At 66.9% G+C, this 56015-nt stretch carries 53 protein-coding genes and 1 riboswitch (2 of these 54 cut by a window edge); of the genes, 23 read left to right on the top strand and 30 right to left on the bottom strand.

From position 1 onward, the window contains the following. From HV681_RS22750 to HV681_RS22775, 6 genes are all read left to right on the top strand, one after another. On the top strand, positions 1 to 931 hold the 3' portion of the coding sequence (locus HV681_RS22750; protein WP_175125129.1) for a cupin domain-containing protein. The gene continues 194 nt to the left of window position 1, outside the view; the window shows 931 of its 1125 coding nt (coding positions 195–1125); the start codon falls outside the window, past its left edge; the stop codon is at positions 929 to 931. 67 nt (positions 932 to 998) lie between these two features. Further along, a complete protein-coding gene (locus HV681_RS22755; protein WP_175125130.1) occupies positions 999 to 1910 on the top strand; it encodes a fumarylacetoacetate hydrolase family protein in 912 nt (303 codons plus the stop codon). A gap of 11 nt (positions 1911 to 1921) precedes the next feature. Beyond that, positions 1922 to 2677 (top strand): GntR family transcriptional regulator, encoded by a 756-nt coding sequence (locus HV681_RS22760; RefSeq protein ID WP_175125131.1) that lies wholly within the window; start codon positions 1922 to 1924, stop codon positions 2675 to 2677. Between the two features lie 27 nt (positions 2678 to 2704). Then, the gene (locus HV681_RS22765; protein WP_175125132.1) at positions 2705 to 3619 is read left to right on the top strand and encodes a LysR family transcriptional regulator; all 915 of its coding nucleotides are present in this window, start codon (positions 2705 to 2707) and stop codon (positions 3617 to 3619) included. Between the two features lie 218 nt (positions 3620 to 3837). Next, entirely contained in the window at positions 3838 to 4830 is a 993-nt protein-coding gene (locus HV681_RS22770) for a Bug family tripartite tricarboxylate transporter substrate binding protein (protein WP_175125133.1), read from the top strand. Between the two features lie 55 nt (positions 4831 to 4885). After that, complete coding sequence (locus tag HV681_RS22775; RefSeq protein ID WP_175125134.1) at positions 4886 to 5833, top strand: M14 family metallopeptidase; 948 nt, start codon at positions 4886 to 4888, stop codon at positions 5831 to 5833. A gap of 9 nt (positions 5834 to 5842) precedes the next feature. On the opposite strand, the gene HV681_RS22780 is transcribed toward HV681_RS22775, so the two are convergent. The 3 genes from HV681_RS22780 to HV681_RS22790 all read right to left on the bottom strand — a co-directional run bounded on the left by HV681_RS22780 (position 5843) and on the right by HV681_RS22790 (position 9039). Further along, positions 5843 to 6364 (bottom strand): lipocalin family protein, encoded by a 522-nt coding sequence (locus tag HV681_RS22780; RefSeq protein WP_175125135.1) that lies wholly within the window; start codon positions 6362 to 6364, stop codon positions 5843 to 5845. Positions 6365 to 6448: 84 nt separating this feature from the next. After that, complete coding sequence (gene gshA / locus HV681_RS22785; protein ID WP_175125136.1) at positions 6449 to 8020, bottom strand: glutamate--cysteine ligase; 1572 nt, start codon at positions 8018 to 8020, stop codon at positions 6449 to 6451. A 32-nt stretch (positions 8021 to 8052) separates the two neighbouring features. Next, positions 8053 to 9039: an alpha/beta hydrolase gene (locus HV681_RS22790; RefSeq protein WP_254595044.1), complete on the bottom strand. Its 987-nt coding sequence runs from the start codon at positions 9037 to 9039 to the stop codon at positions 8053 to 8055. A gap of 59 nt (positions 9040 to 9098) precedes the next feature. Between HV681_RS22790 and HV681_RS22795 the strand changes: the two genes are divergently transcribed. After that, entirely contained in the window at positions 9099 to 9638 is a 540-nt protein-coding gene (locus HV681_RS22795) for a hypothetical protein (RefSeq protein ID WP_175125138.1), read from the top strand. Here HV681_RS22795 and HV681_RS22800 read toward each other — a convergent pair. Further along, positions 9628 to 9921, bottom strand: a complete 294-nt coding sequence (locus tag HV681_RS22800) for a helix-turn-helix domain-containing protein (protein WP_254594340.1) — start codon at positions 9919 to 9921, stop codon at positions 9628 to 9630. The genes HV681_RS22795 and HV681_RS22800 overlap by 11 nt on opposite strands. Positions 9922 to 10056: 135 nt before the next feature. Here HV681_RS22800 and HV681_RS22805 point away from each other — a divergent pair, with 135 nt between their 5' ends. Next, positions 10057 to 10953: an AEC family transporter gene (locus HV681_RS22805; protein ID WP_175125139.1), complete on the top strand. Its 897-nt coding sequence runs from the start codon at positions 10057 to 10059 to the stop codon at positions 10951 to 10953. Between the two features lie 110 nt (positions 10954 to 11063). Here HV681_RS22805 and HV681_RS22810 read toward each other — a convergent pair whose 3' ends face one another. The 5 genes from HV681_RS22810 to HV681_RS22830 all read right to left on the bottom strand — a co-directional run bounded on the left by HV681_RS22810 (position 11064) and on the right by HV681_RS22830 (position 15737). Beyond that, positions 11064 to 12071: an Ldh family oxidoreductase gene (locus HV681_RS22810; protein ID WP_175125140.1), complete on the bottom strand. Its 1008-nt coding sequence runs from the start codon at positions 12069 to 12071 to the stop codon at positions 11064 to 11066. Between the two features lie 34 nt (positions 12072 to 12105). After that, on the bottom strand, positions 12106 to 13041 hold the full coding sequence (locus HV681_RS22815; protein WP_175125141.1) for a hydroxyacid dehydrogenase: 936 nt from the start codon (positions 13039 to 13041) through the stop codon (positions 12106 to 12108). A 37-nt stretch (positions 13042 to 13078) separates the two neighbouring features. After that, positions 13079 to 14092: a Bug family tripartite tricarboxylate transporter substrate binding protein gene (locus HV681_RS22820; RefSeq protein ID WP_175125142.1), complete on the bottom strand. Its 1014-nt coding sequence runs from the start codon at positions 14090 to 14092 to the stop codon at positions 13079 to 13081. 159 nt (positions 14093 to 14251) lie between these two features. Next, a complete protein-coding gene (locus HV681_RS22825) occupies positions 14252 to 15427 on the bottom strand; it encodes a UxaA family hydrolase (RefSeq protein WP_175125143.1) in 1176 nt (391 codons plus the stop codon). 28 nt (positions 15428 to 15455) lie between these two features. Then, complete coding sequence (locus tag HV681_RS22830) at positions 15456 to 15737, bottom strand: UxaA family hydrolase (RefSeq protein WP_056327564.1); 282 nt, start codon at positions 15735 to 15737, stop codon at positions 15456 to 15458. Positions 15738 to 15919: 182 nt separating this feature from the next. Between HV681_RS22830 and HV681_RS22835 the strand changes: the two genes are divergently transcribed. From HV681_RS22835 to HV681_RS22850, 4 genes are all read left to right on the top strand, one after another. Continuing rightward, positions 15920 to 16675 carry a GntR family transcriptional regulator gene (locus tag HV681_RS22835; protein ID WP_175125144.1) on the top strand — a complete coding sequence of 252 codons (756 nt, stop codon included), beginning with the start codon at positions 15920 to 15922 and terminating at the stop codon, positions 16673 to 16675. 26 nt (positions 16676 to 16701) lie between these two features. Continuing rightward, positions 16702 to 16783: riboswitch (SAM riboswitch) on the top strand. Then, entirely contained in the window at positions 16773 to 18032 is a 1260-nt protein-coding gene (gene metX / locus HV681_RS22840) for a homoserine O-succinyltransferase MetX (protein ID WP_175125145.1), read from the top strand. Its footprint overlaps the riboswitch before it by 11 nt. Continuing rightward, positions 18029 to 18643, top strand: a complete 615-nt coding sequence (gene metW, locus HV681_RS22845; protein ID WP_175125146.1) for a methionine biosynthesis protein MetW — start codon at positions 18029 to 18031, stop codon at positions 18641 to 18643. The genes metX and metW overlap by 4 nt, the downstream gene beginning before the upstream one ends. Positions 18644 to 18731: 88 nt before the next feature. Next, complete coding sequence (locus tag HV681_RS22850; RefSeq protein WP_437340396.1) at positions 18732 to 20012, top strand: muropeptide transporter; 1281 nt, start codon at positions 18732 to 18734, stop codon at positions 20010 to 20012. Positions 20013 to 20069: 57 nt separating this feature from the next. Here HV681_RS22850 and HV681_RS22855 read toward each other — a convergent pair whose 3' ends face one another. After that, the gene (locus HV681_RS22855) at positions 20070 to 20933 is read right to left on the bottom strand and encodes a universal stress protein (protein WP_105237166.1); all 864 of its coding nucleotides are present in this window, start codon (positions 20931 to 20933) and stop codon (positions 20070 to 20072) included. Positions 20934 to 21156: 223 nt separating this feature from the next. Here HV681_RS22855 and HV681_RS22860 point away from each other — a divergent pair, with 223 nt between their 5' ends. Then, positions 21157 to 21795, top strand: a complete 639-nt coding sequence (locus tag HV681_RS22860) for a trimeric intracellular cation channel family protein (RefSeq protein ID WP_175125147.1) — start codon at positions 21157 to 21159, stop codon at positions 21793 to 21795. 159 nt (positions 21796 to 21954) lie between these two features. Further along, positions 21955 to 22626 (top strand): GntR family transcriptional regulator, encoded by a 672-nt coding sequence (locus HV681_RS22865; protein WP_175125148.1) that lies wholly within the window; start codon positions 21955 to 21957, stop codon positions 22624 to 22626. Between the two features lie 14 nt (positions 22627 to 22640). Here HV681_RS22865 and HV681_RS22870 read toward each other — a convergent pair whose 3' ends face one another. From HV681_RS22870 to HV681_RS22885, 4 genes are read right to left on the bottom strand one after another with little or no spacing between them, the layout of a single operon-like run. After that, positions 22641 to 23408 (bottom strand): LamB/YcsF family protein, encoded by a 768-nt coding sequence (locus HV681_RS22870; protein WP_175125149.1) that lies wholly within the window; start codon positions 23406 to 23408, stop codon positions 22641 to 22643. 13 nt (positions 23409 to 23421) lie between these two features. Next, entirely contained in the window at positions 23422 to 24414 is a 993-nt protein-coding gene (locus HV681_RS22875) for a 5-oxoprolinase subunit C family protein (protein WP_175125150.1), read from the bottom strand. Next, positions 24411 to 25145: a 5-oxoprolinase subunit PxpB gene (pxpB, locus tag HV681_RS22880; protein ID WP_414631968.1), complete on the bottom strand. Its 735-nt coding sequence runs from the start codon at positions 25143 to 25145 to the stop codon at positions 24411 to 24413. Before pxpB ends, HV681_RS22875 begins: the two co-directional genes overlap by 4 nt. Before the next feature lie 24 nt (positions 25146 to 25169). Further along, complete coding sequence (locus tag HV681_RS22885) at positions 25170 to 25601, bottom strand: VOC family protein (protein ID WP_105237171.1); 432 nt, start codon at positions 25599 to 25601, stop codon at positions 25170 to 25172. Between the two features lie 151 nt (positions 25602 to 25752). Between HV681_RS22885 and HV681_RS22890 the strand changes: the two genes are divergently transcribed. Further along, the gene (locus HV681_RS22890; protein ID WP_175125152.1) at positions 25753 to 26628 is read left to right on the top strand and encodes a LysR family transcriptional regulator; all 876 of its coding nucleotides are present in this window, start codon (positions 25753 to 25755) and stop codon (positions 26626 to 26628) included. 57 nt (positions 26629 to 26685) lie between these two features. On the opposite strand, the gene serA is transcribed toward HV681_RS22890, so the two are convergent. From serA to phoB, 9 genes are all read right to left on the bottom strand, one after another. Then, positions 26686 to 27885 carry a phosphoglycerate dehydrogenase gene (serA, locus tag HV681_RS22895; protein WP_175125153.1) on the bottom strand — a complete coding sequence of 400 codons (1200 nt, stop codon included), beginning with the start codon at positions 27883 to 27885 and terminating at the stop codon, positions 26686 to 26688. Between the two features lie 107 nt (positions 27886 to 27992). Further along, a complete protein-coding gene (locus HV681_RS22900) occupies positions 27993 to 28451 on the bottom strand; it encodes a DUF411 domain-containing protein (RefSeq protein WP_175125154.1) in 459 nt (152 codons plus the stop codon). 41 nt (positions 28452 to 28492) lie between these two features. Then, on the bottom strand, positions 28493 to 29437 hold the full coding sequence (locus HV681_RS22905; protein ID WP_175125155.1) for a copper resistance protein B: 945 nt from the start codon (positions 29435 to 29437) through the stop codon (positions 28493 to 28495). A 3-nt stretch (positions 29438 to 29440) separates the two neighbouring features. Then, positions 29441 to 31162, bottom strand: a complete 1722-nt coding sequence (locus tag HV681_RS22910) for a copper resistance system multicopper oxidase (protein ID WP_175125156.1) — start codon at positions 31160 to 31162, stop codon at positions 29441 to 29443. Position 31163: 1 nt separating this feature from the next. Then, positions 31164 to 31649, bottom strand: coding sequence for a cupredoxin domain-containing protein (locus HV681_RS22915; RefSeq protein ID WP_341767687.1), 486 nt, complete (start codon positions 31647 to 31649; stop codon positions 31164 to 31166). Between the two features lie 73 nt (positions 31650 to 31722). Beyond that, positions 31723 to 33111, bottom strand: a complete 1389-nt coding sequence (locus HV681_RS22920; protein ID WP_437340397.1) for a heavy metal sensor histidine kinase — start codon at positions 33109 to 33111, stop codon at positions 31723 to 31725. Further along, complete coding sequence (locus tag HV681_RS22925; RefSeq protein WP_175125158.1) at positions 33111 to 33803, bottom strand: heavy metal response regulator transcription factor; 693 nt, start codon at positions 33801 to 33803, stop codon at positions 33111 to 33113. Before HV681_RS22925 ends, HV681_RS22920 begins: the two co-directional genes overlap by 1 nt. Before the next feature lie 53 nt (positions 33804 to 33856). Continuing rightward, positions 33857 to 35164, bottom strand: a complete 1308-nt coding sequence (phoR, locus tag HV681_RS22930; protein ID WP_175125159.1) for a phosphate regulon sensor histidine kinase PhoR — start codon at positions 35162 to 35164, stop codon at positions 33857 to 33859. A gap of 12 nt (positions 35165 to 35176) precedes the next feature. Continuing rightward, positions 35177 to 35875, bottom strand: a complete 699-nt coding sequence (phoB, locus tag HV681_RS22935; RefSeq protein WP_006227196.1) for a phosphate regulon transcriptional regulator PhoB — start codon at positions 35873 to 35875, stop codon at positions 35177 to 35179. A gap of 162 nt (positions 35876 to 36037) precedes the next feature. Between phoB and ubiE the strand changes: the two genes are divergently transcribed. From ubiE to rfaE2, 6 genes are all read left to right on the top strand, one after another. Continuing rightward, a complete protein-coding gene (gene ubiE / locus HV681_RS22940; protein WP_056564732.1) occupies positions 36038 to 36814 on the top strand; it encodes a bifunctional demethylmenaquinone methyltransferase/2-methoxy-6-polyprenyl-1,4-benzoquinol methylase UbiE in 777 nt (258 codons plus the stop codon). A 177-nt stretch (positions 36815 to 36991) separates the two neighbouring features. Then, positions 36992 to 38002, top strand: coding sequence for a Tim44 domain-containing protein (locus tag HV681_RS22945; protein WP_175125160.1), 1011 nt, complete (start codon positions 36992 to 36994; stop codon positions 38000 to 38002). Positions 38003 to 38184: 182 nt separating this feature from the next. Beyond that, on the top strand, positions 38185 to 38823 hold the full coding sequence (locus HV681_RS22950; RefSeq protein WP_175125161.1) for a ubiquinone biosynthesis accessory factor UbiJ: 639 nt from the start codon (positions 38185 to 38187) through the stop codon (positions 38821 to 38823). Between the two features lie 3 nt (positions 38824 to 38826). Further along, entirely contained in the window at positions 38827 to 40380 is a 1554-nt protein-coding gene (gene ubiB / locus HV681_RS22955; protein WP_175125162.1) for a ubiquinone biosynthesis regulatory protein kinase UbiB, read from the top strand. Positions 40381 to 40562: 182 nt separating this feature from the next. Further along, positions 40563 to 41441 carry a ferritin family protein gene (locus tag HV681_RS22960; RefSeq protein WP_175125163.1) on the top strand — a complete coding sequence of 293 codons (879 nt, stop codon included), beginning with the start codon at positions 40563 to 40565 and terminating at the stop codon, positions 41439 to 41441. Between the two features lie 19 nt (positions 41442 to 41460). Beyond that, the gene (rfaE2, locus tag HV681_RS22965; protein WP_175125164.1) at positions 41461 to 41949 is read left to right on the top strand and encodes a D-glycero-beta-D-manno-heptose 1-phosphate adenylyltransferase; all 489 of its coding nucleotides are present in this window, start codon (positions 41461 to 41463) and stop codon (positions 41947 to 41949) included. 539 nt (positions 41950 to 42488) lie between these two features. Here rfaE2 and HV681_RS22970 read toward each other — a convergent pair. From HV681_RS22970 to HV681_RS22995, 6 genes are all read right to left on the bottom strand, one after another. Next, complete coding sequence (locus HV681_RS22970) at positions 42489 to 43820, bottom strand: TolC family outer membrane protein (protein ID WP_175125165.1); 1332 nt, start codon at positions 43818 to 43820, stop codon at positions 42489 to 42491. 80 nt (positions 43821 to 43900) lie between these two features. Further along, positions 43901 to 44581, bottom strand: coding sequence for a protein-L-isoaspartate O-methyltransferase family protein (locus HV681_RS22975; RefSeq protein WP_056327622.1), 681 nt, complete (start codon positions 44579 to 44581; stop codon positions 43901 to 43903). Between the two features lie 158 nt (positions 44582 to 44739). Beyond that, entirely contained in the window at positions 44740 to 45582 is an 843-nt protein-coding gene (gene thiD / locus HV681_RS22980) for a bifunctional hydroxymethylpyrimidine kinase/phosphomethylpyrimidine kinase (protein ID WP_175125166.1), read from the bottom strand. Next, a complete protein-coding gene (locus tag HV681_RS22985; protein ID WP_175125167.1) occupies positions 45579 to 46382 on the bottom strand; it encodes a thiazole synthase in 804 nt (267 codons plus the stop codon). Before HV681_RS22985 ends, thiD begins: the two co-directional genes overlap by 4 nt. Before the next feature lie 139 nt (positions 46383 to 46521). Further along, positions 46522 to 47382 carry a cobalamin-binding protein gene (locus HV681_RS22990; protein ID WP_175125185.1) on the bottom strand — a complete coding sequence of 287 codons (861 nt, stop codon included), beginning with the start codon at positions 47380 to 47382 and terminating at the stop codon, positions 46522 to 46524. A 204-nt stretch (positions 47383 to 47586) separates the two neighbouring features. Beyond that, positions 47587 to 49632, bottom strand: coding sequence for a TonB-dependent receptor (locus tag HV681_RS22995; RefSeq protein WP_175125168.1), 2046 nt, complete (start codon positions 49630 to 49632; stop codon positions 47587 to 47589). 447 nt (positions 49633 to 50079) lie between these two features. Between HV681_RS22995 and metH the strand changes: the two genes are divergently transcribed. Next, positions 50080 to 53853, top strand: coding sequence for a methionine synthase (gene metH, locus HV681_RS23000; protein WP_175125169.1), 3774 nt, complete (start codon positions 50080 to 50082; stop codon positions 53851 to 53853). A 33-nt stretch (positions 53854 to 53886) separates the two neighbouring features. On the opposite strand, the gene iaaH is transcribed toward metH, so the two are convergent. Continuing rightward, on the bottom strand, positions 53887 to 55341 hold the full coding sequence (iaaH, locus tag HV681_RS23005) for an indoleacetamide hydrolase (RefSeq protein WP_175125170.1): 1455 nt from the start codon (positions 55339 to 55341) through the stop codon (positions 53887 to 53889). Between the two features lie 181 nt (positions 55342 to 55522). On the opposite strand from iaaH, the gene HV681_RS23010 reads away from it, so the two are divergent. After that, positions 55523 to 56015, top strand: the 5' portion of a protein-coding gene (locus HV681_RS23010) for a FadR/GntR family transcriptional regulator (protein WP_175125171.1). It continues 230 nt past the right edge of the window; 493 of the gene's 723 nt are visible here — the first part of the coding sequence; the start codon lies at positions 55523 to 55525; its stop codon lies off the right edge, out of view.

A 56015-nucleotide genomic window follows, 5' to 3' on the forward strand; every position in this document is an offset into this window, starting at 1 on the left:
CCTGCGCGGTCACGTGCTGCGGTCCGCCGAACTGGTGTCCCCCGAAGAGGCGGGACGTCGCGTCATCTACCTGAACAATCCTGGCCGGCGCGACGTGGCGGCCGCGGTGGGCTGGCTGTATTCCGGGCTGCAGGTGATGCGGCCGGGCGAGCTGGCGTCCGCGCATGCGCACACGCATTCGGCGCTGCGCTTCATCATGGAAGGACAGGGCGCGTTCACGGTGGTGGACGGCCACAAGATGACGCTGGGGGCGAATGATTTCGTGCTGACGCCGAACGGCACCTGGCACGAGCACGGCGTGGCCGAGGACGGCACCACCTGCATCTGGCAGGACGGCTTGGACATCCCCCTGGTCAACGCACTGGAAGCGGGCTTTTATGCCGTGCATCCAGACCTGAACCAGACCGTCACGCACCCGGTGGACGACACCAGCGGCGCGTGGGGCGGCGTGGCGCTGCGGCCGCAGGTTTCCGGATGGACCAAGCCGTATTCCCCGCTCTTCAAGTATGAATGGGAGCCCACGTACGAGGCGTTGCGCCGCTACGCGCGCACCACCGCGGGCAGTCCCTACGACGGCATCCTGCTGGAATACGTCAATCCGGCGACGGGCGGCCCCGTCATGCCGACGATTGGCGCCAGCATGCAGCTGCTGCGTCCCGGCGAGCACACAAAGGCGCACCGGCATACCGGCAGCTTCATTTACCAGGTGGCCAAGGGCAGCGGCTTTTCCGTCATCGACGGCAAGCGCTATGACTGGACCGAGCGCGACATCTTCTGCGTGCCGTCCTGGGCCATCCACGAACACGCCAACCTGTCGTTCAACGACGACGCATGCCTCTTCTGTTTCAACGATCTGCCCGTCATGCGCTCGCTGGCCCTGTATCGCGAGGAAGCGGTGCAGGACAACGGCGGCCATCAGCAGCTGATCTAGTTTCTGAACGCAAACCGCCGCGCCGTGGCGGCCGGTTCCATCAACCTTTGACCTTCTGGAGTTCCCGATGCGCCTGGTGACCTTTCGCGCTCATCCCACCGCCGCCGCCCGCCTGGGCGCGCTTGTCGACGGCTACGTGATCGACCTGTTCCTGCTGGGTCAGGAAGGCGGGGTCGACTTGCCCGACGACATGTTGGAATTCATCGATCTGGGTCCGGTGGCAGTCGCGCAGGCGACGCGTCTCTTGGATACGTTCCGTGGCAACTGGCCGGTGGGCAGCGCGGTGCCGCAGGAGAACGTGAAGCTGCTGGCGCCCATCCCGCGTCCGCGCAAGAACATCTTCGGCATCGGCTTGAACTACGTGGAGCACGTGGCCGAATCCAGTCGCACGCTGGACACGTCGGCCGACCTGCCCAAGCAGCCCGTCATCTTTTCCAAGCCGCCCACGACGGTGATCGGACCGGGCGACGCCATCGAGCACAACGCGAAGATCACGCAGCAACTGGACTGGGAAGTCGAGCTGGCGGTGATCATCGGACGCCGCGCGTCGCGCGTGGCCGAGGCCGATGCGCTGTCGTACGTGTTCGGCTACAGCGTGATGCTGGACATGAGCGCGCGCGATTGCCGCCGCGCCGGGCAGTGGATCTATTCCAAGGGGCAGGACACGTATGCGCCGTTCGGACCGTGCATCGTGACCGCCGACGAGATTCCCGATCCGCAGGTGCTGGACCTGTGGCTGACGGTCAACGGCGAAAAGAAGCAGGGTTCGAACACGCGGCACATGTTGTTCAAGGTGCCGTTCCTGATCTCCGACATCAGCGCGGGCATCACGCTGGAGCCGGGCGACATCATTGCCACCGGCACGCCGGAGGGCGTGGGCGCCGGCCGCAAACCGCAGGAGTTCCTGTGGCCGGGCGACGTGGTCGTGGCCTGCGTCGAAGGCATCGGCACGCTGCGCCACCCGGTGGTGGCCGTCTAGGAGCGCCGCGCTTGAAACCCAGAATCAAGGCCCCGCGTGAGGATGCGGCGGCAAACGGCGGCGCCGAGATCGAAGACATCACGCTGTCCGAACAGATCTACCGGCAACTGCGCCGCGACATCATGCGCGGCGCGTTTGCGCCGGGCCAGTCGCTGCGGCTGGAATTGCTGCGCCAGCGCTATGGCGGCAGCTTTTCGCCGATCCGCGAGGCGCTGAACCGGTTGCGCAGCGAACGCATGGTGCTCACCACGACGTCGCGCGGGTTTCGCATCGCGCCGCTGTCCGTGGACGAAATGCGCGATGCCTGCGAGACCCGCATCCTGATCGATTGCGACGCGTTGCGCCGGTCGCTGGCCAATGCCGACGACGCCTGGGAGGCTCGGCTGGTCGGCGCGTTTCACGCATTGGCGCTGGCCGCGCGGCGCGCGGACGCCGCGCCGGGGCTGGACCCGGACCGCGAGGACGCATTGGAAGCCCGTCACCAGGATTTTCATCAGGCGCTGATCGGCGCCTGCCGCTCACCCTGGCTGCTGGACCTGTCCGCGCAGTTGTACGCGCAGACCGAGCGCTACCGCCGGCCGGCGCGCGCGCAAGCCATGGCGTACGGCCCTGAACGCGATGTTGACGACGAGCACCGCGCGCTGCTGGATGCGGCGGTGTCGCGCGATGCTGATCGCGCGGTGGCGCTGCTGGCGGCGCACTACCGCGAGACGGCGCAGGTCATCGCGCGCATCCTGTCCCTGCCCGAGGGACAAGCGGCGGCCTAGCAGCGCGATGCCGTAAGCTTGTCGTCCATGGCAGACCTGAAACTCCTCGAAGACCTGATTGCGCTGGCGCAGACCGGCAGCTTCGTGCGTGCGGCCGAGCTGCGGCACGTCACGCATCCCGCTTTCGGGCGGCGCATCCGTGCGCTGGAGACGTGGGCCGGCACACCGCTGGTGGAACGCCAGCGCCTGCCGGTGACGCTCACGCCCGAAGGCGAGACGTTGCTCAAGACGGCGACGCAGGTCGTCGAGCAGATGGGGCTGGTGCGCCATCGCATCCGCAGTTCGGGCGCGGGCGGCGAGGCCGTCCTGCGCATCGCCACGGGCCGCAGCCTGGCGCGCACGCTGGTGGCGGACTGGATTGCGCGGCTGCGCCACCGCACGCCGCGCGTGCTGACGGACGGCACGCAGGTGGAGCTGTCCACCGGCAAGGCGCAGGACCTGGTGGTGCGGCTGGAACAGGGCAAGGTCGACCTGTTGTGCTGCTACGAGCATCCCGCGCTGTCCGTGCCGCTCAGCCCTTCGCGCTATCGGTATATGACGCTGGCGACGGACAAGCTGGTGCCGGTCAGCCAGATGGATACCCGGGGCCGGCCGCGCTTTCTGCTGCAGGAGGGCGGGGCGCCCGTGCCGCTCATCACCTACACCGGCGGGCTGGCGATGGAGCGCATCGTGGGGGATCGGCTTGAGGCCACGCCGTATGCGCTGACGCCGTTTGTGCGCAGCGATTCCCTGGACGCGGCGCACGGCGCGGTCGCCAAGGGTGTGGGGGTGGCTTGGCTGCCGTGGTCCATGGTGGCGGCTGACTGCCGGCGCGGCGCGTTGGCTGAGCTGGGCGGACGCAGCGACGAGATCGCATTCGAAGTCCGCCTGTACCGTCCGCGCGCGCGGCTGACCGACCTGGCCGAAGCCGCCTGGGAAGCGACGGCGAATCGCAAGGCGTGAATTCAGGTCTGGCCTCGGGTCCGGATTCCTGCGCCTGAAGTTCAACGTCTTTTGTTCAGTAGCTGGAGTTCAGCGACCATATCTCGCCGCCAGAATCCCGATCAGCACAACGATGTGCCGCTTTGGCACGGACTGCCCCTGGGCCGCGCTCGAAAATAGCTCCCGAAATCAAATGAGACGGCTCCGCCGTCCACCCACAGCACCCCAGGGAGAAAGTCATGAAGTCCATCTTGAAGCCGCTGCGTGCGGCGCTAGTCTCGTTGTGTGCCGCCTCGGCGCTTGCCGCGGCCCCTGCCGCGAGCGCGGCCGATTATCCGTCCCGCAGCATTTCGCTGATCGTCGGTTACCCCGCAGGCGGCAGCCTGGATCTGACCGCGCGCCTCTTGGGCGAAGAACTGGGCAAGCGCCTGGGCCAGACCGTTGTGGTCGAGAACGTGGGTGGCGCCGGCGGCACGATCGGCGCGCAACGCGTGGCGCGCGCCGCGCCGGACGGCTACACCATCTTTTTGGGCTCCACCAACGAAATGGTGATCGCCCGCATGATCAACACCGCCGTCAAATACGACAGCGCCAAGGACTTCACGGCGCTGGGCATCGTGGCCTCGCAGCCGATGCTGCTGGCCGCCAGCAAGAACTCGGGCGTGAAGACCGCCGCCGACTATCTGGAAAAGCTGAAGGGCGCCGCGCCCGGCACGTTCAACTACGGCTCGTCGGGCGTGGGCACGACGCTGCACCTTGCCGGCGAGATGATCAACCAGGCCACCGGCACCCGCGCCGAGCACGTCCCTTACCGCGGCGTGTCGCCTTTGGTGACCGACCTGATGAGCGGTCAGCTGGACTACGGCATGCTGGTGCTGTCCTCCGGGCTGCCGCAGGTGCGCAGCGGCAATATCGTCGCGCTGGGCCTGACCGAGAACAAGCGTTCGCCCGCCGCGCCCGAGATCGCGCCGCTGGCCGCCACCAAGGGCTTTGAGTCCGTGGACATCAACCTGTGGTTCGCGTTGTACGGCCCGGCCGGCCTGCCCGAGCCGGTGGTGACCAAGCTGCGCACCGTGCTGGATGAAACGCTGAAGTCGGACCAGTTCCGCGCCAAGATGCAGGACGCCGGCGGCGAAGTGGCCAAGCCGGGCGTGGACCCGGTGGCGTTCCAGGCCGAAGAAACCAAAAAGTACGGCGCGCTGGTCAAGGCCGCCAAGATCGAAGCGCAATAAGGCTGCGCGCGACGCATCACACCATCGAAAGACCAGGCATCAAGCGGATATCACCATGGAATTCAAGCTCCCCGTTCCCGACATCGCCGCCGAGCGCGCGGGCAATACCGACACGCCGGGCGTGTGGCACTTTGATTCGGGCGTGCCGGGACGGGCGCTCATGGTGAGCGCGCTCGTGCATGGCAACGAGTTGTGCGGCGCCTGGGCGCTGAAGGACCTGCTGGCCTCGGGTCTGCGCCCGCGCCGCGGCAGCCTGACGCTGGCCTTTTGCAACCTGGACGCGTTCGACCGCTTCGATCACGCAAACCACGATGCGTCGCGTTTCGTGCAGGAAGACATGAACCGCGTCTGGAGCGCCGAGCGTCTGGACAACCCCACGTCGCCGGACCGCCAGCGCGGCGCGGCGCTGCGCCCTTGGGTGCGGCGCGCCGACTGGCTGCTGGACCTGCATTCGATGCACGAGCCGGGGGCGCCGCTGCTGTTGACGGGCGTGCTGCCGCGAAATATCGCGCTGGCGCGCCGCCTGAAGGCGCCGCAGCACGTCATCGTGGACGCCGGCCACAAGGACGGCGTGCGCATGCGCGACTTTGAACACTTTGGCGACCCGGCTCGCGACGACGCCTGCGCCCTGCTGATCGAATGCGGCTTTCATGGCGACCTGTCGTCGCGCGATGTGGCGCGCGACATGGTGGCGCGGATGCTGGTGGAATCGGGCGTGATTGACGCGCCGGACCTGCCCGAAGGCTGGCTGCTGCCGGATCCGGCGGCGCAACGCGTGCTGGAAGTGACGGACGCCGTGGTGGCGCCTTCGATGAATGTGCGGTTTGCCGGCCCCTGGTCGGGGCTGGAAACGTTTGAAAAGGCCGGATCGCTCATCGGCTGGGCCGACGAGCAGCCGGTGGTGACGCCTTACGCCAACTGCACGCTGATCATGCCGTCGCTGCGGCAGTTGAAGCCCGGCGTGACGGTGGTCAGGCTGGCCCGCGACTACGCTGCGGGCTGAGGGGGGCGCTTACTTCTGCGGCGTGTAGCGCAGCTCGTCGAGCTGATAGCCCTGCGCCGTGGCGGCGGCCAGCGCCTTGTCCAGTTCTTCCTTGGGCAGCTTGGGTGAGCGCGACAGGATCCACAGGTACTTGCGATCGGGCGTGCCGACGACGGACCAGCGGTATTCGGGATCCAGGCCGATCACCCAGTAATCGCCCTTGAATGGCTTGAAGAACGTGACTTCGAGCTTGGCGTTGTTGCTGCCTTCGACCACCGTGGCGGTACCCGACGCCGAATCGATATCCCCGTCCTTGGTGCGGCAGCGGTTGTTCACGCCGATGGTGCCGTCCGGATGCGCGGTGTATTCGGCCGTGGTGTCTCCCACGCAATTGCGCTGGAAGAACATGGGGAAGTTGGCGATTTCGTACCACATCCCCACGTAGCGTTTCAGGTCGACGGATTCCACGGTCTGCATGGGCGGCGGCGCGGCGTGGGCAATGCCCGCCACGCTGACCGCCAGGGCCAGCAGAAATTTTGCGGTGCGGCGCATGGATAAAACCTCCTGATGTGACTGGTAAGGCCCGCGCGCGCACCCCGCAGGGGCGCGGCGCGGACCAATCCCTAACGATACGCCTTATTTGCGCGGCGCCTTGAGCGCGGCGTGATAGCGGCTCACGTAGGTATCGAAGTCTTCAGTGTCCGACTGTTCCAGGCGGAGCTGTTCGGCGGCGGACGCTTCGGCGGCTTGCTGATAGGCTGTGGCCACGTCGGCCGGCAGCGGCTGCGCGCGCAGCGCATCCGCATGCTTGCGGCTCAGCGCCAGCGAGTAATCGTGGAACGACAGGCCGCTGTCCTTCAGTTCGGTCAAGAGGCGTGCCGAGGGCGTGGTGTCGGGCTGGTCAAGCTTGGCGCGTTGCACCGCCAGCGCATCCGCGTAGGCGGTGCCGCCCATGGCGCTGTCGTACAGCGCCGCGTACGGCGCGATCTGGTCCAGCAGTTCGTGGCCCCACTGCGCCAGGCCGATGGTCTGGCCGTCGCGGTCCAGCGCGAGGCCCGGTTTGCGGCCTTCCTTGACGACGACCGAGAAGTTGTCGGCACTGCGCTGACAGTAACCGTTGGCGGGGAAGAACGGGCTGTCCGAGGCCGTGCAGAACAGCAGGAAGGCGTCGACGAAACGGGCGGTGGTGGCGTCGATGCCGACCGGCGAATACGGATCGATGTCCAGGCAGCGCACTTCAACGTACTGCACGCCGCGTTCGGCCAGCGCCGTGATGGGGCGTTCGCAGCGGCCCGTGGCGCGCTTGGGGCGGATGCTGGAGTAGTACTCGTTTTCGATCTGCAGCACGTTGGTGTTGAGCTGGATCCATTCGCCGTCGCGGTGGGTGCCGATCTTTTGATAGTCGGGCCAGGGCTGCGTCACGGCGCCGTACAGGCGGCCGAGGAAGGTGTCCAGGTCGTTGTAGCAGAGCTTGAGCTGCGACTGCGCCTTGTTCTGGTAGCCCAGGTCGCTCATGCGCAGGCTGGTGGCGTAGGGCAGGTAAAGGGTGTGGTCGCCCAGCTTGTCCAGCGCATGGTCCTGACCTTGCAGGAAGCCGCTGGCCAGCGCGGGCGCCGAGCCGAACAGGTACATCAGCAGCCACGAATACCGCGTGAAGTTGCGGATCAGGCCGATGTACCCGCGCGAGCGGCGGTCCTGGCCGGAGCCGGGCTGCGTGTCGAGCACGGACCACAGGGCTTCGGGCAGCGAAAAGTTGTAGTGCACGCCGGCGATGCATTGCATCGTCTTGCCGTAGCGTTCGGCCAGACCGCGGCGGTAGACGTGCTTGAGCATGCCCGTGTTGGACGTGCCGTACCAGGCGATGGGGATTTCAGGTTCGGGCGGCAGCGTGGCCGGCATGGACTGATTCCAGATCAGTTCATGGTCCAGCACGGTGTAGACGTGGCGGTGCGTGTCGGCAAGCTCGGCCAACAGCGCGTCCACGTTGTCGTGCGTGCCCGTGATGAGCTCGAGCAGCGACTCGGAATAATCGGTGGTGACGTGTTCGTTGGTCAGCGCCGAGCCCAGCCCGGCGGGGTGCGGCGTGCGGGCCAGGATGCCCTGTTCGTCCACGCGCAGGCCTTCTTTCTCGATGCCCCGCAGGGTCTGGGTCAGCATCGAGCGGTTGGCCTCTAGGCGGGCGAGGCGGTTGGCGGCAGTATCGGTCACGGATTGTTCTCGTTGGGGGCTGTCGCCGGATTTTACGGGGTGCTGGCCTCCTGTGCTGAGGGAACCAGTACTGGGGACAGGGACAATGTCTGGGCGGTGCGCGCCAGCCATTCGTCCAGGTCAGCATAGACGGGATCGGCAATGGGGGCGGTTTCGTTGAAGATCTCGTGCCACGCGGTGTCGTACCAGCGCAGCGTGAGCAATTCAGCAGGCGCCCGCTGGGCGAACTGGCGGCTGCCTTCGGCCGCCACGATGGAGTCGTCGCCGGCCACCATCAGCAGGGTGCGGCAGGGCAGCAGGCTGGCTTCGCGCAGCGCCTGCTGGCCGGCTTCGTCCACAAAGCGCGCCAGCCGCCCGGTCATGCGGCGCCGCACCAGGGGATCGGCGCGGTAGGCCTTCACAACCGCCCGGTCGTGGGAAATGCGGGCGGGCGCCAGGCCGTGCGGGACGCGCAGGTCGGGGGCATGCAGAGACATCCATGTCAGGGTGCGGCGCACCCATTGCGGAACATTGACGGCAAAGGGCGGGGAGCTGAGCACCAGCCCGTCCAGGTCGGCCAGCCGGCGCTGGGCGATGCGCACGGCGACCAGGGCGCCCAGGCTGTGGCCCAGCAGAATGGACGGACGGCCGCAGGCCTGTGTCCAGTCCTGCAGCCGGTCCACGGCATCGGTGACCAGGTCTTCCTGGTCACGCAGGGTGGCGGGGTGTCCGCCGGAGCGGCCGTGACCGCGGTGATCGTGCGCGCCCACCGTCCAGCCCCGGGCGGTCAGCCAGCGCGCCAGCCGGTCATAGCGTCCGGCGTGCTCGCTCAGGCCGTGCAGCAGATAGATGCTGGGCCGGGCTGCCGGCTGCCCGTCTGCGGCCTGCGCGTCACGGGAGTGCCCGTCATCGGATAGCCCGTCACCGGAGTGCCGGCCACCGGATAGCCGGCCTCCGTCGCCCGCTATCGGAGGCGGGACATTTGGCGCGGCGGGCCAGCAATAATTGGCGAGCAACGTGCCATCGGGCGCGGGTGCCATGGAAATCGGCGACAATTTCTGGATTCCTCGAAATGACGGGACCCTGGAGTCCTCGGGTAATGACGATTTCATCGCTGTTTCGTTTCATGTTCAAGAAAGCGGGCGTTTTTTTGACGCTGACGTTGGCGTTGGCGGCTTGCTCGCCCAGTTACAACTGGCGCGAGATGGATGTGGCGGACGGCCACGTCCGCGCCGCGTTCCCCGCCCGGGTGTCGACGGAAACCCGCGAGTTGAAGCTGGACACGCACGCGTTGAAGTTCACGATGGCCAGCGCGACCGTCGGCGAAGCGGTGTTTGCCGTGGGATCGGCGCCCCTGCCACCGGAGATCGCGGCCAGCCCCGCGGCCCGGCAGGCGCTGGGCGTGGCCCTGATGCGGTCGCTCTACACCAATATGCAGGCGCCGCCGCCCAACGAATGGCCGCCTTATGGCCAGGAAATCGAGGTGCGCGGCAAGGCGGTGGGCAAGCCCGGATGGCTGCAGGCCAAGGTGTGGGTGACGGACACGATGCTGATCGAGGCCGTGGCCGCCGGCACCGAGGAAAGCCTGCCCGCCGAGCGCGCGCGCGAATTCCTGCGGTCCGTCGTCATCAAGCCTTGAACTCGAGCAGGCCCAGCCGCAGCGCCGCCACCACGGCCGCGCGCCGGCCCCGCACGCCGAGGCGGCTGCAGGCGTTGCGCAGGTGGAAATTCACGGTGCTTTCGCTGACGCCCAATATGCGGGCGGTTTCCCAGCTGGTTTTGCCCGCGGCGGACCACCGCAGGCACGCGGCCTGTCTGTCCGATAACGGCAGGCAAGCTGCCTGCCGGTCTGCCAGATGCAGGCCGGCGGGTGGAATGGCGCTGCGGACGGCGCAACGCGATGAGTGGGCAGGAATGCGCATCGGTGTGGCGGACATGGCGGCGAGGACGGGGTGGTCCTGTTGTGAACAATGCGTCCATGCTGCGGCGACCGCCCCGGCCGGGGCAAGCAATGATGCCGTGACGCATCAATTTTTTTATCTCTGACGGAATAGTCCATGTTGGCCATCGCGCAGTTCTACCTGTCAGCCATTGTGCTGATGCTGCCCCTGCTTTCCTGCGTGGGAATCGGGCTTTACTGGGGCAAGCGCGATCTTCCTTTCGGCGGCAACTTCATCACCACGCTGGTCACCTCCGTCACCACGCCCGCGCTGGTGTTCCACACCTTCGTCACCACCCACCTGGACAACCGCGCGCTGGCCGACGTGGCTGCAGCAACCCTGATCGCCCTGCTGCTGTGCGCGCTGATTTGCGCGGCGCTGCTCAAGGCCTGGAAGCTGCCTGTGCTGAGCCTTCTACCCACGGCGTTCCAGCCCAATGCCGGCAACCTGGGCCTGCCGATTTCGCAACTGGCGTTCGGCGACGCGGGCCTGTCGGTGGCGGTGGCTTTTTTTGCGGTGAGTTCCTTCGTGATGCACACCATCGCGGTGCGCATGCTGCCGGGCGTCAACACCAAGGGAAGCTGGAAGAGCCCGATCCTGCTGGCGTCCGTGGTGGCGGTGGCGCTGCGTCTGCTGGACGTGCCGGTGCCCGCGTGGATCATCGAGACGGCGCGCATGCTGGGCGCGGTGACGGTGCCGCTGATGCTGCTGAGCCTGGGCCATGCGCTGGCGCTGATTCCGTCGAACGGCCTGCGCGACGGCGCCAAGGTCGGTGCGATCCGCCTGGTGGCGGGTCTGTTGACCGGGCTGGCCGTGGTGTGGGCGATGGACCTGGAGCCGGTGCTGGCCGGTGCGCTGACGCTGCAGATGGCCATGCCGTGCGCGGTGGTCAGCTACATGTACGCGCGGCGCTATACGCCGCTGGGGGACACCGCGGCGGGCGCCGTGCTGGTGTCCACCGTCGTGTTTCTGCTGCTGGCGCCGCTGATGCTGTGGTTCTCCCACGGGCAGTAGGGGCGCCGGGCGGCGGGGTCAAGTCCCGCAGTCAAACCCGGCAGTCAAACCCGGCAGTCAAACCCCGCAGTCAAGCCCGGCAGTCAAATCGCGCAGTCCGGCCGCGCGGTTCAGCCTGCACCCGCCAGCGTGCGCAACTGCGTCATCAACGCATCGGGCAGGTCCAGGCCGTGCTTGACCGCCTCGTCGCGCAGCTTGCGGCGGCGGTCGCCCGGCAGGCGCACGCCTTCGTCTTCGAGCATGGCGTCGACCAGCGTTTCCACGCGTTCCAGGTAGACATCGTTACCCGCCAGCGCGTTGGGATCGATCGCCATGAATGCCTGCCCCAGCCGCGCCGGTCCGCCTTCATCCACAAAGAACGACTCGTTCTCGTAGCCGAAGCGCGCGCCGGTCAGCGCGCAGGCCATGAGTTCGACAATGAGCGCCAGCATGGCGCCCTTGACGCCGCCCGCGGGCAGCATGCTGCCGGCCAGTCCCGCCTTCGGATCGGTGGTGGGCTGGCCCTCGGCGTCCAGCGCCCAGCCCAGCGGAATCGGCTGGTTGTCGCGTGCGGCGATCATGAGCTTGCCGCGCGCCACCTGCGATAGCGACAGGTCGATGACCAGGCGAGCGCCGCCGCGTCGGGGGAAGATCGCCGCGATGGGGTTGGTGCCGAACAGGGGGCGCTTGCCGCCCCAGGCGGGCATGGCGGCAGGCGAGTTGCTCAGCGCCAGCCCCACCATGCCGGCGTCCGCCAGGGCTTCCAGGTGGTAGGCCGCTTCGCCAAAGTGATGGCTGTTGGCCACGCCCACGAACGCAACGCCATGCTCGCGGGCGCGGGCCGTGGCCTGTTCGACCGCCATCGCGCAGGCGGGAAACGCCAGGCCCGAACCGGCATCGATCAGCGCCGCGCCGCCGCGTTCGTTCACAAGGCGCGGCACGGCCGAGCCGATGGCGCGACCGGTGCGCAGATGACCGGCGTAGAACGGCACGCGCGACAGGCCGTGAGAGCTGAGCCCCTGGCTTTCCGCGAAGACCAGTGCGCGGGCGGTGCTGTCGGCCATGACCGGGTTGGCGCCGGCGGCGGCAAGACCGGCCGCGGCCAGGTGTTGAAGTTCGTCCAGATAGATGTGAGCCATATCCTTCCTGTCGTGTGAGGCGCGCCGCGCCTCGTCAGCGTGCGCGGGCGTCAAGCGCCATTGTCACACCGGCGGCCACCATGTCGGAAACGCGCGTGTTGGCCTCCTGCGTGAGTCCCGCGATGTGCGGTGTCAGGATCAGGTTCGGTGCGTCGGCCAGCGCACTGCCGGCGGGCAGCGGTTCCTGCTCGAAGACATCCAGCGCCGCGCCGCGCAACCGCCCGGCCCGCAACGCCGCCGCCAGCGCGGCTTCGTCCACGATGCCGCCACGCGAGGTGTTGATGAGGATGGCGCCGGCGCGCATGCGTTCGATGCGCGCGGCGTCCAGCAGATGCCGGGTCTGGGGCGTGAGCGGCAGGTGCAGCGTCACGACGTCCGCCTGGGCAAGCAGATCGTCCAGTGACAGCGATTCTGCACCTGCTTCCTGCCACGCGGGATGGTCGGGCGGCAGGGCGGCATCGCTGCCCACGATGCGCATGCCCAGCCCGCGCGCAAGCTGCGCGGCCAGGCGGCCGATGCCGCCGAATCCCACCACGCCCAGCGTGCGGCCGTGCGCTTCCAGCCCTTGCGACAGCGCATTGCGGGGCCACGCTCCGGCCGCCACGTCCGTGGTGGACCCATAGGCGCCGCGCAATAGCGACAGCATTGTGCCGACGACGTATTCGGCCACGGCGCGGGCGTTGGCGCCCGTGGCGGGAATGACCTTGATGCCGCGCGTCTCGCATCCCGCCAGATCGATGTTGTCGAGCCCGACGCCCAGCCGGCCCACCGCAACCAGGCGCGGCGCGGCGGCCAGCACCTCCGCGTTCACCTGAGTGCGGTTGCGCACGATGAGGGCGTCGGCATCCGCGACGGCGGCGAGCAGCGCGCCGCGCTGCTCGACCAGTTCGGGCGCGTACTGCACGTCGAACCGCTGCTGCAGGGCCTGGACGGCAGGCGCGTCCATGAACTCCGATATCAAAACTCGCATCTGCCGGGCTCCTTTTCGTGGTGGCAGGTTGGCCGCGTCAGGCGACCTGGATGTTGGCGTCGCGGATGATCTTGGCCCAGCGGTCGACCTCGGACTTCAGGTACGCGCCGAACTCTTTGGGGCCGCGCGGCTGCGGCACGAAGCCCAGTTGCAACAACGACTGCTGCATGGCGGGCTGCGAGACCTGCTTGACGATGGCGTCGCCGATGCGCTGGACCAGTTCAGGTGGCGTGCCGGCCGGCGCGAGCACGCCCGTGAAGTTCTCGACGATCAGGTCAGGCAGGCCGGCTTCGGCCGTGGTGGGCAGGTCGGGCAGGTCCTTGCTGCGCTCGCGCGTGGTGATGGCCAGCGCGCGAAGCGAGCCGTTCTTCACGTGCGCCAGCGATTCCGGGTAGTTGGAGAACACCACGTCCAGATGCCCGCCGATCAGGTCCGTGAGCGACGGCGCGCCGCCCTTGTACGGCACGTGCATCAGCGGCACACCCGTCAGCTTCTGATACAGCGCCAGCGTCAGGTGCGGCGGCGTGCCGTTGCCGCTGGAACCGGCCGACAGCGGCTTGGCCTTGGCCGCGCGCGCCAGGTCGTCCATGGTCTTGATGTTGCTCTTGGCGTTGACCACCACCATGATCGGCGACGACGCCAGCCCGGCGAGCGGGGTCAGGTCGCGCGTCAGGTCATATCCGGCCTTGCCCGCGAACAGCGTGGCGTTGGCCGCGTGCGACAGCGTGATGGCCAGCCAGGTGTAGCCGTCGGGCGCCGCGTTCGACACATGCGCCGCGCCGATGTTGGCGCTGCCCCCGGGTTTGTTTTCGACCACCACGTTCCAGCGTTCGGCGTCCGCCAGCGCCTTGCCCACCTGGCGCGCGGCCACGTCGGTCAGGCCGCCCGGCGGAAACGGCACCACGTAGTTGATGGGACGCTCGGGCCACGCGCCTTTCTGCGCCAGCGCGCGTTCCCACGGGGCCAGCGCACAGAGGCCGGCGGCGCCCAGGGCGCCCAGCAGGCGACGGCGCTGCGCATCGTGCAGGGAATAATGCGGTTCGCTACTCATCTGTCTTCCTCCTTGGGGATAACGCCCGGGTAGGAATGCGTACGCCTTTGCTGCCGCGGACTGCGCCCGGGTCTGCAGGTTCTTGTCGTTGATGTTGCGAGGATGCCGCTAAGGCGGCCGGCGCGTTCTCCTGGTCGCGCCGGCGCCGGAAAGGCGCTATCAGGCGCTTTCGAAGATCCGCGTGAGCACGAACTCGCGGTGGCCCAGGGCCTCGGCCGCGGTCCACCGGCCGTTGGCGGTGGCCAGCATGCATTCCAGCAGCTTGTCGCCGGCCTGGTTCAGGTCGATCTCGCGCTGCAAGAGGGCGCTGGTGTCCACGTCGATGTGCTCGGACATCGTGCGCACCGTGCGCGGATTGGCGCAGATCTTGATGACCGGCAGGATCGGGTTGCCGATGACGTTGCCTTGGCCGGTGGGGAAGAAGTGCACGGCGTAGCCCGAGGCGGCGCACAGCGTGACCATTTCCGCCGCGGCCGAGGACGAGTCCATGAACCACAGCCCGGGGCCATCGGGGATCTCGGCCTTGTCGATGACGCCATCCACCCGGCATTGCTTGCCGATCTTCTGGATGTTGCCCATCGCCTTTTCCTCGATGGTGGTCAGGCCGCCGGCGATGTTGCCCTTGGTGGGCTGGGACTCGGACAGGTCGCTGGTCTTCCAGCGGTCGATCATGGCCTGGTAGCGGTCGAACATGAACATGAAGCGCTCGCGCACGGCGTCGTTGGCGCAGCGTTCGGCGACGATGTGTTCGCCGCCGGTCAACTCCGACGTCTCGCCGAACACCAGGGTGGAGCCCAGCGCATACAGCTTGTCGAACGCGTTGCCCACCGTGGGATTGGCGCCGCAGCCGGACGTGGTGTCGGATTCGCCGCACTTGGTGGAGACCCACAGGTCGGCGATGGGGCATTCGCTGCGCGTGAGTGCGGTGGCGTAATGCACGTATTCCTTGGCGCAGCGCGACGCGCGCATGATCGTGTCGTGGTCGCCGTGCAGTTCGATGGAAAAGCCCATGACGGGCTTGCCGGTGGCGGCGATGCCGTCGACGACGCGCTTGGTCCAGCCTTCCTCGATGCCGATCACGACCACGGCGGCGACGTTGGGGTTACAGCCGGTGCCGATCAGCGTGCGAAAGTGCAGTTCAAGATCCTCGCCGAACTGCAGGCGGCCATAAGGATGAGGCAGGGCCAGGGTGCCCTTGATATTGTTGGCGACGGCTTCGGCCGCGGCGTTGGAGATGTCGTCCACGGGCAGGACGATGACGTGGTTGCGCACGCCGACGCGGCCATTGTCGCGGCGATAGCCTTGGAAGGTGGTCTGGGCAGTGATGATGGACATGGTGGGTTCCTGTGCGATGGACGGGCGCTTACCAGCGCTTGGTCTTGATGTTGTGCACGTGGGCGTGCTGGCCGGCCTTGATGGGCGCCACCACGCGGCCGATGTCGACGCCGTACTTGAAGACGGTGTCGCCCACGGCCATGTCCTTCATCGCCACCTTGTGTCCGATGGGAATGTCCTGCGACGCGCGCACATGGATGATCTTGTCCTCATCCATGATCCAGGCGTTCAACTCCGTTCCGGCGGTCAGGCCTTCCACCACGGCGACCGCCACCGTGTCCTTCGCATCGTGCAATACGGCGTGAATCATTGTCTTCCTCTCTGAGTCAGGGGCGCCGCCCGGGTGCTGCACGCGGCGCGGATCACAACGGCCAGGAAATCTTAGGCCCGGCTTTTTTCAAAGTCAACTAAATCATATAGATGACTTACATGACTTGAGCGAATGACGGACGCGCCGCTACACTGGAGGTCCTTGATTTTTGCGATGCACCCATGAACACCAGCCTGTCACCGACTGTGCCCCTGGGCAGTCCCTTGTACGAACAGGTCAAGCAGGCCGTGCTTGCCGCGCTGGCGCAAGGCGAGTGGAAGCAGGGCGACGCGATTCCTCCGGAAAAGCATCTGGCTGAACGGTTCGGCGTATCGATCGGCACCTTGCGCAAGGCCATCGACGAACTGGCCGCCGAGAACATCCTGGTGCGCCATCAGGGGCGCGGCACCTACGTCGCGGTGCACACGCGCAACCATCACTTCTTCAAATTTTTCCGCATCGTCGGGCAGGACGGCAGCAAGTCCTATCCGACCACCGAGCTGTTGCGCTTCCGGCGCGTGAAGGCCTCGGCGGTCGCGCGCGAAAAGCTGGAACTGCCCGCGGGCGCCCATGTTTTCGAGTTCCTGAATGTGCTGTCGCTCAACGGCGACGTGGTCATGGCCGACGAGGTGTGCCTGCCCGAATCGCGCTTTCCGGGGCTGACTGAAGCGCATCTGCGCGAGCGCACCAGCACGCTGTACGCGCTGTACCAGGACCTTTTCGGCGTCAACGTCATCGCCACCGACGAGCGCCTGCGGACCTGCCTGGCCGAACGCACGCAGGCGCGCTGCCTGGGCGTGGCCGAGGGCAGTGCGCTGCTGGAGATCCGCCGCATCGCGTTCTCCTACAACCGCCAGCCGGTGGAATGGCGCGTGTCCCGCGTGAACACCGAACGCTACGAGTATCTGGGACAGGAGCCCTGGGAAGCCGGCACGTAGCAGTGCTAGAATTCCTGCCGCACTACCCAATTTTCGGCGCCGATTTGCCTGATCCGCTTGCGGGCGCCTTCCAATAAATCCAGCTAAAGAGGTCCGTATGACCACTCCTGCCCAACATTTGGCCGGTGATTCGGCCAGCGGGTTCGTCCCCGCAACCGTCACGACTTCCGATACCGTTGATCCCGGTTCGGTCGGCCTTGTCTCCCCCACGTTCATTCGTTTCGACGAAGCGCTGCCCCTGCTGAGCGGCCAATCGCTCGCGTCCTACGAACTGGCTGTCGAAACCTACGGCACGCTCAATGCGCAGCGCACGAACGCCGTGCTGATCTGCCACGCGCTCAATGCCTCGCACCACGTGGCTGGGCAAGCCGCGGACAACCCCAACGACCTGGGCTGGTGGGACAACATGGTGGGCCCCGGCAAGCCGGTGGACACCAATCTCTTCTTCGTGATCGGCGTGAACAACCTGGGCTCGTGCTTCGGCTCGACCGGGCCGGCCAGCATCAACCCCGAGACCGGCAAGCCCTGGGGCGCCGCGTTCCCGGTGCTGACGGTGGAAGACTGGGTGCGGGCGCAGGCGCGGGTGGCGGACCACTTCGGCATCGAGCGCTTTGCGGCGGTGATGGGCGGATCGCTGGGCGGCATGCAAGCGCTCAGCTGGTCGATCACCTTGCCCGAACGCGTGGCCAACTGCATCGTCATCGCCAGCACGCCGCGCCTGTCCGCGCAGAACATCGGCTTTAACGAAGTGGCCCGCCGCGCCATCATCACCGACCCGGATTTCCACGGCGGCGACTACTACGCGCAGGACACCGTGCCGCGTCGCGGCCTGTCGGTCGCGCGCATGATCGGCCACATCACGTACCTGTCCGACGACGACATGGCCGAGAAATTCGGCCGCGCCCAGCGCGCACCCGCCGAGAACGGTGCGTACCGCTACGGCTACGACGTCGAGTTCGAGGTCGAGTCGTACCTGCGTTACCAAGGCGAGAAGTTCACGCGCTATTTCGACGCCAACACCTACCTGCTGATCACGCGCGCGCTGGACTACTTTGATCCGGCTCGCACCACGGGCGGCGATCTGGCGCGCGCCCTGGCGCCTGCCAAGTCGAACTTCCTGCTGGTGTCGTTTTCGACCGACTGGCGCTTCCCGCCGGAGCGGTCGCGCGAGATCGTGCGGGCGCTGCTGAAAAACGCCAGTCCCGTCACGTACGCCGAGATCGACGCGCCGCACGGCCACGACGCCTTCCTGCTGGAAGACGCGCGCTATCACGCGGTGGTGCGCGGCTACTACGAACGCATCGCGCGCGAGCTGGGCCTGCAAGCCGCCGCCCCGATTGAAGGATGCTCCGAATGACTTCCGTGACTCCCCGCTATGCTCACAGCGCGCTGCGGCCCGACCTGGCGCGCATTGCCGGGTGGATCGAGCCGGGCAGCCGCGTCCTGGACTTGGGTTGCGGCGACGGCGCGCTGCTGGCGCACCTGCGCGACCATCGCCAGGTCAAGGGAGCCGGCGTCGAACTCGACGACACCTGCGTGATCGCCTGCGTGCGCCGCGGCGTCGAGGTCATCCAGCAGAACCTGGAAGACGGCCTGGCGCTCTTTGACGACAAGCAGTTCGACACCGTCGTGCTGTCGCAGACGCTGCAGTCCATGCACCGCACGGAGCACATCCTGCGCGAAATGGCCCGCGTGGCGCGCTACGGCGTGGTGTCGTTTCCCAACTTCGGCTACTGGCCGCACGGCTGGGCCATCCTGCGCGGCCGCATGCCCGTGACGGGGCAGATGCCGTACCAGTGGTACAACACGCCGAACATCCATCTGTGCACGTTGCGCGATTTCGAACAGCTTGCGGGGGAAGTGGGCCTGCGCATCCTGGAACGCGCCACCTTCAACGAAGGCAAGGAAGTAAAGGCGTTCCCCAGCTGGCGCAGCACGCTGGCCGTGTACCGCTTTGCTTCGCCCTGACAATCATCCCCCTGACATTCCGACACGCATCCTCCTGACGGCGCGGGGCAACAGGCCCTAAAATGCCGCAAGCCCGCGGCCGGCGCCCGTGACGCCGCTGGCCAAGTTTCAGGAGACCGTCATCACCGCTGTATTCAACGTCTACACCAGCCCGCGCGTTGCCCCCTTGCTGGTGCTGGGCTTTGCCAGCGGGCTGCCGCTGGCCCTGACCAGCGGCACCTTGCAGGCCTGGGCCACCGTCGAAGGCGTGCCGCTGCAGGAAATCGGTTTCCTCACCCTGGTAGGCACGGCCTACACCATCAAATTCCTCTGGGCGCCGTTCGTCGACCGGTTTGCGCCGCCCTTGCTGGGCCGGCGCCGGGGCTGGATGCTCGTGACGCAGCTGCTGCTGGCGGTGGCCATCATGGCGATGGGCACGCTTTCGCCGTCGTCCACGCTGATGGCGCTGGCCGTGCTGGCCGTGCTGGTTGCCTTTCTGTCCGCCACGCAGGACATCGCCTTCGACGCCTATTGCACGGACGTGCTGCGCAAGGACGAGCGCGGCGCGGGCGCGGCCATCCGGGTCATGGGATACCGGCTTGCCATGATTGCGTCGGGCGGTCTGGCGCTGATCATGGCGGATCAGTGGATAGGGTGGGGCAACACCTACATGGTGATGGGCGGGCTGATGCTGCTTTGCGCGCTGGCCACGCTGTGGGCGCCCGAGCCCGAGCACGTCGCGCGCCCGCCGCGCACCCTGCGCGAGGCGGTGAATGAGCCGCTCCGCGAATTCTTCATGCGCCGCGGCGCGATGGAAGTGCTGCTGCTGATCGTGCTGTACAAACTGGGCGACGCGTTCGCCGGGGCCTTGTCCACCACGTTTCTGATCCGCGGCGCGGGGTTCACGCCGACAGAGGTCGGCACTGTGAACAAGGTGCTGGGGCTGGCGGCCACCATCATCGGCGCGCTGGCGGGCGGGTCGCTGATGGCGCGCTGGGGGCTGTACCGGTCGCTGATGGCGTTCGGCCTCTTGCAGGCAGTGTCGAACCTGGCGTACTGGCTGATTGCGGTCAGCCCGAAAAACCTGTGGCTGATGGCAACCGGCGTGGGCATCGAGAACCTGTGCGGCGGCCTGGGCACGGCGTCTTTCGTGGGTCTGCTGATGGCGCTGTGCCACCAGCGGTTCTCCGCCACGCAATTTGCGCTGCTGTCGGCGCTGTCGGCCGTGGGCCGCACCTATCTGGCCGGCCCGTTGACGCCGCCGCTGGTCGAATACCTGGGATGGCCCGGGTTCTTCCTGCTGACTGTGGCCATTGCCCTGCCGGGACTCGTGCTGCTGCGCAAGCTGCGCGGCACGATCGAGACCATGGAAAAGCAGGGCGAGTCGTAGCCGACCCAGCGCAAAAAAAGGCGGCGCACAAGCGCCGCCTTTTTGCTGGCCGAAAACTTATTCTTCGCCGCTCAGCCGGACGATCAGCACGTCGCTGGGCAGGGATTCCAGCAGCCGCTCGGCCACGCTGCCGATGGCGGTGCGCAGGATGCCGGTGCGACCGTGGGTGCCGGTGACGACCAGATCGGAGCGGTGGTTGAACGAGTAGTCGGACAGTACGGTTTCGGGCTGGCCGGCTTCGAGCACGACCTTGGTCGGGCGGCCCTTGGGCAGTTCGGGCGTTTCGGCGATGAAACGCTCGGCGCACTGTTCGGCGGTTCGATACAGGTTGTCGACGACGCCGTCGTCCGGCTTGCTCACGCTCTGGAACGGCACTTCATATGCGTTGAACAAGGTGATGTCCGCATTTGGCACCAATTGCAGTGCGGCGCGCAGCGCCTGGCGCGAACCATCCGAGAAGTCGGTGGCGACCAGTACGTCGCGGTAGGGCCGGCGGGGGCGGTTCTTGACTACCAGCACGGGCTGACGCGCCTGGCGGGCCAGCTTTTCGACCGTGGTGCCGAGCAGCAGGCGGCCCAGCGTTTCCTGGCGGGCGATGCCGGCCACGATCAGCGAGCAGCCATACGCGTCGGCGGTTTCCATGATGCTGGCGACGGGGTCTCCCTTGGTGACCACGACTTCCGCCGGCACGTTGGCGGCGGCGACGTCTTCGGCGAGTTCGCGTTCGACGAGGGCCTTGTGGTCCGGCGACAGGCGGCGCCAGACGGGGGTGGTGAGCGGCGTGGCATGGGATTCCATGACATGCAGCATGATCAGCTTGGTGTTCAGTTCCTTGGTCAACTGCAGGGCGCGGTCGAGGGCTCTGTCGCCGCGCGCACTCAGGTCGGTGGCCAGAAGGATGGGGCCAATTTGCTGGGTCATACCTAATCTCCCGGTTACGGCCAGAGGGGCGGCTCCCGCGTCCGCGCTGCCTGGCCCAGTAGCGCCCGGTCGGGCACGTCTCCATTGTCTCGCCGCGAAACGAGACCGGAGTTGATCGTTGTCAACGCAGGTTTGAGGGTACGGGATGATGCGCGCGCAGGCAATGGCGCGCCCGCCGGCAAGGCTCAATACAATGGGGCCTGCCCAAGCTACCCCCCCACCTATGTTTACCGATCTGTCGCCCGCCCTGCTGCACCCGCTGTACCTGGTCGCCATCGTTGCCGAAGCCATGACGGCCGCACTGTCGGCGGGGCGGCGCGACATGGACTGGATGGGCGTCTGCATCATCGCGTGCGTGACGGCGCTGGGCGGCGGATCGCTGCGCGACGTGCTGCTGGGGCACTATCCGCTGACCTGGGTCGTGCATCCCGAGTACCTGTGGATGACGGGCGGGGCAGCGATCCTGACCGCGCTGATCGCGCCGGTCATGCGCCGCTTGCGCAGCGTGTTCCTGCTGGCTGACGCGCTGGGTCTGGTGGCGTTCACGGTCATCGGCTGCCAGGTGGCGCAGATGATGCAGTTGCCGATCACCGTCGTGCTGATCAGCGGCATGATCACCGGGTGCGCCGGCGGGGTGCTGCGCGACGTGCTGTGCAACGAGGTGCCGCTGCTGTTCCGCAAGGAACTCTATGCCAGCGTGTCGCTGGTGACCGGCGCACTGTATCTGGGCTCGATGTCGCTCGGCCTGTCGGCCAACGCGTCGGTGCCCATCGCGCTGGCCGCGGGGCTGACCATGCGCCTCATGGCCCTGCGCTTCAACTGGCAGATGCCCAAATTCGTCTATCGCGACGACTGGGACTGACCGCGCCGAGCGGTCGAAATCGTCCTTCCCGCCCTGTCCACAGCAGGCCATGCGATGCCGTGTCTATTGTGTGAAACATTATTTCTATTTCTGTTTCAATAGATTTCTAGTATCTTGTCTGGGTCTCATAGCTTGCATACGCAGTAGAAGGGGAGCCGATTGGACGTCAAAGCGCCCGCCACGATTCCGTATTTCCTACAGGAACAGATTCGTGAGTTGATAGTGAACGGCACTATCCGGCCCGGGCAGCCGTTACGGGAACAGGAACTGGAACAGCGCTTCGGCACCAGCCGCAGCCCCATCCGGGAAGCGCTGCGTCTGTTGGAACTGAGCGGGCTGGTGACGCACATCCAGCGCAAGGGGTTCCGGGTCACCCTCTATACCGAAACCCAGATCCGCCATCTGTACATGCTGCGCGCGGAGCTGGAAGCCTATTGCATCCGGCAGGTCGCCGAGATGCCCGATCTGAGCGCGCTGGTGGCCGAACTGACCACGCAGCATGAGGCGATCGTCGCCGCCATGGGCCGCCTCGATGGGCGCGGCTTTATCGCCGCCTCGCGCGATTTTTACCTGGCCGCCGCGCGCTTTACCGGCAATGCGCCGCTGACCAGCATGCTCGGCAAGGTGTACGAACAGATCGAGCCGTTGCGCCACATGCTGGCCAGCAGGTCACTGGAGGCCAACAAGATTCCGATCTATACGGAAGGCGTCATCCAGGCCCTGCGCGTCCGGGATTTCGACCACGCCGCGGCGTTGACGCGCAAGTACGTGGTGCAGGTGCTGCCCGACATCGTGCGGGCGTACCGCGAGGCATCGCTCGACGACGCCTAGCTATTGCGCCCGCCTTAGCCGCGGGGCGGCGTGCGCACCTCGATGCCCGCCTGCTCCAGCGCGCTGCGGATGCCATTGGCAAAGACCAGCGCGTTGGGCTGGTCGCCATGGATGCAAAGCGTGTCGGCCTGCACCGGCACATCCTTGCCGTCCACCGACCGCACCAACCCTTCCCGCACCATCCGCACGACCTGCGCGACGGCCACATCCACGTCTTCGATCATGGCGCCTGCGCGCGTGCGCGGGGTAAGGGAACCGTCGTCCTGGTAGGAGCGGTCCGCGAAGACTTCATTGGCGGCCGACAGCCCAACGGCGCGCGCCGCATCGATCAGTTTGCTGCCCGCCAGCCCGTACAGGATCAGCGACGCGTCCACGTCCTTGACCGCCTGGCAGATGGCTTTTGCCAGCGGTTCGTCCTTGGCTGCCATGTTGTAGAGGGCGCCGTGCGCCTTCACGTGATGCAGCCGCGCGCCTTGCGAGGCCGCCACGCCGGCCAGTGCGCCGATCTGGTACACGACGATGTCATAGGCCTCGTCCGGACTGATCTGGATGACGCGGCGGCCAAATCCCGCCAGGTCCTGCAGGCTGGGGTGGGCGCCCAGCGCCACCCCTCGCGCCAATGCCGCGGCCACGGTCTTGCGCATGGTGGCCGGGTCGCCGCCGTGAAAGCCACAGGCGATGTTGGCGGAGCTGACGAACTGCAGCACTGCCGCGTCGTTGCCCATGGTCCAGGCGCCATAGCTTTCGCCCATGTCGCAATTGAGGTCGATGCGGGTGGTCATAACGGGTTCCTTTCTAGGCCAGCAGCGCGCGCAGCGGTTCAAGCGCGGCGTGCAGTTCGGCAAACGCGCGCTCGCGCTCGCCGTCCAGGCGCTGCGCTTCTTCCAGCTCGATCCGCTGGAAACGCAGCGTCTGGCCGGGCGCGGACTGCGCCAGGGCGGGCAGATCCACGGTGGCGATCTGCGCAATCTTCGGATAGCCGCCGGTGGTCTGCCGGTCGGCCATGAGGATGATGGCCTCGCCGCCCGAAGGCACCTGCACGGTGCCGAAACAGGCCGCTTCGGACAGCATCTGCCGCGGCTGGTTCATGGCGAGCGGGCGGCCGAGCAGTCGGTAACCCATGCGGTCCGACTGCGGACTGATGCGAAAATCCGACTCCGCAAACGCGCGGCGGCTGCTTTGCGAGAATTCCGGCCAGTGCACGCCGGGCAGAAAGCGGATGAAGTCGCGCTGCTTGTTGCCCAGCGTCGCGGGCAGATAGACGCGCACGTCCCACAGCGCCTTCTGCAAGGCGGCGGCATCGCCGTCCGGCGGCAGCGGCCGGCGCAGGGGGACGACGTCGCCTTTGGCGAGCGCGCGTCCTTCAAAGCCACCGAATCCGCTGCGCAGGTACGTGGTTTCGCTGCCCATGACGGGCGTCAGCGCGAACCCGCCGTGCACGGCCAGATAGGCGCGCACGCCGGCGGCGGGCCTCGCGCCGAAGGCCAGCACGTCGCCCGCGCGCGCGATCAGCGGACGCAGCAGGGGAATGTCCTGGCCATTCAGCGTGGCGCCCAAGTCGGCGCCCGCCAGTGCGAAACAGGCCGGCACGTCGAAACGCAGCGTGGGGCCGGTCAGCGTGATTTCCAGCGTGGCCGGGTCGTCTTCGTTGCCCGCCAGGGCATTGGCAAGCCGGTGGGCGCGCTCGTCCATGGCGCCCGCTGCCGGAATGCCCTGATGCTGATAGCCGTCGCGCCCGCGGTCCTGGAAACTGGACAGCATGCCCGGCTTGATCACCGTCACGCTCATGGGCGGTTCCCCCGGATGCGGTCGAATTCGTCGGGCGCGATCGGCACGAAGCGCACGGTGTCGCCGGGCTGCAGCAGGGCGGCGGGTTCGCGGGCCGGGTCGAACATGACGAGCGGCGTGGCGCCGATGATGTTCCAACCGCCCGGCAACCGGTTTGGGTAGATCACGGTCTGGCGGTTGGCGATGGCCACTGCGCCCGGCGGTACGGCCGTACGCGGCGAGGGGCGGCGGGGAATGTTCAGTTTTTCGTCGTGCACGCCCAGATAGGCATGTCCGGGGGCAAATCCCAGCATGAACACCATGCTGCGCGGTTCGCTGTGCAACTGGATGACGGCGTCGGGCGAAATGCGCGCCGCGCGGGCGACCTCGGCCAGGTCGGGACCGTGTTCACCGCCATAGCAGACGGGGATGTCGACCTCGCGTCCGCCCGCATCGCCGGTCGGAATGCCGCCGGCCAGCAAAGCCTGGATGTGTTCGGAGAGTGAGGCGTAGGTGGGGCCTTCGCCCTGTCCGCCGGGCCGGTAATGCACGGCCACGGCGACGAAGGAGGGCACCACATCGGTAACGCCCGGCAGCCGTGCGTCGCGCAGCATGCGGGCCGCCGCCAGGCACGTGCGGCCGATGGCGGCGTCGATGTGTTCGCCGAAGGAAATGATCAGGCAGCGGTCACCCTGGGGCAGGATGCGCCAGCGGGTTTCGGCCGGAGAAAGCGGGTCTGAATTTACGTTCAACGGCACGAAACCTGTAGTGACGGGTTACTTGGCGAACAACGAATCCATGTTCTTGAACGCCTTGAATTCCAGCGCGTTGCCCGACGGATCCAGGAAGAACATGGTGGCCTGTTCGCCGACCTCGCCCTTGAAGCGGATGTAGGGTTCGATCACGAACTCGGTCTTGGCGTCGGTCAGGCGCTTGGCCATGGCTTCCCATTGTTCCATGGAAAGCACGGCGCCGAAATGGCGCACGGGCACATTGTGCGAATCGACCGCGCTGGTGGCTTTGTGGCCACACTCGCTGGGCGCCAGGTGAGCCACGATCTGGTGGCCGTAGAAATTGAAGTCGATCCATTCGGAGGAGCTGCGCCCCTCCGGACAGCCCAGCTTTTCGCCGTAGAAGGCGCGGGCTTCGGCCAGGTCCCTCACGGGGAAGGCCAGGTGGAACGGCGGCAGGTTGGTTTGAGCGGACATGCAAGGCTCCGGGTCAGGCAAAGGAAAGATGAGCGTTCGGGGCGCGTGGCCGCCGCAGTCGCGTCGGCTTTAGCACCAGGACGTAGTTTAAGTATTGTTTTTTTTATAGCAAAACGATATTTTTCGAGTCTTAGCATCGAAAAAATTGATTGTGCTCAAAGAATTTAAGACCTTCATCGCCGTGGCGCGGGACGGCACCTTCACCGGGGCGGGGGCGCAACTTGGACTCACGCAGTCCGCAGTCAGCGCCCAGATCCGGCGCCTGGAAGAGTATCTGGGCGTCGCGCTCTTTGACCGCAGTCCGCGCGCCGCCCTGCTGAACGCGCAGGGCCGCGAGATGCTGCCCCAGGCCGAAGAGCTGGTCGCCATGGCCGATCGCATGGCGGCCTCTGCCGGCGGCGCCCATGTCAGCGGGCTGCTGCGCATCGGCGCAATTGCGTCCGTGCAGCAGGATTTGCTGGTCCACGCGGTGGGCGAATTCCGCGCGGTCTATCCCGATGTGCGCGTGCGCATCGTGCCCGGTGTGTCGCTGTCGCTGCTGGGTCAGGTGGACGCGGGCGAAGTGGATCTGGCCGTGCTGATCCGCCCGCCGTTCGCCTTGCCGCCCGAACTGGGATGGCAGCCGTTGATGAGCGAGCCGGTGATGCTGGCCATACCGGAATCCATGCCGGTCGCGCCTTGGCGGGAACTGCTGGCGACCCAGCCCTTCATCCGCTACGACCGCGCTTCGTTCGGCGGGCGGGTGGTGGATGTATTTCTGAAGAAGCACCGGATTACCGTGCATGAGGCCGTGGAGCTCGACGAGATCGAGGCCATCGCGGGGATGGTCCGGCACGGGCTGGGCGTGGCGCTGCTGCCCCGGCTGCGGCGTCTGGACATGACGGGGCTGCGGCTGATGCCGCTGGACGAACACGCGTTTCACCGCGAAATAGGCATCATCGGCCGCCTGCCCTTCGACCCGGGCAGCGTCCGCGAAAAGATCGCGCAATGCCTGCATCGGGCGGCGGGTGATTCGGGTGGGATTTGACACCATCCCAAGCCAACCGGTCGCATAACAAAAAAGCCCCCGAAGGGGCTTTTGCTTTTACAGCCGGTCGCAGCGGACCGTGATCGGGTGATCGCGCAAGGCGGTCATGACGATGTCGTCGACCTGGCCCTCCACGTCGGTGATCACGTAGCCGATCTGGCCGCGCGTCTGCAGGGTCTGGCTGACGATGTTCAGGCCGTGTTGCGCCATCAGGTTGTCCAGCGCGCCCAGCGCCCCGGGCGCGTTGCGGTGCACGTGCAGGATGCGCGTGCCGCCGGCCTGTTCCAGGAACGGCAGCTCGGGGAAGTTGACCGCGCCCTTGGTGGTGCCGGCCTGCAGGAAGCGCACGAGCTTTTCGGCGACTTCGCGGCCGATGTTCTCTTGGGATTCCTGCGTGCTGCCGCCGATGTGCGGCGTGAGGATGACGTTGGGCATGCCGATCAGCGGGCTGGCCAGCGGTTCGTCGGCGCTCTTGGGCTCGGTGGGGAACACGTCCAGCGCGGCGCCGGCCAGGTGGCCGGATTTCAGCGCCGCGTGCAGCGCGTCGATGTCGACGACCGCGCCGCGCGAGGCGTTGATCAGGATGGCGCCGCGGCGCATGCGGCCGATGGTCTCGGCGTTCATGATGTTTTCGGTGGACTTGCCGCCAGGGACGTGCAGCGTCACGACATCGGCCTGTTCCAGCAGATCGTTCAGCGTGCCGGCGGGGCGGGCGTTGCCCAGCGGCAGCTTGGCCTCGACGTCGTGATAGATGACGCGCATGCCCAGGCTTTCGGCCAGGGTGCTGATCTGCGAGCCGATGTTGCCGTAGCCGACGATGCCCAGCGTCTTGCCGCGCGTCTCAAACGCGCCCGCGGCGCTCTTGTCCCAATGGCCCTGATGGACCCGGGCGTTCTTTTCGGGAATCCGGCGCAGCAGCAGGATGGCCTCGCCCAGCACCAGCTCGGCGACCGAGCGCGTGTTGGAGAACGGTGCATTGAAGACCGGGATGCCGCGCTGCATGGCGGTGTCCAGATCGACCTGGTTCGTGCCGATGCAGAAGCACCCGACGACGCGCAGGTCGGGGTTGCCGGAAAGCAGGGCAGCGTCCAGGTGCGTGCGAGAACGGATCCCCGCCACTTGCACGCCGCGCAGGGCGTCGTGCAATTGCGCCGGCGGCAGGGCCGCGGCATGCGTGACGATATCGGTGTAGCCGGCGGCCTCGAAGACGGCGCGGGCGCTCGGGTGGATGTTCTCGAACAGGACGATTTGTGCCATGACTGCCAAGGGTTGGTGAGAAACGCAATTATTTATTGTGGACCATTTTTGCTGCAGTGCAAGGAGTAGCCATTGAGGCGGTGTGGGTGAATTGTTTCAGGCGCGGCTCAGCGGTAAGCCTGGAAAACCTTGGCACCGCCGCGCTTGTCGACCAGCACCACGTCGTGCGGCGTCTTGCGCCCGCCGTATTCCGGACCGTCCATGCCCGGGGACCCCAGCGGCATGCCGGGGGCCGAAATACCCGCCGCGTCCGGCTTTTCGAGCAGCAGCCGGCGCACGTCGCTGGCCGGCACGTGGCCTTCGACCGCGTAGCCATCAACCATCGCGGTGTGGCAGGAACCGTAGTTGGCCATGCCCGCGTTGCGGCGGATGGGGCCGGTGTCGTCGACGTCGTGCGTGACGACCTCAAAGCCATTGTCGCGCATGTGCTTGACCCAGTCTTCACAGCAGCCGCAGGTGGGCGTCTTCCAGACTTCGACTTTGACGGGCGCCTGCGCGGCGGCAATCGCGGGGATGCTGAGGGCCGCGGCAAGGACGAGGCGGCGCGTAAGACGGGAAACGTTCATGATGCTCCGGGGGATAAAGGGGATGTTCTGGCGCGGGCCGGTCAGAACCAGAACCGCACGCCCGCGATGACGGCTGCCTGCGACCGGCTCTCGCCGGCGTCCGAGGCATAGCTTGCCGTCTGGCCGAACTTCCGTTCAAAGGATACGCCAACGTAGGGAGCGAATTCGCGCGTCACCTCGTAACGCAGGCGCAGGGACAGGGATCCCTGCGACAGACCGGAACCGATGCCGCGTTGCGGGTCGTTCTTGCCGTAGACGCTGGCTTGCAGTTCGGGCGTGAATATCAGGCGCTGGGTCAGCAGCAGATCGTACTCAGCCTTCAGCGCCAGGGCGCTGCGGCCTGACGGGCCTGCATAGGCAGTGGCCGTCAGTTCGATGTTGTAGGGCAGCAAGCCTTCGACGCCGACCGCGGCCCAGTTGCGCTTGGGGCCTGCGCCGATGTCCCGGCGCGCACCCAGTTGCAGATCCCAGAATGGCGAGATGGCGTGGCTCCAGAAGGCCTCGACCTTGCCGTCCGACCCGCCGCCGCTTTCGCGCTCGCCCTCGCTCTTGACGAGCAGGCGGTCCGTGGCGGTGCCGAACCAGAAGCGGCCATCCCATTCGAGCGCGTTCTGCCCATCGCGATTGCGCGATCCGCCGAATTTGTCGAACAGCACCTGCCACGTGGGCGCGTTGTCCATCATGTGCGGATGGATGCCGTAGCTGTCGTAGCCGCGCGGGCCTTCGCCATCACTTGCGGGCAGGCTGCCGACGGGCGGGGCGTCTGCGGCGGGCGCGTCATGGTTCGCCTCTGCATGGTCCATACCCTGGTGGCTTTCCGGGCTGTCCGGTGACGGCGCCTGGCCATGGTCCATCGAGCCGTGGTCCATCCCGGTCATGCCGGCATGATCCATTTGCGCCGCTTGAGCCGCGGCCAGTGGGGGCGCCAGCGCAAGGGCGATTGCGCAAAGGGCCGGCGCGTGTTTCTGGAAACAGTTCGGCTTCATCGTTTACTCCACCACGACCGCCCTGAACATGCCGGCCTCCATGTGATACAGCAGATGGCAGTGGTAGGCCCAGTTTCCACGCGTGTCGGCGCTGACGCGATAGCTGATGCGCTGCGCCGGGTTCAGCGAGATCGTGTGCTTGCGGACCTGGAACGCGCCATCCGGGGACTCCAGGTCGCTCCACAGGCCGTGCAGGTGGATGGGATGCGTCATCATCGTGTCGTTGACCAGCACGAAGCGCACGCGCTCGCCGTGGCGCAGCACGATGGGCCGCGCGTCCGAGAACTTCACGCCGTTGAACGACCACATGTAGCGCTCCATGTTGCCCGTCAGGTGCAGCTCGATCTCGCGCGAGGGCGCGCGGTCGTCGTCGGGCTCCCGCACCGACCGCAAGTCCGCATAGGTCAGCACGCGGCGGCCGTTGTCGCGCAGTCCGGGGCCGGGATCGTCCAGGCGGGTCGACACCACGTCAGGCAGCATGGAATTGCCCACGCCGCGCTCGGCGGGGTAGGGGTGCCTGACCTCGACCATGCCGCCCTGGTCCGCGCCGGCGCCATGATCGCCGTGCCCGGCCTGCATGGCCTGCGATCCGCCCATGTCATGCGCCATGCCCATGTCCATCATGCCCAGCACCTGCACGCGATCCATCTCGGGCACGTCGCCCTCTATGCCCGGACGTGGCGCAAGCGTGGCCCGCGCGTAGCCGGAGCGGTCCATCGCCTGCGAAAAGATCGTGTAGGCGCGGTCTTCCAGAGGTTCGACGATGACGTCATAGGTTTCCGCGACGCCGATGCGGAATTCCTCGACGTCCACGGGCCGCACGTCCAGTCCGTCGGCGGCCACGACGGTCATCTTCAGGCCCGGGATTCGAACGTCGAAGTACGTCATCGCCGAGCCGTTGATGAATCGCAGCCGCACTCGCTCGCCTGGCGTGAAAAGCCCGGTCCAATTGGCGGCCGGCGTGGCGCCATTGGTGAGGTAGGTGTAGGTCGCGCCCGACACGTCCGCCAGGTCCGTCGGGTTCATGCGCATGCGTTCCCACATCAGGCGCTCGCCCAGCGCCGCATGCCAGCCGCGGTCGCGGGCATCTTGCGACAAGCCCTGCACGCTGGGCTGGATGCGGTTGTAGTAGTCGGGCATCACCTTCAGCTTGTTGAACACGTGCATCGGGTCTTCGTCTGTCCAGTCCGACAACAGCACCGTGTAGTCGCGATCGGATGCGATGGGATCGCGGCGCCGCGGCTCGATGACGATGGCGCCGTACAGGCCCGTCTGCTCCTGGAAACCCGAGTGGCTGTGATACCAGTAGGTCCCGCTCTGGCGAACATCGAACCGGTACGTGAAGGTCTGGCCGGGATCGATGCCGGCAAAGCTCAGGCCCGGCACGCCGTCCATGTTGCTGGGCAACAGGATGCCGTGCCAGTGGATCGACGTCTGCTCGCGCAGGCGGTTGGTGACATGCAGCGTGACCGTATCGCCCTCGCGCCAGCGCAGCAGAGGCGCGGGGAGGCTGCCGTTGATCGTGGTGGCCACGCGCGCGGCCCCCGTGAAGTTCACCGGCGTCTCGCCGATCTCCAGATGGAATTCAGTGCCGCGCAATTCGGCCGTTGGCACGGTGGCGGGCCGGGCCAGCGCATGGCGCCAGCCGCCCAGCGCGGCCAGTGCGCCGCCCGTGGCCAGGCCCTGCACGAAGCGGCGGCGGGTCGTGAATGAGGGCGCCGTCATGTCACAGCACCGAGACGGAACCCTTCATCCCCGCCGCATAGTGGCCGGGCTCCAGGCAACCAAACGACACCGTGCCCGCCTTGTCGAAGCGCCACACGATCTGGCCGCTTTTGCCGGCTTCCAGCGACACGGCATTGGGTTCCTCGTGCCGCATGCCGGGATCTTTCATCATCATGGCGTAGTGCGCCTGCAGGTCGGCATCGGTGCCCAGTACGAGCTCATGCCGGATCTTGCCGGAGTTGTGCACGTTCAGGCGGACGGTTTCGCCGGCCTTCACGTCGATGGTGGCGGGCGAAAAGCGCATGGCGTCGTTCATGTCGATCTCGACCGTGCGCGTGACGCGGGCCGGATCGCCCGGCGTGCCGATGGGCGCTGCGGCGGCGGGCTGCGCGTGGCTGCCATGCGCGTGGTCGCCTGCGGCCAACGCCGCGCCGGATAGCATGAGCGCCAGGGCGGCGAACGAAGTGCGTAGCAGAGTGCCTTTCACGAGAATCCTTGCAGAGGGAATGAGCGTGATGGCACTTTAAGAAACCGGGGGTGACCCGATCCTGTCGCGCAGATTACGTTTTTGTAATGTTCGGCCCTGCCGCCGGATCCATCAGCGTGATGCCGACGACAGTGCCGGTGGTGTCTGACACTGCATCGGCCTCGCCGCCGTGCATGAGCGCAATGGCGCGCACGATGGCAAGACCCAGGCCGTGGCCTTCGCTGCGCGGGGCGCGCGTCGGGCCGGCGCGGAAAAAGCGGTCGAAGATGCGGGGCAGGTCGGCGGGCGGGATGGGCGGCCCGGGGTTGCGGACCGTGACGCGCGCGCCGCCGGGGATGCGGGAGCAGGCCACCACGATCCCGCCGCCGGGTGGCGTGGCCTTGATGGCATTGGAAATCAGGTTGGCCAGCGCGCGTCGCGCGAGGCCCCGGTTGGCGGCCACGGTGGCGTCGCCCTCGCAGCGCAGCTGCACGCCGTGTTCTTCCAGCGTGGCTTCGTAGTATTCGGCAACGCGCCGCGCTTCCGCGGCCAGTGACACCGGAGCCAGATCGGCCGCACGTTCGCCACGGTCGGCCCGGGCAAGGAACAGCATGTCGTTGACCAGCGTCTTCAGATCTTCCAGCTCTTCCAGATTGGATTCCAGCGCGTCGCGCAGCTCGGCGGCGTCGCGCGGCGCGGACAGCATGACCTGCGTGCCATTGATGAGCGTCGCCAGCGGCGTGCGCAGTTCGTGCGCCACGTCGGCATTGAATCCCTCCATCTGCTGGTAGGCCGCCTGCAGCCGGTCCAGCGTGCGGTTGAAGGAGCGCACCAGGTCATGCAATTCGCGGTCGGTGTCTTTCAGCGGGAGGCGGCGCGCCAGGTTATCGGGCTGGATGCCCGCGGCCTGTTCGGACAGCCGGCGCGCCGGCGCCATGCTGCGCCGCACGGCCCATGCCGCCAGCACGACGGTGGCGCCCACCCACAGCGCGCAGATCAGCGCGAGAGCCGTGCCGTAGGCGTAAAGAAATTGCGAACTGGTCCGGGTGCTGACCGCCACCGTCAACTGCGCGCCAGGCAGAATGCGATCGTTCATGGCGACGCGCAGGCCGCGCATGCGGCCACCATCGGGCGTTTCCAGCAGGACCTGGCGACCGTCAGGCGATGCCAGCGTCTCGGGCGGCGTGCCGCCATAGACGGCCTTGCCTTGCGCGTCGACGATCCAGATGCCGAGCTGGCCCTGCCCCGCGCGCATCTGGTCGAAGGTGGCCGCCAGATCGTGCAGGCCGCTGGCGCTGTTCTGCATGTCGATCAGGTGGTCGATGAGTTCGAGCTTGCCGCTGACTTCGGTGATCTCCTGGCGTTCGACCTCGCGCTTGAGCGCCCAGAAGAGGGTTGCCCCGGCAAGGCTTGAGACCAGCAGCGCGATGGCGCCCAACAGCAGCGTCAGCCTCGCCTGCATGGACCGCACGCGCGGGCGGATCATCGGGGGCTGCCACCCGGGGCGACGCGCGATTCCAGCACATACCCCATGCCACGCACGGTGTGCAGCAGTTTCGAGTCGAAGGGATCGTCCAGCTTGCCGCGCAGGCGCCGCACGGCGACGTCGATCACGTTGGTGTCGCTGTCGAAGTTCATGTCCCAGACCTGTTCGGCCAGGGTGGTGCGCGACAGCACCTGTCCCTGGCGGCGCAGCAGCAGGGCCAGCAGGCTGAATTCCTTGGCGGTCAGGTCCAGGCGGTGGCCGCCGCGCTGGGCACGCCGGCTGGCAAGATCCAGCTCCAGGTCTGCCAGGCGCAGCAGCGTGGGCTCCTGGGACCGGCCGCGGCGCAGCAACGCCTGCACCCGGGCCAGCAGTTCGGAGAAAGCGAAGGGTTTGACGAGGTAGTCGTCGGCGCCGCCCTCCAGGCCTCGGACCCGGTCTTCCACCGCATCGCGGGCGGTCAGCATCAGGATGGGCGTGTCCTTGTGCGCGCGCACCGAGGCCAGGACCTCGAAACCATCCACGCCGGGCAGCATGACGTCGAGCACGATGAGGTCGTACGCGCCTTCCAGCGCCAGATGGCGGCCATCGACGCCGTCGCGCGCCACGTCCACGGCGTGGCTTTGTTCCGACAGTCCCTTCTTCAGGTAGTCGGCCAGTTTGGGTTCGTCTTCAATGACCAGGATGCGCATGGCCAAAAATTTACCACCCGCGGGGCGCACTCAGGCGCCCGCGCGGGCGGAATTCAGGCCGTTTCGGCGATGGCGATGCGGTCGGCGGGAAAGCGCAGCGAGAAGACGCTGCCTTTGCCGGGTTCGCTGGTGATGAGCAGTTCGGCGTCGTGCCGCATGGCGATATGCTTGGTGATCGCCAGGCCCAGTCCCGTGCCGCCAACGGCGCGCGATCGGCCCCGGTCCACGCGGTAGAAGCGTTCGGTCAGGCGCGGCAGATGGCGCGCCGGGATGCCGATGCCCGTGTCCTGCACGCTGTAGCACGCGCCGCCTTCGGGTTCGCGCTCCCAACGCACGGTGATGGTGCCGCCGTCCGGGGTGTAGCGCACGGCGTTGGTCAGCAGGTTGGACAGGGCCGAGGTCAGCTCGTTTTCGGCGCCCAGCACGTCCAGGGTTTCGTCGACGTGCCAGACGAGCTGGTGCCGGCCGCCCGACAGCGCTTCGATCTGCTGGCGCGCCTTTTGCAGCAGCGCGCCCATGTTGACCGCGCGCGGATCGCTGCCCGGCGACGATTCCAGCGTGGACAGCGTCAGCAGGTCTTCCACGATGGCCTGCATGCGGTGCGCCTGCTCGTGCATCATGTCGATGTACTGCTCGCGCTGCTCCTGCGGCAACGCGTCGTCGGGCATGTCGCGCAGCGTTTCCAGAAAGCCGGCCAGCACCGTCAGCGGCGTGCGCAGCTCGTGCGAGACGTTGGCCACAAAGTCGCGGCGCGTGGTTTCCAGGCGTTCGATCTGCGTGACGTCGCGGGTGATGAGCAGGCGCTGGTTGCTGGCGTACGCCGTCAACTGCATCATCATCAGCCGTTCCTGGCCTTGCTGGCCCAGCCGCACCAGGATGGGTTCGGGCCAGGACGGGCGATGCGCGTATTCCACGAATTCCGGCGCGCGCAGCAGGTTCAGAAGGTTGTGTCCGCGATCGGCCGGCAAGCGCAGACCCAGATGCTGGCGCGCCATGCGGTTGCACCAGTCGATCTGGAAGTCTTCGTTCAGCGTGACGGCGCCGTCGGGCAGGGCCTGGGCAGCAGCCAGCATGCCTTGCATGGTGTCGCGGGTTTCAGTCAGTTCACGTGCGCGGGCGCGGGTGTACCGATAGAGCGGAGCAAGAATGTCGTCCCAGGGGCCGACAGAGGCCGGCGGGGCGGAGTCGGGTTGATTGGCCCAGCGGGAAACCAGCGTCAGCCGCCAGCTGCGCCACAGCAGCATGGCGGTCAGCGAAGCCGAAAACACGACCCAGCCAGCGGGGTCTCCAATAAGCCATTGCGCCAGTAAGGCAACCACCGCCCACAGGGCGACAAATATAAGCGTGCGCAGCCAGATCATCGTGCGCCAGTTTTACCGCGTCGGGAGCTGTGCCGTAAACCGATAGCCGCTGCCGCGGACCGTTTCCACGTGCGCGTCATGGCCGCTGGGTTCCAGGGCCTTGCGCAGGCGGCGGATGTGCACGTCGACCGTGCGTTCTTCCACGAAGACGTGGTCGCCCCACACCTGATCCAGCAGCTGCGAGCGCGAGAACACGCGCTCCGGGTGCGTCATGAAGAAGTGGAGCAGACGGAATTCGGTGGGGCCGATCTGCAGGGACTGGCTGTTGCCCGACAGGCGATGCGTCACCGGATCGAGCTTCAGGCCGCCGACGTCGATGACGTCGTCCGTCAGCTGCGGCGCGCGGCGGCGCAGCACGGCCTTGATGCGGGCCATCAGTTCCTTGGGCGAGAAGGGCTTGGTGATGTAATCGTCGGCGCCGGCCTCCAGGCCGTCCACCTTGTCCTGCTCGGAGCCCTTGGCGGTCAGCATGATGACCGGGACGGCGCGGGTGCGCTCGTCGTTGCGCAGCTTGCGCGCCATGGCCAGGCCGGAGGTTCCCGGGAGCATCCAATCCAGCAGGATCAGATCGGGAAGCTCGGCGCGGATCAGCGTCTGGGCCTGGTCGGCGTCGAAGGCGCGCAGCACCTTGTGGCCAGCGAAGGACAGGTTGACGGCGATCAGTTCCTGGATGGCGGGTTCGTCTTCGACGACGAGGATGGTGCTGGACATATCGAATTGGGCACACTTCTGAGCGCCGGCGCGGCGCGAACATTGCGATAGTATGGCCGCAATATTTCAGGTATGTGACCGCAGCGCGTCATTCGGCGGGTCCGGCACGCCGCAGGCGCGCGCCCGATAGGCTACCATTGACCGATATATCGGGAATTCACCATGCAAAACCCCTCCGAATCGCAACAATCCGCCGGTTCCGGCTCGACCTCCACGCACTTCGGCTTCCAATCGGTCCCCGAAGGCGAAAAGGCCCGCAAGGTCGCCGAAGTCTTCCATTCAGTCGCCCAGCGCTACGACGTCATGAACGATTTCATGTCGGCGGGCCTGCATCGCGTCTGGAAGGCCTTCACCATCGGCCGCGCCGCCATCCGCCCCGGCATGAAGGTGCTGGACATCGCCGGCGGCACGGGCGATCTGGCGCGCGCCTTCGCCAAGCGTGCCGGCCCCACGGGCGAGGTCTGGCTGACCGACATCAACGATTCCATGCTGCGCGTGGGCCGCGACCGTCTCACTGACGCCGGCCTGCTGGTGCCCACCGCCGTCTGCGACGCCGAGCGCCTGCCGTTCCCCACCGGTTACTTCGACCGCGTCAGCGTGGCCTTCGGTCTGCGCAACATGACCCACAAGGACCGCGCCCTGGCCGAAATGACCCGCGTGCTCAAGCCGGGCGGCAAGCTGCTCGTCCTGGAGTTCTCGCGCATCGCCAAGCCGCTGTCGCCCGCGTACGACTGGTATTCGTTCAACGTCCTGCCGTGGCTGGGCAAGAAGATCGCCAAGGACGAGGCCAGCTATCGCTATCTGGCCGAATCCATCCGCATGCACCCCGACCAGGAGACGCTGGCCGACATGCTGCGCACCGCCGGCCTGGAGCGGGTGCAATATTTCAACCTGACAGCGGGCATCGCCGCGCTGCACGAAGGCGTCCGTCTGGGCTGACGCCCGGCGACCACGGCGGATTTCGCCGTCCCGCGGGGAACTTGTGGGGCGGCGGCTTGTCCGTTATTCTTACGCCATTCAGATTACTGTAAGAAAAGTCGCGCAGATGGTCTCGCGTATTGCGAGGCCCTCCCGTTGCTCGGGGCAGCGGGGGCGCGAGTACGAGGGAGCAAATCTATGTCCAAATTCTGTCTTTCGCGCTTTGTCGCGGCAGCGCTCATCGCCGTTTCGGGCGCTGCGCTGGTGACGGCGTCGTTTGACGCCGAAGCCCGTCGCGCCGGCGGCGGCGCCAGCGTGGGCCGTCAATCCTCCAATGTCACGACGCAGCGCCAGGCCACCACGCCGCCGGCTGCCAACAGCAACACCGCGGGCGCCACCGCCGCGCCGGCAGCCGCCGGTGCCGCAACGGCCGGCGCAGCGGGCGCCGCCGCCAAGAGCGGCGCTTCTCGTTGGTTGGGCCCCATCGCCGGCATCGCCGCCGGTCTGGGTATCGCCGCGCTGCTCTCCAGCATGGGCCTGTCGGGCGCATTCCTGGAATTCCTGTCGTCCGCGCTGCTGATCGCCGCTGTCGTCTTTGCCGTCATGTTCATCATCCGCCGCCTGCGCGGCGCCGGTCCGCGCACTGCCACCCAGGGCGCATTTGGCGGCAACAACAACGCCTCGGGCCAGCAGCAACAGCAGCCGATGTGGCGTGAAGCGCTGAAGCCCGGCGCCGCCGCGCCTGCAGCCGCCGCACCGGTGGCCGCCGCTCCCATCGAGCCGCCGGCCGTCCTGCCCAAGGCGGGCGATGACAACAACTGGTTCGTGCCGGGCGATTTCGACACGCCGGCCTTCCTGAAGCAAGCCAAGGAACAGTTCGTCCGCATCCAGGCCGTCTGGGACAGCGGCAGCACCGACGGTCTGCGTGAATTCCTGACCGACGACCTGATCACCGAACTCAAGCCGCAACTGGCCGAGCGCGGCGCGGCGCCCAACAAGACCGAAGTGGTCCTGCTGAACGCCGAGATGCTGGGCATCGAAACCGTCTCCGACGGTCACCTGGCCAGCGTGCGCTTCTCCGGCATGCTGCGCGAGGCCCCGGGCGCCGAAGCTTTCCGCTTCGAAGAAGTCTGGAACCTGTTCAAGCCGGCCAATGGCGGCTGGTTGCTGGCCGGCATCCAGCAGATCCCGGTGGAACACGCCAGCTAAACCCTGGCGGTCCGGCTCGACCGGCCCTCTGCCGCGGACGCCGTCACGGCGTCCGCATGAACCGGCCCCCAAAGGGCCGGTTTTTCCATGTGCCTTCCGCAAAACAGGCTCCCATCTAACCCGTTACACTCCCGATTTACCCATCAACTTCGGCAAGCCCTCCCGGGTCCTTGCAACCGCTCATGCTGCCTTTTTCGTTCCTGCCCACCCCCAAGCGCCTGGCCGTCAGCGCCCTCAACGCCCTGTTGCGGCGTGAGGACTGGGCGCGCGAACGCCTGGCGCGGCATGCCGGCAAGACGGTGCGTTTCGTCATGGGCGGCTTCACGCTGGGTCTGTCGATTGACAGCGACGGACTGGCGGACCAGGCCGATCCGGCCGTGGTGCCCGATGTCACGCTGACCGTGTCGCCAGACAAGCTGCCGTTGCCGCGTCTGGGCGCGGGGCACGACAAGCCCGATTTCGCCGAGGCTACGCATATATCTGGCGACGCGGCGCTGGCGCAGGTGGTCGCAGATCTGTCCAAGCAATTGCGGTTCGACCCCGAAGACGCGCTTGCCCGTGTGGTGGGCGACATCGCCGCGCTGCGCATCGTGGGCGGCGCGCGCGCGGTGGCCGGCGGGGCTCGCAATGCGGGTCAGCGGCTGGCCGAGAATGTTTCTGAATACCTGTCCGAAGAAAGCGGTGTTCTGGCGGGCCGCCCGGCCCTGGAGCAATGGCGCCTGGACCTGGCCGAACTTAACGCGCGCGCGGATGCGCTGGCGCGATCGGCGGCTGCGCTGCAAACCCGCCTGGCCTCGGCCGGCGCAAAGCGGGGCGCCTGATCCATGTTCCCCTTGCTGCGCCTCTTTCGCATCATCGTCGTCTCGCTGCGCTACGGCCTGGACGAACTTGTCCTATCCAGCCTGAATCATCCGCTGGCCACGTGCCTGCTGCGCGTCATGCGCCTGGGCACGCGTCCGCGCTCGCCGCGCGGGCAGCGCCTGCGTCTGGCGTTGGAATCGCTGGGTCCCATCTTTGTGAAGTTCGGGCAGGTGCTGTCCACCCGCCGGGACCTGATCCCCGCCGACATCGCCAACGAACTGGCGTTGCTGCAGGACCGTGTGCCCCCGTTCCCGTCCGCCCAGGCGGCTGCCTGCATCGAGGCGGCGCTGGGTGCACCGCCCGAAAAGCTGTTCGCGCAGTTCGACGTAGACCCGGTGGCGTCGGCGTCCATTGCGCAGGTCCACTTCGCGGTGCTGCACGATGGCCGCGAGGTCGCCGTGAAGGTGCTGCGTCCGGGCATGCTCAGCATTATCGAAAAGGACATGTCGCTCTTGAAGGTCGTGGCGCGCATCATCGAGCGCCTGGGCGCCGATGGCCGCCGCCTGAAGCCGCGCGAGGTTGTCGCGGAGTTCGACAAGTACCTGCACGACGAGCTGGACCTGGTGCGCGAGGCCTCCAATTGCAGCCAGCTGCGACGCAATTTCGGCCCGGAATCCGGCCGCGGCGACATGCTGATCGTGCCCGAGGTGATCTGGGAATACACGGCTTCCACCGTGTTCACGATGCAGCGCATGTACGGCATGCCCGTGGGCCAGGTCGAGCGCATGCGCGAAGCCGGCATCGACATTCCTACGTTGGCGCGCACGGGCGTGGAGATCTTCTTTACGCAGGTGTTCACCGACGGCTTCTTCCATGCGGACATGCACCCGGGCAACATCTACGTGTCGGACCGCCCCGGCACGCTGGGCAGCTATATCGCGCTGGACTTCGGCATCGTGGGCTCGCTGTCCGAGTTCGACAAGAATTACCTGGCGCAGAATTTCCTGGCCTTCTTCCATCGTGACTATCGCCGCGTGGCGCAACTGCATATCGAATCGGGCTGGGTGCCGCCGGATACGCGCGAGGAAGAACTGGAGGGCGCGGTGCGCGCCGTCTGCGAACCGTATTTTGACCGGCCGCTGTCGGAGATCTCGCTGGGGCAGGTGCTGCTGCGGCTCTTCCAGACCTCGCGCCGTTTCAACGTTGAAATCCAGCCGCAGCTGGTCCTGTTGCAGAAGACCCTGCTGAACGTCGAGGGACTGGGCCGTCAGCTCGATCCCAACCTCGATCTCTGGAAGACCGCAAAACCCTATCTGGAACGCTGGATGCGTCAGCGTGTCGGATTCCAGGGCTTGCGGAAAAGCCTGGAAAAAGAGGCCGTGCAGTGGTCGCAAATGCTGCCCGCCCTGCCCAGGCTGGTCCATGACCATCTGAGCCGACCCAATGTCTCGCCCGCGATGCTGGCCGAGATGATGCAGTTACGCCGCGCACAAGAGCAGAACAACCGGCTGGTTGCAGCGCTGGTTGGCGTGCTGGCGCTGGCAGTCGGGGTCGCGATATGGGCGTTGACCCGATAGGCGGCGCGATGATCTAGACCTTACTGTCATGTTTCATTCATGAAACGGTCATCATAGCTTCGCGGGAGACGGCGAAAAATAGCGCTGCGCAAAGTGGCATGCAGCGCCCGAGCCTATAAGAACGCGCGCGCCATTCATCAATTTTCATAGCCCCACTAGCGGGACGAATACAAGGGCAGAATATGCTTTATCCAGAACTCTTCAAGACCATGGAAGCCGTGCGATGGAACATGGCGCACGATATTCCGTGGGGCGATTTCGACCGCAGCAAGCTCTCGGACGAACAAGCCCACACGATCAAGATGAACGCCATCACGGAGTGGGCGGCGCTGCCGGCCACCGAGATGTTCCTGCGCGACAACCGCGGTGACAGTGATTTCTGCGCGTTCATGTCGGTCTGGTTCTTTGAAGAGCAAAAGCATTCGCTGGTGCTGATCGAGTATCTGCGCCGCTTCTGCCCGGACCTGGTGCCGACCGAGGAAGAGCTGCACAACGTGCGCTTTGAATTCGACAAGGCCCCTGAACTTGAAACGCTGATGCTGCACTTCTGCGGCGAGGTCCGCCTGAACCACTGGTACCGCCGCGCCGCCGAATGGCACACGGAACCGGTGATCAAGGCGATCTACAAGACGGTGGCGCAGGACGAGGCGCGCCACGCGGGCGCCTATCTGCAATACATGCGCCGCGCATTGCATGATCGCGGACAGGACACGAGCGCAGAGGCGCGTCTGGCGTTCTCGAAGATCGGGGTGCTGATGGCGTCGGCGGGCCGCACGCAGCAGGCGCTGCATCCGACGAATCTGCACGTGAACAAGGATCTGTTCCCGAACGATACGGTGCAGTCGCGCCTGCCGGAGCCGGGCTGGCTGGAGCACTGGCTGGATACGCAGATCCGCTTTGACGGGGTGTGGGAGCAGAAGGTGGCGACGCGGATTCTGCACATTCTGTCGAAGCTGATGGACCGCAGCTTCGAGACGGTGAAGGATCTGAACCGCTACCGGAAGGAAGTGTCGGCGCTGATCGTGCCGAAGGACAAAGAGATCATCCTGGGCGGCGCCTGATCCCTCCTATAATCGCCGCATGCCTGCCGCCCGCTTCGAATCCAAGGTCCTGTCCCGCGACGAACTCGTCGCTGCCGTTGCCGCTGGCCGCTATCCGCGGCCGCTGGTGTTTACGAACGGGGTGTTCGACATCCTGCATCGCGGGCATGCGACTTATCTGGATCAGGCGGCGCAGTTGGGGGCGACGTTGATTGTCGCCGTGAATACGGATGAGTCGGTGCGGCGGCTGGGTAAGGGTTCGGAGCGTCCGCTAAATCGCATGGAAGATCGGGCGGCGTTGCTGGCGGCGTTGGGTTTCGTGACCGTAGTCACGTCCTTCCATGAAGACACGCCTGAGGCGCTGATCGGAGAGATCAAGCCCGATCTGATCGTCAAGGGTGGCGATTACGATATGGAGACGTTGCCGGAGACTGCGCTGGTGAAGACCTGGGGCGGACGTGCCGTTGCGATTCCTTTTGAGTTTGAGCGGTCTACGACGGCGTTGGTGAAGAAGATTCAGGGCGGGTGAATTTGCTTTGGATTGTGTAGCGGATGAATGGAAGGCGGCCCCTTGATGGCCGTCTTTTCTTTTGGCCGCTAACGGATCGTATGTCGCGCCGGGGATCTTCGTAGGTCGCCCGGCGCCGCGGTCACCGTGGGCACGATCGCCCACGATTGCGGTCCGGAGCCTTCGCTCCGGACTGCCCCGTTGTCATCCTCGTCCGCCTTCGGCTCCCTACGGATTCCCTCGGGCGCATCGACGGCGCTCGCGCCCACGGTGACCGCGACACCGTGCTGCCAGGGTCTTTAGTTTGCGCGCTGCAAGACCTGTGGTCTGGGCAGGAGATCTGCGGGGCCGCAGATTGCTGCCGCCCGGGCGGCGGCAATCGGCATCGAGGCGGTGGGGCGTCGTGGCGGTGTGCGCTCGCGCGCTGGTGGGGGGCGGGGCGATCAGGTGTTGACACCCGCCGAGATCAAAATTAGGTGTCTGACACCCGTAGAGAGGATCTTCCGTTCCAGACAGTGCACCAAGGGTGTCAGACACTGGTCGCAGCAGCGGAAACGCCCTCAGCGCGCCGGACGCAGCAGCCGGTTGATCGCTTCCAGGTCCGATTCCGCCAGGATGCCGCTGGTGGCCTTCAGGCGCAGGCTGGAAAGTACTGTGCTGTAGCGGGCCAGGGCCAGGTCGCGTTGGGTGGCGTAGAGCTGTTGCTGGGCGTTCAGGACGTCCAGGTTGATGCGCACGCCGACTTCGTAGCCGGTGCGGTTGGCTTCTACCGCGGCGCGGCTGGATTTTTCGCCGGCTTCCAGGGCCTGGATGCGGGCCAGGCCACTGGTGACGCCGGTGTAGTACTGGCGGGTGGCCTGGACGGCCTGGCGGCGGGCGGTTTCGTAGTCGTAGCGCGCCTTCTGTTCCAGTTCGACCTTTTCCGTGACCTGCGAGGACACGCCGCCGCCGGAGTACAGGGGGATGGAGAGGACCACGCCGATGGTGTTGTCGATGGGCTTGCCGGGGGCGGCGTTGCGCATGACGGCGTCGCTGGCGCTGCCGCTGGTGGCGCGCAGGTTCAGGGTGGGGTAGTGGCCGCTCTTGGCGATCTGGATTTCGCGGCCGGCGATGCGGGTCAGCAATTGCGCGCGCAGGACTTCGAGGCTGGAGGTTTCGGCCTGGTTGCTCCAGTCGGCGATGCGGGCGGGCTGGGGGGCGGGCAGTTGCACGCCGTAGGGCAGTTCGGCCAGGGCGCCGGGCTGCGTGCCGATGATCTTGGCGAGTTCGTCGCGGCGCACTTCCAGGTCGTTCTGCAGGCGCAGTTCCTGGGCGACGACGAGGTCGTAGCGCGACTGGGCCTCGTAGGTGTCGGTGATGGTGGCGTTGCCGAGTTCGAAGTTGCGCTTGGCGGATTCAAGCTGGCCGGCGACGGCGGTTTTTTCGGCTTCGGTGGCGGTCAGGGTGTCCTGGGCGTACAGGACGTTGAAGTAGGCGTCGGCGACGCGCAGCAAGAGGTCTTGGTAGGCCTGCTGGAGTTGCACTTCGACGTCGGCGACGATGAGCTTGGATTGCTCGAAGTTCTGCCAGCGGCCCCAGTCGAAGAGCGGCTGGGTGAGCGCCAGGTCCCACACGCCGCGGCCGCCGCTGTAGGCGTAGGACAGGCCGCGGGTGCTGCGGGTTTCCTGGTAGGCGCCGCCGGCTTCGGCGGTGATCAGGGGCAGCAGCAGGGCGCGGGCCTGGGGTTCTTTTTCGAGGCCGGCGCGGTAGTTGGCGCGCGCGGCGGCGTAGGTGGGGTCATTGCCCAGCGCGGCCTGCCAGACCTGGACCAGGTTCTGGGCGGACGCGGTCAGCGGGCCGGCACTTGCGGCGCAGGTGAAAACCAGTAAAGCCGTAAGTGAGCGGACGCGCATGATCTTTCAACGATACGCCGGGCCGCCGGACGTGACGCCGGCCCCATGGGGGCCGGGCAAAAGGCGGCGAGGTCGCGGAGTTAGAACTTGAACTGCGACACCGTGACGCCGCGCAACGGCTTGATGACCGTTTCGAAGAGCTTGACGGTTTCGAAGCTGGCGGCGGTGGTGCGGGTGATGCGACAGGCGGTCATGATGGGGGCTTGGCCAACCACCACGACAAGGCGGCCGCCCACGCGCAGCTGGTACTTCAGCGCGTCCGGCACGACCGGCACGGAACCGGTGACCAGGATGGCGTCGTATTCGGTGGAGCCCCAGCCATTGCGGGCGTCGCCGGTTTCGACCTTGACGTTGGTGACGTTGTTCATCTGCAGGTTCTGCTGCGCGAAGGTCACCAGGCGGCTGTCGATCTCGACGGAGGTGACTTGTTGCGCCAGGTAGCCCAAGAGGGCGGCCTGATAGCCGGAACCCGTGCCGATTTCCAGCACGCAGTCGGACTTGGTCAGCAGCAGTTCTTGCGCGAGGCGTGCTTCGACCTTGGGGGCGAGCATGTTCTCGCGGGTGTTGACCGCGTTGATCTCGAGCGGCAGCTCCAGGTCGGAAAACGCCAGGCCACGCAGGGCCGGCGGAACGAATTGTTCGCGGCGCACATCGAACAGCGCTTGCAGCACGTTGGCGTCCAGGACGTCCCACGGGCGGATCTGCTGTTCCACCATATTGAAGCGGGCTTGTTCTACGTCGGGCAGGGTCGAAGCGTTCATGACGGTCAGAAAAAACAGAGGAATCAACGGGCCATTGTACCGATTCGTAGCGTCCTGTGACGGCGCGCCCGTGCGGCAGATGTTTCAGGCGCGGCGCGGAGCCCGGAAAAGCAGACGGCGCCCCGTGGGGCGCCGTTGAGCTCAGCCGGAAAGGGGCGTTACCACCAGCCGTGGAAATGGTGGACCGGGCCGTGGCCCGAGCCGACCGACAGGCGCTCGGCGTGGCGGATGGCTTCAGTCAGGTAGGCCTTGGCGCGTTTGGCGGATTCCGGTACGTCCCCGATTTGTGGCAGCAGCGCCGCCAGCGCGGCCGACAGCGTGCAGCCGGTGCCGTGCGTGTTGGCGGTGTCGATACGGTGGCCGGGCAGTTCGATCATGCGGTCGCCGTCATGCAGCAGGTCGATGGTTTCGCTGCCGGGCAGGTGGCCGCCCTTGACGAGCACCCAGCGTTCGCCGGAATGCGCCAGCTTGTTGCGCAGGCGCTCGGCGACGCGCCGCATTTCCTTGACGGTCTCGACGGGGCGCTCTTCGAGCAGCACGCCGGCTTCGGGAAGATTGGGCGTGAGCAGGGTGGTCAGGGGCAGCATGGCTTCGCGCATGGCGCCGACGGCATCGTTCTCGAGCAGCAGGTCGCCGCTCTTGGCGACCATGACCGGGTCCAGCACGATGTGCGCGGGCGTCCATTTGGCGAGCTTTTCGGCCACGACCTCGATGACGGGGCGCTGGCCCAGCATGCCGATCTTGACCGCGTCGATGCGCACGTCGGTGAACAGGGTGTCGATCTGCAGGCCGACGAAGGCGGGCGGCACCGGCGAGATGCCGGTCACGCCCTGCGTGTTCTGCGCGGTGAGCGCGGCGATGATGGCGCAGCCGTAGGCGCCCAGCGCGCTCATGGCCTTGACGTCGGCCAGGATGCCGGCGCCGCCGGACGGGTCGACGCCGGCGATGGTCAGCGCGTTGGGGATCGGACGGCCGCTGGCGGCCGGCTGGCGGGAATTCATTTCGCGGGACCGCCGGTGATCAGGCCTTCGGTGGGCGAGCTGGGCGCGCCGCTGTACAGCTTCTTGGGCATGCGGCCGGCCAGGAAGGCCTCGCGGCCGCTTTCCACGCCCTTCTTCATGGCGCTGGCCATCAGGATGGGGTCGCGCGCGCCGGCGATGGCGGTGTTCATCAGCACGGCGTCGCAGCCCAGTTCCATGGCGATGGCGGCGTCGGACGCGGTGCCCACGCCGGCATCGACCACGACCGGCACGCGGGCCTGGTCGATGATGAGGCGCAGGTTCCAGGGATTCAGGATGCCCATGCCGGAGCCGATCAGCGAGGCCAGCGGCATGACGGCCACGGCGCCCATGTCTTCCAGCATGCGGCACTGGATGGGATCGTCGGTGCAATAGACCATGACCTTGAAGCCTTCATCGACCAGCGTCTTGGTGGCCTTGAGGGTTTCGGGCATGTTGGGGAACAGCGTGTGCGGGTCGCCCAGCACTTCGAGCTTCACGAGGTCGTGGCCGTCCAGCAGTTCGCGGGCCAGGCGCAGCGTGCGCACGGCGTCGTCGGCGGTGTAGCAGCCGGCCGTGTTGGGCAGCAGCGTGAATTTCGAGGTGGGAACGTAGTCCAGCAGGTTCGGCTCGCCGGCGTTCTGGCCGATGTTGGTGCGGCGGATGGCGACGGTGACGATTTCCGTGCCGCTGGCGTCCAGGGCCGCGCGGGTCTGTTCGAAGTCCTTGTACTTGCCGGTTCCGACGAGCAGGCGCGACGAGTAGGCGCGGCCGGCGATGGTGAGAGTGTCTTGTGTGGTCATGGCGGTGCTTCAAAGGGCGGGCGCGCACGATGCGAGGCCCGCGGGGGACTGGCTGACTGATGCCGAATGATAAAGCAGTCCGCCGGACGGCAGGGCCGGGCACTGGCCCGCGCGTTCCACTATTTGCGGATCGCGCGCGTCAGCGCACCCGGTCCAGGTCGGCGCAGAGGGTCTCGGCCGCGTCGATCAGGCGGGGGCCTGGCCGGTAGAGCGCGTCGGCGTCGACGCCGTAGACATGGCCCTGGCGCGCCGCCGGCAGGCCCATTTCCTGCCACGCGGCCAGGTTCCTGGCCGTGTCCTCCGGGCGCGAGACGCCGGCCAGCACGGCCTCGGGCCGGGCCGCCAGCACGCCTTCCAGCGTGACTTGCGGGGCCACGATGGGCGCCTGGCCGAAGACGTTGACGCCGCCGCACAGCCGCAGCGCGTCGCTGACGATGCTGGTGTCGTTCAGGGTGTAGATGGGGTCCAGGCCGGCCTGGACGAAGACGCGCACCGGGCGGCGGCCGGCATAGCGCGCCTTCAGGGCATCCAGCCGGGCGCGCATGTCCTGCGCGGCGGCCTGCGCCACGGGCTCGGTGCCGAACAGCTGGCCCATGCGCTCGACGGCGCCGGGGATGGCGGCGAGCGTCAGCGGATCGCTGTAGAAGACGGGCACGCCCAGCTTGTCCATCACGCGCGTCAGCGGTTCGGCGGCGGACGGTTGCCAGGCGATAAGAAGATCGGGCCGGGCGGCGGCAACGCGCTCGGCGTCCGGCTGCGTGCCGTCGCCGATGACGGGCAGCGCGCGCGCCGCGGCCGGATAGTCGCTGCCGAGGACGGTGCCGACGATGTATCCGCCCGCGCCGGCGGCGTAGATGAGTTCGGTGACATGGGGCGCCAGCGTGACGGCGCGCCGGGCGGGGGCATCCAGCGTGACGGTGCGGCCGCGGTCGTCCTGGACCTGGATGGCGGGGGCGCCGTGGGACAGCCGCGGAGACAGCGCCAGGGTCAATGCCACCATCGGCACCAATGTCAGCACAAATGTCGGCATCAACCCTGACGCCGACGTCAGGGTCAGCTTCAGCGCAACATCGGCAGTCGTCAGGACGCGTCGAAAGGTCATGCAGCGGCTCCGTCGGGTGGGCACAGATGTAGAAAAGGGCCTGCGCAGACCCTGAGCCTCAACAAAGGCTCAGACCGGCAGGCCCAGTCCGCAAGGCGGCAATCAGTAGCGTAGCGTGAGCGACGCGTAGAAGTTGCGGCCGGGGGCGGGGTACAGGCTGTAGTTGGCGACGGGGCCCAGCATCTCGAACGAGGCGTTGCCGCCGCGGATGCCGTACGTGGCGTACTGGCGGTCGAAGATGTTGTTCACGCCCACCGCGCCTTCGATGTTGCGGGTGAACTTGTACGCGACCTTGGTGTTGAACAGCACGTAGGCGTCCAGTTCCTTGTCGAACTGGTTGGCCTGGTCGTTGTCCATGCGCGACTTGCCCACGTATTGCGCCGACACGTTCCACAGGAACGCATCGGTGGGGCGCCAGGTCACGCCGGCGTTGGCCAGCCACTTGGGCGCCAGCGGCACGGTCTTGCCGGCCAGGTCGACGCCGGCGTAGGTGCCGGAGCGGAACTGCGCTTCCATCCAGGTCAGGTTGGCGTCCACGGTGACGCTGCTGGACAGCGCGGTGTGGCCTTCAAGCTCGATGCCCTGGCGGCGGGTCGGATCCAGGTTGGTGTTGGCGCCCGTGCCCGGGCCCCACAGGCCGTCGGCCAGCGGGTTGTACTGGATCTCGTTGGTCAGGTCGTAGTGGAAGTACGACAGGCGCGCGCTGCTGCTGGCCGACTGCCAGGTGACGCCGATTTCCTTGTCGGTGGACGTCTGCGGGGCCAGCGGCGACTGGACCGACAGCAGTTCGTCGGCGTTGGGCAGGCGGAAGCTGCGGCCGACCTTGCCGTACAGGCCGAAGCCGCCGGACAGGTCCTGGCGCACGCCCAACTGCCACGCGGTCAGGTGGTGGCTGCGGTCGGACGGCGTGCCCGAGCCCGAAATCACTTCCAGGTCGTCGGACGCGTACTGGCGGCGCACGCCCGCCGTGATGTAGGTGCTGTCGGTGGCGCGGATCTGGCCTTCGGCAAACAGGCCGTACTGATGCTGGCGCGACTGCCACTTCGACGGTTCGAAGTCGTAGTAGGCGTTCTGGTCGGCGGTGGTCTTGGCTTCCTGCGCATCGGCGCCGAAGACGACGCTGTGGCCGCCGTTGATCGGCAGGCGGTAGCGCACGCTGGCGATGTTCTCTTCCAGCTTCTGGTCGCGCAGCGTGTCGCCGAAGCCGTCATAGGTCAGGCCGCTGAGCTTCTTCTCGCGGGTCGACAGGTCCGAATACAGCACGCCGGCGCCGATGGCCTGCTCAAGTTGCAGACCAAACGTGGTGGTCGTGGTCTTGACGTAATCGACGTCGTTCTTCGAGCCGCGCGGATCGTCCTGGAATTCGTTCACGCCCGTGAACGGGTTGATCGTGCGCGGGCCGGGCAGTTCCAGCTTCTGCGTGGTGGTGCGGCCGTACAGGCGAATCGAGCCGTCGTTGTGGCGGAAGGTGATGCCGCCGCCGCCGCCTTCGCGGCGCTCGCCGCTGTTGTCGCGGTAGCCGTCGCTGTGCAGCGACTGCATGTAGGCGTCAACGCCCACCTTCTCGTTGTTCATCGCGACCGCGGCGTCGTACTGGCGCAGGCCGTAGCTGCCGAACGTGGCGGTGGCGCGGGCGGTGACCGGTTCCTTGGCAAAGTCGGAGCGGGTGATGATGTTGATCACGCCGCCGGTGGTGCCGCCGCCGTACTGCACGGAGCCGCTGCCACGCACGATTTCGATGCGTTCGACCTGATCCAGCGGCACCACGCCCAGGCTGGGCGCCGACAGGTCGTTGGTGTTCTGCTTGACGCCGTCGATCAGGATCAGCGTGTTGCTGGCGCCGGTGATGCCGAAGCCGCGCAGGTCGACGATGGCGTTATCGCTGGAGCTGGTGGTGTTGATCAGGTTGATGCCGGCCTGCGTGGACAGTAGGTCCTGCATGGTGCGCGCGCTGCTGGCCGCGATGTCCTCGGCGGTGATCACCGAGATCGACACCGGCAGCGTGCGGCCGTCGGTGGGCACGCGCTGGGCGGTGACGGTGATGCTGTCGAGTTCGGACGTGGCGGGAGCGGTTTGCTGGGCGGCGGCGATGGCCGGAGCGGAACAGAGCAGGGCGCCGGCATAGCGCCGGATGGAGCGGGCTTTCATCTACAAGACCTCGGTGCAGCCCGCGACCCCGCAGGCCATTCACGATGGGAAGGATGCCGGCGCGCCGGGCGAGCCGAAAGGCCGCGTGGCGGGAAACAGGCATCCTGACGAGCGAACAGGCCGGTATCGGGCTGCCATGGGCGCCAGGCGCGCATGGGGACCGTTGCGGGGGCAGCACAGGCTGGACGGGCGGCGCTGCGGCGGCCTTGCGGGCGGCGCGGCACTGCGGGGGCGTCTTCCTGTTTCCCGTTTATCTTTCGCTCGCGGCGGGCAAGTGTTGCGTGCTTGCCCAACCTGATGCGCCGAAAGCACCGGTTCGGGGCCGAAACTGTATCACCGTGAGGCGCGCGAAGGCCCATTTTGTTACGATCAGGGCTTGTTTTTTCGGCGTTTTTCGCGTTTTAGCCACATCCGCGCTGCCGTGGCCAACCTAATCCGGACCTGATCGTGTCGTATCCCCGCCTGCCGTACCCTCCCGAAGCCTATACCCGCGGCGGCGACTTTGCCCGCCTGCTGGGCAAGCGCATCCTGATCCTGGACGGCGCCATGGGCACCATGATCCAGCGCTACAAGCTGGGCGAAGCGGACTTCCGCGGCGAGCGCTTTGCCGAGCACGGCAAGGACGTGAAAGGCAACAACGAACTGCTGTCGCTGGTGCGGCCAGACGTCATCTCCGAGATCCACCGCCAGTACCTGGACGCGGGCGCCGACGTCATCGAGACCAACACCTTCGGCGCCACCACGATCGCCCAGGGTGACTACGACCTGCCCGAACTGGCCTACGAGCTGAACCTGGTGTCGGCGCAGCTCGCGCGCGAAGCCTGTGATGCCTACAGCACGCCCGACAAGCCGCGCTTCGTGGCGGGCGCGCTGGGCCCGCAGCCCAAGACGGCTTCCATTTCGCCGGACGTGAACGACCCGGGCGCGCGTAACGTCACGTTCGACGAACTGCGTGTCGCCTATATCGAGCAACTGAACGGCCTGCTCGACGGCGGCATCGACATCGTCCTGATCGAAACCATTTTCGACACGCTGAACGCCAAGGCCGCCATCTTCGCGACCGAGGAAGTGTTCGAGGAACGCGGCATCCGCCTGCCGGTGATGATCTCAGGCACGGTGACCGACGCGTCCGGCCGTATCCTGTCCGGTCAGACGGTCGAGGCCTTCTGGAACTCGGTGCGCCACGCGCGTCCCGTCACCATCGGCCTGAATTGCGCGCTGGGCGCGGCGCTGATGCGCCCCTACGTGGCCGAGCTGTCCAAGATCTGCGACACCTACGTCTGCGTGTATCCCAACGCCGGCCTGCCCAACCCCATGGCCGAGACCGGCTTTGACGAGACCCCGGCCGACACCTCGGCGCTGCTCGAAGAATTTGCGCGCGCGGGCCTGGTGAACATGTCGGGCGGCTGCTGCGGCACCACGCCGGACCACATCCGCGCGATTGCCGAGAAGGTCACGGCGCTGACGCCGCGCGTCGTGCCCGAGATCGCCGTCAAGACCCGCCTGTCGGGCCTGGAGCCGCTGAACATCGACGAAGACACGCTGTTCGTCAACGTGGGCGAACGCACCAACGTGACGGGCAGCAAGATGTTCGCGCGCCTGATCCGCGAAGAGAAATACGACGAGGCGCTGGCCGTGGCCCGCCAGCAGGTCGAGAACGGCGCGCAGATCATCGACATCAACATGGACGAGGCCATGCTGGATTCGGTGGCCTGCATGCACCGCTTCCTGAACCTGATCGCGTCCGAGCCCGACATCGCGCGCGTGCCGGTCATGATCGACAGCTCGAAGTGGGAAGTCATCGAGACCGGCCTGAAGTGCGTGCAGGGCAAGGCGGTGGTGAACTCGATCTCCATGAAGGAAGGGCTGGAGCCCTTCCGCCATCACGCCCGCCTCTGCCGCCGCTATGGCGCAGCGGTGGTGGTGATGGCGTTCGATGAACTCGGCCAGGCCGACACACTGGAGCGCCGCAAGGAAATCTGCGGCCGCGCCTACAAGATCCTGGTCGAGGAAGAAGGCTTCCCGCCGGAAGACATCATCTTCGACCCGAACGTCTTCGCGGTCGCCACCGGCATCGACGAGCACAACCACTACGCCGTGGACTTCATCGAAGGCACGCGCTGGATCCGCGAGAACCTGCCGCACGCGCGCATCTCGGGCGGCGTGTCCAACGTTAGCTTCTCGTTCCGCGGCAACGAGCCGATGCGCGAGGCCATCCACACCGTGTTCCTGTATTACGCGGTCAAGGAAGGCATGACGATGGGCATCGTCAACGCCGGCCAGCTGGGCGTGTACGCAGACCTGGACGCCAAGCTGCGCGATCTGGTGGAAGACGTGGTGCTGGACCGGCCGGAACCCGTCGGCAAGACCGAAGCCGACGACGAGCGCACGCCCACCGAACGCCTGGTGCAGTTTGCCGACAGCGTGAAGGGCAGCGGCGCCAAGAAGGAAGAAGACCTGGCCTGGCGCAATGCCGAGGTTGAGCAGCGCCTGTCGCACGCGCTGGTCCACGGCATCACGGCCTTCATCGTGGAAGACACCGAAGAGGTGCGCCAGAAGATCGCAGCGCGCGGCGGCCGTCCCATCGAAGTGATCGAAGGCCCGCTGATGGACGGCATGAACGTCGTCGGCGACCTGTTCGGCGAAGGCAAGATGTTCCTGCCGCAGGTGGTGAAATCCGCCCGCGTCATGAAGCAGGCCGTGGCGCACCTGATTCCGTTCATCGAGGAAGAAAAGCGCCAGATCGCGGCCGCGGGCGGCGACGTGCGCGCCAAGGGCAAGATCGTCATCGCCACCGTGAAGGGCGACGTGCACGACATCGGCAAGAACATCGTGTCGGTGGTCCTGCAGTGCAACAACTTCGAAGTCGTGAACATGGGCGTGATGGTGCCCTGCGCGCAGATCCTTGAGAAAGCCAAGGAAGAGAACGCCGATATCGTCGGCCTGTCCGGCCTGATCACGCCCAGCCTGGAAGAGATGGCGTACGTGGCGTCGGAAATGCAGCGCGACGAGTACTTCCGCAGCCGCAAGGTGCCGCTCATGATCGGCGGCGCCACCACCAGCCGCGTGCACACCGCCGTCAAGATCGCGCCCAATTACGAAGGCCCGGTGATCTACGTGCCCGACGCCAGCCGGTCGGTGGGCGTGGCCACCAACCTGATGTCCGACCAGTCGGAAGCCTACCTGACGGAACTGGCCGAAGAGTACGAAGACGTGCGCCGCCGCCATGCCAACCGCAAGGCGACGCCGATCCTGCCGCTGGCCGAGGCGCGCGCCTCGCGTCCGGCGATCGACTGGGACAACTACACGCCGCCACGCCCCAAGTTCATCGGCCGCCGCACGTTCAAGAGCTACGATCTGGCCGAAATCGCGAAGTATGTGGACTGGGGCCCGTTCTTCCAGACCTGGAGCCTCTTCGGCCCGTACCCCGCCATCCTGCAAGACAAGGTGGTGGGCGAGCAGGCGCGCAAGGTCTTTGCGGACGGCCAGGCCATGATGAAGCGCATCGTTGAAGGCCGCTGGCTCACCGCCAATGGCGTCGTGGGCTTCTATCCCGCCAACACCGTCAACGACGAGGACATCGAGGTCTATAAGGACGAGACGCGCAGCGAAGTGCTGTTCACGTACCGCAACCTGCGCCAGCAGGGCGCCAAGCGCGAGGGCGTCAGCAACAAGTCGCTGTCCGACTTCATCGCGCCCAAGTCCAGCGGCAAGGTCGATTACATCGGCATGTTCGCCGTCACAGCCGGTTTGGGCATCGAAAAGAAGGAAGCGGAATTCGAGAAGGCGCTGGACGACTATTCCAGCATCATGCTCAAGTCGCTGGCGGACCGCCTGGCCGAAGCCTTCGCCGAATGCCTGCATGCGCGCGTGCGCCAGGACCTGTGGGGCTACGCGCCCGACGAGGCCCTGTCCAACGAAGACATGATTGCCGAGAAGTACGTGGGCATCCGCCCGGCGCCGGGCTACCCGGCCTGCCCGGAACACGTCGTGAAGACCGACATGTTCCGCGTGCTGGACGGTGAGGACATCGGCATGATGCTGACGGACAGCTACGCGATGTACCCGGCGTCCAGCGTGTCGGGCTTTTACTTCAGCCACCCGCAGTCGCAGTACTTCAATGTGGGCGTCATCGGCGAAGACCAGCTCGAAGACTACGCCCGCCGCAGCGGCCGCAGCATCGAAGACCTGAAGCGCACGCTGGCGCCCAACCTGGGCTGACGCGGCTGACTGCCGCGAAAGCCCAGGCTGAGGCTAAGGTTGGACCCGGGGCGCAGCGATGCGCCCCAATATCTTTTCGATGGCCACGCCGATCGCGAGCACCTTGCGGTCCTCGCCCGGCAGGCCGTCGATCTCCAATCCCACCGGCAGGCCTTGATTCGACAGCCCGGCCGGCACGCTCAGGCCAGGCAGGCCGGCGTTGCTGCCGGGATCCACGTTGCGCGCCAGGCGAGCAAAGGTTTCGAAACTGCTGGCTTCGGGCGTGGACGCGGGCGGTGGCACCGGCACGGTCGGAAACAGCAGGCCGTCCAGCGCGTGTTCCTTGAAGGCGCGGCGATAGACGTCGATGAGCTCACGCCGGCCGCCGGCGGTGGCCTGTTCATACAGCGGTTGCAACGGCAGGAGCTGGCCGTCCGGTGTGGGCAGCACGCCCGGCACGATCAGGTTGTCGAAAATGCCCTTCACGTCGGGGCTGGAAATCTGCGCGACTACCTCATCAAAGCTCACCCCCACGTGATAACGCGCCAGATAGGCCGTCAGATCGGGCTTCTGCTCGAACAGGCATAGCGGCATGCCGACCGCCGCGTTGGCGGCGGGCAGGTCGGGCATGTCCATGTCCACCAGCGTCACCCCGGCGGCACGCAGTGTGTTCAAGGCGGCTTCTGAAACCGCCTGCACGTCGGGATCGAGGTCGGCCCAGAAGTACGCGGCCAGGCCCAGGCGAATGCCTTCGGGCGGCAGGGGCGCCAGCGGCTCGGTCTGGCCCGTGAGGATCGCATCCAGCAGCACGATATCGGCCATGCCATTGGCGATGGGTCCGGGTGTGTCGCGCGTGTGGGAAATGGGGGTGATGCCCGAGCCGTCGTAGCGGCCCACGGTGGCGCGGAATCCGGCGGCGCCGTTCACCGAAGCGGGCAGGCGCACCGAGGCGCCAGTGTCGGTGCCCAGCGCGGCGGGCGCCAGCCGCGCGCCCACCGCCGCGCCGCTGCCGGACGACGAGCCGCCAGCGATCAGGCGCGCGTCGTAGGCGTTGCGCGTGCCATCGCCATCCGGGCCGGGGAAGGCGGTGTTGAAGCCGGACACGCCGAACGCCAGTTCATGCATGTTGGTCTTGCCCAGGATGACGGCGCCGGCCTCGCGCAGCCGCTGCACGACGGGCGCGTCCTCGGCGGGGCGGAAGTCTTTCAGCGCTGGTGTGCCAGCGGTGTTCGGCAGCCCCGCGACGTGGATGTTGTCCTTGATGGCGACGGGCACGCCGCCCAGCGGGCCGTGGCCGGGCGCCGCATCGTAGGCGCGCGCCTGCGCCAGCGCGCCGTCGCGGTCGACCGTGATGAACGCGTTCAGGTCCTGGCGGGCGTCGATGCGGTCCAGGCAGGCTTGCGTCAGCGCAACGCTGGTGAGGCGGCCCTCGCGGATGTGTGCTGCCGCCTCGGTGACGGTCAGGTCCGCCAGATTGGCGGGCAAGGGCTGGTCGGTCGTGCTGGGCATGTCGCTTTCCTTGGCTGTCGTTCGATCCGTATCTATACAGGGGCCGCGCGGGGGCTGTCGAGGGGCGATCCGGCGGTTGTCCGGGCGTTGTCCGAGCGTTGCCGGTCGGCGCGTAGTGGAAAACCACGATGGCGGAAATTGGTGGACCAAATACGATTTGGTCAGACCAATTTGAGGCGCCATGACGTTGCATTCGCTCTCCAAGCCCGAAGTCCCCGCCGGCCGTGTCGCACCAGACCGCGGTTACTTGCGGTTGGCCGCGCAGATCCATGCGCTGGTGGCGCAGGGGGAATTTGCCGCGGGCCAGCGGCTGCCGGCCGAGCGCGCGCTGGCCGAGCGCTTCGACGTCAGCCGCACGTCCGTGCGCGAGGCCATCATTGCGCTGGAGCTGCAGGGCGTGGTGGAAGTGCGCGGCGGCTCGGGCATCTATGTCTGCGAACCGGACGCGAACCGTCCGTCCGCGATGCCGGAGGCGGGCGCCGGCCCCTTCGAGCTCCTTCGCGCCCGCTGCCTGATTGAATCCGAGATCGCCGCGCTGGCGGCCACCACCCGCACTGACGCGGACCTGGACCGCATCTTCGAGGCGCTGACGGCCATGCGCGACCGGATGACGGACAAGGACGCCAATGCCGAGGCCGACCGCCGCTTTCACCTGTGCATTGCCCAGTCCACCG

The organism is Achromobacter animicus (genome assembly GCF_902859585.1).
In the GTDB taxonomy this organism is placed as follows: Bacteria; Pseudomonadota; Gammaproteobacteria; order Burkholderiales; family Burkholderiaceae_B; genus Achromobacter; species Achromobacter animicus.

Bases quoted from the DNA above. Each gene is read 5' to 3' on its own strand.
- HV681_RS22885 (WP_105237171.1), bottom strand. From the start codon at position 25,601: ATGTCCGCTCAAACCAACCTGCCGCCGTTCCACCTGGCCTTCCCCGTG.
- HV681_RS22970 (WP_175125165.1), bottom strand. From the start codon at position 43,820: ATGCGCGTCCGCTCACTTACGGCTTTACTGGTTTTCACCTGCGCCGCA.
- HV681_RS22975 (WP_056327622.1), bottom strand. From the start codon at position 44,581: ATGAACGCTTCGACCCTGCCCGACGTAGAACAAGCCCGCTTCAATATG.
- ubiB (WP_175125162.1), top strand. From the start codon at position 38,827: ATGTTCCCCTTGCTGCGCCTCTTTCGCATCATCGTCGTCTCGCTGCGC.
- ubiE (WP_056564732.1), top strand. From the start codon at position 36,038: ATGCAAAACCCCTCCGAATCGCAACAATCCGCCGGTTCCGGCTCGACC.
- HV681_RS22985 (WP_175125167.1), bottom strand. From the start codon at position 46,382: ATGACCACACAAGACACTCTCACCATCGCCGGCCGCGCCTACTCGTCG.
- HV681_RS22855 (WP_105237166.1), bottom strand. From the start codon at position 20,933: ATGACCCAGCAAATTGGCCCCATCCTTCTGGCCACCGACCTGAGTGCG.
- phoR (WP_175125159.1), bottom strand. From the start codon at position 35,164: ATGATCTGGCTGCGCACGCTTATATTTGTCGCCCTGTGGGCGGTGGTT.
- HV681_RS22805 (WP_175125139.1), top strand. From the start codon at position 10,057: ATGTTGGCCATCGCGCAGTTCTACCTGTCAGCCATTGTGCTGATGCTG.
- thiD (WP_175125166.1), bottom strand. From the start codon at position 45,582: ATGAATTCCCGCCAGCCGGCCGCCAGCGGCCGTCCGATCCCCAACGCG.
- HV681_RS22950 (WP_175125161.1), top strand. From the start codon at position 38,185: ATGCTGCCTTTTTCGTTCCTGCCCACCCCCAAGCGCCTGGCCGTCAGC.
- phoB (WP_006227196.1), bottom strand. From the start codon at position 35,875: ATGTCCAGCACCATCCTCGTCGTCGAAGACGAACCCGCCATCCAGGAA.
- HV681_RS22790 (WP_254595044.1), bottom strand. From the start codon at position 9,039: ATGGCACCCGCGCCCGATGGCACGTTGCTCGCCAATTATTGCTGGCCC.
- HV681_RS22875 (WP_175125150.1), bottom strand. From the start codon at position 24,414: ATGAGCGTGACGGTGATCAAGCCGGGCATGCTGTCCAGTTTCCAGGAC.
- HV681_RS22800 (WP_254594340.1), bottom strand. From the start codon at position 9,921: ATGCGCATTCCTGCCCACTCATCGCGTTGCGCCGTCCGCAGCGCCATT.
- HV681_RS22755 (WP_175125130.1), top strand. From the start codon at position 999: ATGCGCCTGGTGACCTTTCGCGCTCATCCCACCGCCGCCGCCCGCCTG.
- HV681_RS22825 (WP_175125143.1), bottom strand. From the start codon at position 15,427: ATGTCCATCATCACTGCCCAGACCACCTTCCAAGGCTATCGCCGCGAC.
- HV681_RS22945 (WP_175125160.1), top strand. From the start codon at position 36,992: ATGTCCAAATTCTGTCTTTCGCGCTTTGTCGCGGCAGCGCTCATCGCC.
- HV681_RS22770 (WP_175125133.1), top strand. From the start codon at position 3,838: ATGAAGTCCATCTTGAAGCCGCTGCGTGCGGCGCTAGTCTCGTTGTGT.
- HV681_RS22910 (WP_175125156.1), bottom strand. From the start codon at position 31,162: ATGACGGCGCCCTCATTCACGACCCGCCGCCGCTTCGTGCAGGGCCTG.
- metW (WP_175125146.1), top strand. From the start codon at position 18,029: ATGACTTCCGTGACTCCCCGCTATGCTCACAGCGCGCTGCGGCCCGAC.
- HV681_RS22900 (WP_175125154.1), bottom strand. From the start codon at position 28,451: ATGAACGTTTCCCGTCTTACGCGCCGCCTCGTCCTTGCCGCGGCCCTC.
- HV681_RS22925 (WP_175125158.1), bottom strand. From the start codon at position 33,803: ATGCGCATCCTGGTCATTGAAGACGAACCCAAACTGGCCGACTACCTG.
- HV681_RS22815 (WP_175125141.1), bottom strand. From the start codon at position 13,041: ATGCGAGTTTTGATATCGGAGTTCATGGACGCGCCTGCCGTCCAGGCC.
- HV681_RS22905 (WP_175125155.1), bottom strand. From the start codon at position 29,437: ATGAAGCCGAACTGTTTCCAGAAACACGCGCCGGCCCTTTGCGCAATC.
- HV681_RS22820 (WP_175125142.1), bottom strand. From the start codon at position 14,092: ATGAGTAGCGAACCGCATTATTCCCTGCACGATGCGCAGCGCCGTCGC.
- HV681_RS22795 (WP_175125138.1), top strand. From the start codon at position 9,099: ATGACGATTTCATCGCTGTTTCGTTTCATGTTCAAGAAAGCGGGCGTT.
- rfaE2 (WP_175125164.1), top strand. From the start codon at position 41,461: ATGCCTGCCGCCCGCTTCGAATCCAAGGTCCTGTCCCGCGACGAACTC.
- iaaH (WP_175125170.1), bottom strand. From the start codon at position 55,341: ATGCCCAGCACGACCGACCAGCCCTTGCCCGCCAATCTGGCGGACCTG.
- HV681_RS22780 (WP_175125135.1), bottom strand. From the start codon at position 6,364: ATGCGCCGCACCGCAAAATTTCTGCTGGCCCTGGCGGTCAGCGTGGCG.
- HV681_RS22870 (WP_175125149.1), bottom strand. From the start codon at position 23,408: ATGACCACCCGCATCGACCTCAATTGCGACATGGGCGAAAGCTATGGC.
- serA (WP_175125153.1), bottom strand. From the start codon at position 27,885: ATGGCACAAATCGTCCTGTTCGAGAACATCCACCCGAGCGCCCGCGCC.
- HV681_RS22765 (WP_175125132.1), top strand. From the start codon at position 2,705: ATGGCAGACCTGAAACTCCTCGAAGACCTGATTGCGCTGGCGCAGACC.
- metX (WP_175125145.1), top strand. From the start codon at position 16,773: ATGACCACTCCTGCCCAACATTTGGCCGGTGATTCGGCCAGCGGGTTC.
- HV681_RS22830 (WP_056327564.1), bottom strand. From the start codon at position 15,737: ATGATTCACGCCGTATTGCACGATGCGAAGGACACGGTGGCGGTCGCC.
- HV681_RS22960 (WP_175125163.1), top strand. From the start codon at position 40,563: ATGCTTTATCCAGAACTCTTCAAGACCATGGAAGCCGTGCGATGGAAC.
- HV681_RS22990 (WP_175125185.1), bottom strand. From the start codon at position 47,382: ATGGTGGCATTGACCCTGGCGCTGTCTCCGCGGCTGTCCCACGGCGCC.
- HV681_RS22835 (WP_175125144.1), top strand. From the start codon at position 15,920: ATGAACACCAGCCTGTCACCGACTGTGCCCCTGGGCAGTCCCTTGTAC.
- HV681_RS22775 (WP_175125134.1), top strand. From the start codon at position 4,886: ATGGAATTCAAGCTCCCCGTTCCCGACATCGCCGCCGAGCGCGCGGGC.
- HV681_RS22810 (WP_175125140.1), bottom strand. From the start codon at position 12,071: ATGGCTCACATCTATCTGGACGAACTTCAACACCTGGCCGCGGCCGGT.
- HV681_RS22995 (WP_175125168.1), bottom strand. From the start codon at position 49,632: ATGAAAGCCCGCTCCATCCGGCGCTATGCCGGCGCCCTGCTCTGTTCC.
- HV681_RS22860 (WP_175125147.1), top strand. From the start codon at position 21,157: ATGTTTACCGATCTGTCGCCCGCCCTGCTGCACCCGCTGTACCTGGTC.